The following is a 57,671-nucleotide window of genomic DNA, read 5'->3' as shown; positions in this document are numbered from 1 at the left end:
TAATGCTAATCCGACAATTGACACCAGCATGATCAAACCACTGGCCTGTGTATAGATAAAAAACTTAGTTGCTGCGTTAATGTGTTGTCTGTTTTCTGACCCTTTGTGTCCCCAGTTTGCAATCAGGAAGTACATCGGAATCAGCATCATTTCCCAGAAGAAGAAGAACAGGAAAAGATCGACAGCAGTAAAGATACCCATCACACCTGCAATAATCCACAGCAGGTTAAAGTGATAAGCGCCTTGGTTAGCTTGATTTTCACTCCATGAACTTAGGATTGAAAAGCCACCCATGATAGCAGTTAACACCACCATCAATAGAGATAAGCCATCAATCGCTAGATGGAAATTAATACCCAATGATGGGATCCACGGCATAAAGAAAACGGCTTGCCATTGTGGGATGCCCTGTGGATTTGCCAGAGAGTAATCACCCTGTACCCACAACTGGATCGATAGTAGTAATGTTATTCCCATTGAAGCCAGCGCAACCCAACGAGGTGCGCGGTCGCTAAACCGGCCAGCCTGCCAGCTTAGCAGGCCACCGATAAAGGGAATGAGTATTAGCCAAGGTAGTAGCATGGCGCAATGTGTCCCTTAATTAAACCAAAAGCAGCAGAGCAAGAATCAGCACTGCACCCAGCCCCAATGAGGCAACATACCAACGGACCTGACCGTTCACACTAACTGACAACCCTTTGTTCGCCCAACGAGACAAACAAGCCGGAAGATTCATTAGTGAGTTAACAGGATCGCTTTCCAGTAGCCATGCGACACCTTTAAATGGTTTCACAAAGACAACATCATATAACCAGTCGAAACCCCACGCATGGTACCACCATGTAGAGAGGAAACGGCCTGGTGCACTTTTGGCGATCGCCGTGGCTATCGAGCGTCTGTACAGATAAATGAATGCCACAATCAACAGACCCACAACTGCAAGGCCACCTGAGAGGATTTCTAGTTGAATCTTACCGGCTTCATGCTCCAGTGGATTAACAGGGAAAATACCCTCTAAAGGTTGATGAATTTGTGCACCAATAAATGTTGCTAAAATAGCCAGAATGCCCAGTGGTACGGAGTGAGTGAAACCTTTGACCTTGTGCGCTTTGATTTTAGCTTCACCATGGAAGGCAATGAAAATCATACGGAAGGTATACATTGCGGTCATTAGTGCACCAATGAGACCTGCCCATAACAGTACAGTCTGCCCATCAACTTCTGCACCCCACAAAATAGCATCTTTACTGTAGAAGCCTGAAGTAAACAGTGGCAATGCAGCCAATGCACTTCCGCCGATCAGCATTACAGCGTAGACGTAAGGGATCTGCTTACGTAACCCACCCATTTTGAAAATGTTTTGTTCGTGATGACAAGCAATAATCACAGAACCCGCTGACAGGAATAGCAACGCTTTAAAGAAGGCGTGTGTCATCAGATGGAAAATTGCAGCATCCCAAGCTTGAACGCCCAGAGCCAAGAACATATAACCAATTTGGCTCATGGTTGAATAAGCAAGTACACGTTTGATGTCAGTTTGAACCAGTGCCGCACAACCTGCGAACAGCAAAGTCACAGCACCAATAATACCCACCAGATGTAAAATTTCTGGTGCCATCAAGAATAACGCATGAGTACGAGCAATCAGGTAAACCCCTGCTGTAACCATGGTTGCAGCGTGGATCAGTGCTGAAACAGGTGTTGGGCCTGCCATCGCATCAGCCAACCATGTCTGTAGTGGAAGCTGTGCTGATTTACCAACCGCACCACCTAAGATCATTAAGGTTGCCCATGTGATTGCGGTACCGCCTTCAGCCAGTTTTTGTGGCGCTAATACTGCCATTTCACTGAAGTTCAATGTACCCAATTCGTTCCATAGGATAAACATACCAATGGCAAGGAATACATCACCAACACGAGTCACAAAGAAAGCTTTCATCGCTGCTTTGCCGTTATCTGGATTAGTGTAGTAGAAACCAATCAACAAATAACTGCATAGCCCCACCCCTTCCCAACCGAGATACATCAACATCATGTTATCAGCGAGAACTAAAACCACCATGCTCGCGATAAACAGGTTAGTGTAGGCGAAAAAACGGGAATAGCCTTCTTCTCCGCGCATATACCAAGACGCATAAACGTGGATCAGGAAACCAACGCCTGTGACAACGCTAAGCATTGTCAATGAAAGACCATCAAGGTGTAACGTGAATGGAATGGTGAAATCACCCACTGACATCCAAGTCCACAATGGTTGAGTATAAACATAAGCATCGGCGGCATTAGCCATCAGTGCTTTATGCTCTAAGAAACCGATGCCCGCATATGCCGTAACAACAGCAGCCAGACCTACGGCACCGATACCAACGATTGCTGAAACATTTTCTGACCACCGACCGCGGGAAAATGCAAGTAGCACAGCCCCCAGAAGTGGAAACAGAATTGTTAAATAGAGTAAGTTCATCCGCGCATCTCACTGACTTTATCAATATTCAGGTTCTGACGATGACGATGGAGTTGTAGCAACAACGCCAATCCAATACTCGCCTCCGCTGCAGCCAGTGTAATTGCCAGAATATACATTATCTGGCCGTCCGGCTGCCCCCAGAAACTCCCTGCGACGACAAAAGCCAACGCAGTTGAGTTAATCATGATTTCCAGTCCGATCAGCATGAAAAGCAGGTTACGGCGAATAACAAGACAGCTTAGTCCCATTACAAACAAAATTGCCGCTAAAATCAGACCATGTTGAAGAGGTATCATTATTGTTCCTCCGCATTCGCGTTAGCGTCACTGACAATGTCAGCATCGTTTTCGTAACGGTCACGACCGACGTGGAATGCCACCACTAGACCTGCTAGCAGGAGCAATGACGCTAATTCAACCGCTAGTACATACGGGCCGAACAAGCTAATCGCCACTTCTTTCGCACTAATTACCGTACCTGCTATACCTTCTTCGTATGACAGGCTAGAGATGCCGTAGATCAAGATAGCGAGCAGCACTGCGGATAAAATCGCAGGTCCAATCCAGTTCTTCGGTGCAAGCCACTCACGCTCTTGCTGTTCTACAGAACGCCCAAGGTTGAGCATCATCACTACGAAAACAAACAGCACCATGATGGCCCCTGCGTACACGATGATCTCTAATGCACCCGCAAAATACGCGCCGAGTGAGAAGAACACCATGGACAGAGCCAGCAGAGAAACAACCAGATACAGCAACGCATGTACCGGGTTAGTATTGGTTATCACCCTCAAAGTTGCTAAAACAGCAACCAGACCGGCGATATAAAATGTAAATTCCATGAATATCGCTCCTTATGGCAACAGGTCTTTGACGTTAATCGGTTTAGCTTCGTTATCTGCTTCACCTTTGTCTTTACCTGAAATCGCCATACCCGACTTACGGTAAAAGTTATAATCAGGATATTTACCCGGACCTGAAATTAATAAGTCATCTTTCTCGTAAACGAGATCTTGACGACGCCATTCACCCATTTCAAAGTCTGGAGTTAATTGAATTGCCGTTGTTGGGCAAGCCTCTTCACACAGACCACAGAAAATACAGCGTGAGAAGTTAACGCGGAAAAATTCAGGATACCAACGCCCATCGTCATGCTCAGCTTTTTGCAGTGAGATACATCCCACAGGACAAGCAACTGCACACAAGTTACAGGCAACGCAACGCTCTTCGCCGTCAGGATCGCGAGTTAACACGATACGACCACGGTAACGGGGTGGCAAGTAAACAGGTTCTTCTGGATACATCAGCGTTTCGCGTTTTTGGAACGCATGTAAACCGACTAACCAAATACTGCGTACTTGAGTGCCGAAACCGACCAATAATTCTTTCAATGTCATGGTTCAATCACCCCTTACTGAGCATTGTATAAAATCACTGCTGCGGTACCCAGCAGATTTAGCAGAGTCAATGGCAAGCAGATTTTCCAACCAAAGGACATCACTTGGTCATAACGCGGACGCGGTAAAGATGCACGGATCAGGATGAACATCATCATGAAGAAAGCAGTCTTAATCGCAAACCACAGGAATGACGGCAAGAATGGTCCATGCCAGCCACCAAAGAACAGCGTTACAATCAGTGCAGAAACTGTAACGATACCGATATACTCACCGACGAAGAACAGGCCGAATTTCATACCTGAATATTCAACGTGGTAACCATCCGCAATCTCTTGTTCCGCTTCCGGTTGGTCAAATGGGTGGCGGTGACATACCGCAACGCCCGCTATCGCAAAAGTGATGAAGCCAAAGAATTGAGGGATAACGTTCCACATGCCTTCTTGAGAATTCACAATATCAATCATATTGAAAGAGCCTGCCTGAGCAACAACTCCCATTAATGAAAGACCCAAGAACACTTCGTAGCTCACAGTTTGTGCAGATGCACGCATCGCACCAAGTAGTGAGTATTTGTTATTACTTGCCCAACCAGCAAACAACACAGCGTACACAGCCAAACCAGCCATCATCAGGAAGAATAAGATCCCAATGTTCAGGTCAGCAACGTGCCATGTCGGACTGACAGGAACGATAGCAAACGCAAGGAACAGTGAACAAAATGCAATCACTGGTGCCAGCGTAAAGATTTTTTTATCAGCGAACCGTGGGATCCAGTCTTCTTTGAACAACATTTTAAACATGTCGGCAATTAATTGCCCCATGCCAAATGGTCCAACACGGTTAGGACCATAACGGTTCTGGAACAGACCAAGAATTCGGCGTTCGCCCAGACTCATGTAGGCCCCACAGGTCACGACAACCAACAGGATAACAACCGACTTAAGGATGGAAATTAGCACTTCCATCACTTCTGGGGATATCCAATCCATCATGCACCCCTCCGCAGATTATTGACTGACACACCCGCCATTGCTGGCGCAATACCCGGCATACCCAATGGCAAACCAATTTGTCCGCAAGACAGGTTTTTGCTAAGACGGACTGTCAGGTTAAATGCTTGACCTTCATGACTGAATTCCGCTTTAGTCCCTGCTGCAAGGCCAAGTGCCGCTGCATCTTGCGTATTCAGCATGATGTAAGGCTCTGGCATGCGCTGTTGGATTACATCTGAACGTTGTGACATTTCATCACTACCGAATAGATGATAGTAAGGCGCGACAACCCACTGTGCTTCCGCAGCTTGGTAAGCGGCTGGAATATCAGTGAAGTAAGCCAATTTGCTTTCTGTTGAATTAAATAGACGGATACCTGGATCACCGAAACGCAAATGACCACCAACTTCACTTTGGAACTTATTCCACGCTTGTGGTGAGTTCCAACCCGGAGCCCATGCAAATGGAATTTGCTGGCGTGGTGCGGTTGGGCTGTTGTTTCCTTCCATTGAGAATGCAAATGGCGTATCAATATCTTGTGGTTGGCGCTGCTCATGAACAGTTTGATCTGCCAGCATTGCTGTACGACCACTGTAACGATGAGGTTCCCGCGCTAATTTTTGGCCACGGATACGGAAAGAGGCTTTTGGTGCTGCATCAATCATGCCTGCAAACTGTGGCAATTCAGCCACACAATCAGCGATAACATGATCCAATTGTGACCAATCGGTATGACGCTCTTGTGCTTCGGTTTGCAATGAATGCAACCAACGCCAGCTTTCGTTCATCACGATAGCTTTGTCATAGAATGAAGGATCAAACACTTGGAAGAAACGTTGTGCACGGCCTTCTTGGTTAATCAGCGTACCGTCTGCTTCTGCAAAACTTGCCGCAGGCAGAACTAATGTCGCTTTGTCCATGATGGCAGTATGCTGGTGGTCAGCCACAATTAGGTGTTTCAGTTTAGCAAGTGTACTGTCAACAACATTAACGCTGCTATGACGGTAAAGATCATTTTCCATCACGATAGCCACATCGGCTTCATTAGCATTGATACGAGCAAAGGCACTATCGAGTGGCTGTGCTTTCATCATCGCTAAACCAAAGCTGTTAGCGTGCGATGCAAGGTAAGACAAGCCAACTTCTGAGCCTTTTGCTTTTAATGCAAATGCGACGTTAGCAGCAGCTTGGATCATTGCATCACTCGCACTATGGCTACCACTAATAATCAGTGGTTTTTTCGCACTAGATAACGCTTGTACAATCGTCTCGACTTTTGCTTTCAGATCAGCAGGTAAATTATCAACTGCTGGAGCATCGCCATTAATCATGTTGGCAATCGCAAAACCTAAACGTGCTTGGTCAGCAACTGGAGCACGGTAGTTATAGGCTGCGATGTCATCTAAACGAGTATCATCCACGTTAGTGATAAACAGCGGGTATTTAGCATGTTGACCGATGTTCATGATCGCAGCAATTTGCCAGTCAGCCACTTTCTGAGCTGCTGCCATTTCACGTGCTTTGCCTTTAACTGCTTGGCGAACTGATAAAGCCATACGCGCGCCAGTTTGAGTCAAATCTTCACCCAGAACTAGAACTGCATCGTAGCTTTCTACTTCACGCATGCTTGGCGTATAAATACCGCCGTTTTGCAGAATATGGGTCATCAATTCAAGACGGCGTTGCTCATCAGTCGAAACACCTGAGTAGAAGTTTTCTGCGCCAACTAGAGCGCGAAGTGCGTAGTTACTCTCAATGCTCGCGCGTGGAGAGCCGATACCAATCACTTTTTTCGCTTGATTGATAATCTGAGCACCACTTTGCATCGCTTCAATTGCAGAGATAACTTGTTTAGCACCCTCTTTATTTAAGAGAGGCTGACGTGGTCTATCTTTACGGTTAACGTAACCATAACCAAAGCGCCCACGGTCACACAGAAAATAATGGTTTACTGAACCGTTATAACGGTTCTCGATACGGCGTAGCTCACCATAACGTTCACCTGGGCTAGTATTACAACCGATACTGCACTGTTGGCAGATACCCGGTGCAAATTGCATATCCCATTTACGGTTATAGCGCTCAGAGTGAGTTTTATCGGTGAATACGCCCGTTGGGCACACTTCAACTAAGTTACCTGAGAATTCACTCTCAAGTGTACCATCTTCGGTACGACCGAAATAGACATAGTTATGTGCACCATAAACACCCAAGTCAGTCCCATCTGCGTAATCTTTATAGTAACGCACACAGCGATAACAGGCGATACAGCGGTTCATCTCATGACTGATGAAAGGCCCTAAATCCTGATTGATGTGAGTACGTTTCGTAAAACGATATTTACGCATATTATGACCGGTCATTACCGTCATATCTTGCAAATGGCAGTTACCACCTTCTTCACAGACTGGACAGTCGTGCGGATGGTTAGTCATCAACCATTCAACAACACTTTCACGGAATTGTTTGGCTTCTTCATCATCGATTGAGATGTAAGTACCTTCCGTTGCCGGTGTCATACAGGACATAACGAGACGACCGCGGGTATCATCCGCGTTCTGATATTGCTTAACCGCACACTGGCGGCAAGCGCCAACGCTTCCCAGCGCCGGATGCCAGCAAAAATAAGGAATATCTAGCCCCAAAGAAAGGCAGGCTTGTAACAGGTTTTCAGACCCGTTTACATTATATTCTTTGCCGTCTACATATATTGTAGCCATAGTCAGCATGCTTCCCAAAGGCCCGCTCAAGAGCAGGCGTTAATCAAAAATACGTTCTTCGTGAAAATCTATTTTTACGGTTGCTCATTCGTAAAAATATTACCAACGCTGCTTAAGCAGGTTGGGCTGGATACCCGCGATCTTAACAAGATTACTCAGATCTTTTTGCGAGATACCCGCTTCAAATTCTTCACGAAAATATTTGATGGCGCTCTGTAATGGCTCAACCGCACCAGGTGCGTGAGCACAGAAGGTTTTACCTGGACCTAAGAAACGGCAAAGTTGCTCAAGCGTTTCGATATCGCCTTGCTGCCCTTCTCCTTTTTCCAGCGCCTGTAAAATTTTAACGCTCCATGGCAAACCATCACGACAAGGTGTACACCAACCACAGGACTCACGCGCAAAGAAAGTTTCAAGGTTGCGAACCAGAGATACCATGTTGATTTCGTTGTCGACAGCCATCGCCAGTGCAGTTCCTAAACGGCTACCCGCCTTCCCGATAGATTCGAAATCCATCGGTAAATCGAGGTGATCGTTAGTCAGGAAATCTGTACCTGCTCCGCCCGGTTGCCACGCTTTGAGTGTTAAACCATCACGCATACCACCCGCGTAATCTTCCAACACTTCGCGCGCTGTTGTACCAAATGGCAGTTCCCATAAACCCGGATTTTTAACACGGCCGGAGAAGCCCATCAGTTTAGTGCCGGCATCTTTACTCTTACCTGCGCTTAAGTTGATGTACCACTGGTCGCCATGCTCAAGGATCGCAGGCACATTACAAATGGTTTCAACGTTATTAACACAGGTTGGTTTACCCCAAGCACCTGACGTCGCAGGGAATGGTGGTTTTGAACGTGGATTTGCACGACGGCCTTCAAGGGAGTTAATCAATGCGGTTTCTTCACCACAGATATAACGGCCTGCACCTGTATGCACAAACAATTCGAAATCAAAACCTGAACCCAAAATGTTTTTACCGAGCAAACCTGCTGCTTTTGCTTCTTCAATGGCACGACGTAAATTTTTCGCCGCTTCAACATACTCACCACGTAGGAAGATATAACCACGGTAAGCTTTTAATGCATAAGCCCCGATGATCATGCCTTCAACTAATAAATGTGGTAGTTGCTCCATCAAAAGACGGTCTTTATACGTGCCCGGCTCCATTTCATCTGCGTTACATAAGAAGTAACGCAGTTTCATGTTTTCATCTTTTGGCATCAGGCTCCATTTCAAACCAGTGGAGAAACCTGCACCACCACGACCTTTCAGTCCAGCGTCTTTTACAAGGTTAACCACTTCATCTGATGCCATGCTTTTCAGTGCACGTTCAACACCTTTGTATCCGTTAGTACTGCGATATTCATCCAACCAAACTGGTTGACTGTCATCACGCAGACGCCATGTCAGCGGATGGGTCTCAGCAGTGCGGATCACTTGTTTAACGGAGGAGTTTGTCATGGATACTGCTCCAGTAACTTTTTAATATCTTCAGGCTGAACGTAACTGTGAGTGTCATCATCGATCATCATCGTAGGACCTTTATCACAGTTACCCAAACAACAGGTTGGTAGCAGTGTAAAGCGACCATCTTGAGTTGTTTGGCCTGGGCGAATGCTAAGTTGACTAATGATCTCAGCTTCTAACCCTTGATAACCTGTGATGTGGCAAACGACACTATCGCAGTAGCGAATAATGTGACGCCCAACAGGCTGACGGAAAATTTGGCTATAAAATGTCGCCACACCTTCAACATCACTTGCAGGAATACCCAGTACTTCAGCAATTGCGTGGATTGCGCCGTCTTCAACCCAACCACGATTTTTTTGCACAATTTTTAGTGCTTCAATTGAAGCAGCACGCGCATCTTCGTAATGGTGTTTTTCACCCTCAATTTCTGCACGCTCTGCTTCAGTTAACACAAAGCCATGATGTGCTTGAGGTTCAAAAACATTTACACCATTGAGATCGGTCTGCTTATTATCTTCATTATGCATAATTAGCGATCCACATCCGACATTACAAAATCGATACTACCCAGATAGACAATCAAGTCAGAAACCAAACTACCGCTAATCACCGATGGAATTTGCTGCAAATGCGCATAACTTGGTGTACGGATACGAGTACGATAGCTCATAGTGCTACCATCACTCGTCAAGTAGTAACTGTTGATCCCTTTGGTTGCTTCAACCATCTGGAATGATTCATTGGCAGGCATGACTGGACCCCAAGACACTTGCAAGAAGTGATTAATCAGAGTTTCAATATGCTGCAACGTCCGCTCTTTTGGTGGCGGCGTCGTCAATGGGTGATCGGCTTTGAAAGGCCCTTCTGGCATATTCTTCAAGCATTGCTCAAGAATACGGATACTTTGACGCATCTCTTCCACTTTGATCATGACACGGTCATAACAGTCACCGTTGTGAGCAATTGGAATATCGAACTCAAAGTTTTCATAGCCTGAATATGGACGCCATTTACGTACGTCAAAGTCAACGCCCGTCGCACGTAAACCTGCACCTGTCACACCCCATGCTAGTGCTTCTTCTTTAGTATAAGAAGCCACGCCGATTGAACGGCCTTTCAAGATGGAGTTTTTCAGTGCTGTGGTCACATAAGATTCTAAGCGTTTTGGTAGCCAATCTAATAACTCACGCAGTAGTTTATCCCAACCGCGTGGTAGGTCGTGTGCAACACCACCGATACGGAACCAAGCTGGGTGCATACGGAAACCAGTAATGGCTTCAACGACATTATAAACTTTTTGGCGGTCAGTAAAGGCGAAGAAAACAGGCGTCATCGCCCCCACGTCCTGAATGTAAGTACTGATATACAGAAGGTGGCTGTTAATACGGAATAACTCGGAGAGCATGACACGGATCGTTTTTACACGATCTGGTACTTCAATGCCTGCTAGTTTTTCAACCGCTAAGATATAAGGCATTTCATTCACACAACCACCGAGATATTCGATTCGGTCAGTATAAGGAATGTAGCTGTGCCATGACTGACGCTCACCCATTTTTTCAGCACCACGGTGGTGATAGCCGATATCGGGAACGCAGTTAACTATTTCTTCACCATCGAGCTGCAATACAATTCGGAATGCACCGTGTGATGATGGGTGGTTAGGCCCCAAGTTAAGGAACATAAAATCTTCATTTTGGTTCCCACGCGACATACCCCATTCTTCTGGTTTGAAAGTCAATGCCTCCATTTCCAGATCTTGTTTTTGCTTAGTCAGCTCAAACGGATCAAATTCGGTTGCACGTGCTGGGTAATCTTTACGCAGCGGATGACCTTCCCAACTTGGTGACATAAGCAGCCGGCGTAAGTTCGGATGGCCTTGGAAGGTAATCCCGAACATATCCCACACTTCACGCTCATACCAGCTAGCATTTGGGAACAATGACACCACAGATGGCACATTGAGGTCATTCTCACTTAGCGCGACCTTCAACATGATATCGCGGTTGCGGTCAATTGAGAGAAGGTGATAGAAAATAGTAAAGTCTGCCTCAGGCAAACCTTGTGTATGTATTCTCTGACGCTCATCAACCCCATGTAGATCAAATAACATGACATAAGGTTTTGGTCGTTTTTTTAGAAAATCTACAACTTCCAGTAGTTGTTCTCGTCTTACCCAGATAACTGGCATACCAGTACGGGTTGCTTGAACAGAAAAGGCATCCGGGCCAAATTGGTTGCGCAACTCCAGAAGTACAGGGTCATTTAAGTGATCCTGTGTCTGCCATTCTGGCAGAGTACTCTCTTGCGCCATCTGATCTGTCATCATTCTTCACCATAACGCTTGATCAGGTTTATTAATTCGCAACATTGCTCTGTTACGCTGTATGGCTTTACGCCTTAAATTTCGTCTGGGGTACGCAGGTTTGTGACTGCGATACGTTCACCGTGCTTTCTTTCTCTTTCTGATTGCATATTGGCACGATAAACACCCTGATCACCGACAACCCATGAGAGCGGACGACGCTCTTTACCAATTGATTCCTGCAGCAGCAATAGTGCTTGCATATAAGCTTCAGGACGTGGTGGGCAGCCTGGAATGTAAACATCCACAGGGATAAATTTGTCTACACCTTGCACGACAGAATAGATGTCATACATACCACCAGAGTTCGCACATGACCCCATTGAGATAACCCATTTAGGTTCTAGCATTTGGTCATAGAGGCGTTGAATAACCGGCGCCATCTTCGTAAAACAGGTTCCTGCAACGACCATAAAGTCGGCTTGACGAGGTGAAGCACGAAGTACTTCTGCCCCAAAGCGGGCTACGTCATGAACTGCTGTGAACGACGTCACCATTTCTACATAGCAACATGAAAGACCAAAGTTATATGGCCATAGAGAGTTTTTACGTCCCCAGTTAACCACATCATGTAACGCATGAGAGAGTTTCCCCATGTACACGCTGTTTTCGACTTGCTGCTCAAGTGGATCACTAACGATTTCTTGAGTTTGCAGCGGGTAACGGTCGTTCTCACCGTCCGGATCTATGCGGGTGAGCGTATAATCCATTTTATAATGCCTCGCTTTTACTGCAGATGACGATTGCTGATTTTAATAACTTCACTAGGACCTTTAACTGCGCGACGTGAACGGACAGGAGTCCAATCCAATGCACCGACGCGGATCAGGTAAAAGAGCCCTGCCAACAATACCAGAATGAAGATCGCTGCTTCGATAAAGCCTAACCAACCTACTTCGCGAATGGCGACAGCCCACGCAAACAGGAACATTGCTTCAACATCGAAAATAACGAAGAACATGGCAACCAAATAAAATTTGGCTGACATACGGAGACGGGCACTTCCTACAGAATCGATACCCGATTCATAAGGCACATGTTTTGTTCTGGCTTTGGCGCGACTACCAAGGAAGTGGCCAGCGACCAACATAAATGAACAAAGGGCGATGGCGCCGACAAAGAATATCGCAAATGCCCAATTATGGGCTAACGCTAGGATAGATGTAGACATACTCGTTGCTTACTCATTACATATGGTGCGTAAACCTGCTCTTATCAACATCACGGCAGTATTACACCATAATTGCCCAGTTAACTGAGAAGAAAGACCAAAAAACATCACCAAACATAAAATTCAGCCTGAAGACTGCGTTTGGTTTGTCCTCTCTCTGACTATGTTATTTTGCTTAAACTAAGTAAAATAACCCGTATTTGCTACAAACGCCTGACAAACTAAAAACAACGTTGCAACAAAAAACACTCAACAGCAGCTAAAACGTGTCAGTTTGATGATACACAAGCAAACACATAGACTAGCTTAACTGATTATTCGTTTTTACTACACTATTATCGCAGGAAAAACCTGTCTTAACAGATGAAAAATTGCTCTTTTTATTTGATCTAGCGCACACTTTTATTGAAAAAATGTTCAGACTGTTTACAGAATATTCAAATTTAGCCTAAATCTTGTTAACCATTTTTTGTTCAAAAAATCAAGTAACTGCTTGACGCTCCAGTTCTATTTTATCAATTCAGCAAAAGATTATTGTTAACAAGATAACAATTTTGTAACTAAATAATGGAATTCAGGTTCTGCCATCTGTGTCACAATTATTCCACGTTACAACATTTTTAACCATACTTATTAAGTGGTTAATGATTGTTTTTTAGCTTTTCATTGACCAAAAAAACCGCGATAACACCGCGGTTTTTTGTATTGGACATCTCTTGTACATTATTTAATCATCAATGATTAATATGAACTGTCCGCTTCATTAACATTTGCATCCTCACTCACCGGTGCAACAGCATAAGGAATTTTTTTGTTCTCAATAGCGCTAAATACAGTCAGAACAAAATCCTTTTGCTCATCAGCATTTTTATATAACCAATATTGAATATCTGGCAGACGTGGCAAACCATCAGCCTCATTCAAAATACGCAGATCTGCATTTTGCATTTCCATTGGGCGAGCTGTTACACCAACCTCAGCATTAACTGCCGCTCTTACCGCTGGAAGTGACGCTGCCTCATACGCGACATGCCATGCTAAGCCTGCATTATCAAGTGCATCGGTGCTTAATTTACGGAATGGATTAGTCTCTTCCATAACCACTAACGGGATAGGCTCATTAGGGCGCAACTGAAAATCAGGCGCACTGTGCCATAATACGGGTACCGTTCTCAATGCAGTCTTTGGATGATGAGTAATACGTGCAGTGGTCAACGCTAAGTCAATTTCATGGTTATCCAGCATTGACTCAATAAATTGTGCACGTTTGATTCGAACTTCAACCGCAAGACGAGGGAACACAGACGCAATACGATTTAATAAGAATGGCAGTAGGATATCGACAGTATCATCTGATACACCAATTCGTATTTCGCCTTCAGCATCGTTATACGTTAATGATGCTGTTGCATCATCATTCGCACGCAGAATTTGCCTTGCGTAGCCAAGTAGTTGTAAACCGTGTGCGGTGAGTAACTTGTTGCGTCCGTGACGAGCAAATAGCTCACGCCCAACAAGTTGTTCCAGACGCTGCATTTGTTGACTTACAGCTGACTGAGTTCTACATACTGCTGCTGCTGCTGCTGCAAAGGTGTTTAGATCAGCAACCGCAACAAAAGTACGCAGTAAATCCAGATCAAGGTTCATTATAGGACGATTGGAATTTATCATCGTTAATTCTCTTATATAATTTTATGGTACCTGGTGTTCCTGCTCTCCTCCTTGAGATCAGCTTGTTTAATAATATAAATAACCTGTTTGATGCGTATCTACTCCCTAGATTCGCATTTACCACACTTTAATTAAGTAAGAACACTTAAAATTAAGGTTCTAACTAACCATGCTGAAGACAAATCAAACAGCTGGTTTGATTTAAATTCTAAAAATAACCTTCTATTTTAGAACTTGTATAAATAGTAACATATTTAATGTAATTGCAATTATTTTAATGTAAACATCTTTAGACCTCATTAACAATAAAACAAAAAACAATTAAAATACAATGCGTTAAATAAATCAATCTCATTTCCATTCATAATTTACTCACTAGAACAATCAATATTACTAACAAAAAAAGCTAATTCTTGTATAAAAATATCGAATTATTATGAAATTTCATTTCAGATCTCGTTATTTCGTCATCAATATTACATTTTGATACAATTTTTTTTCATGACTACATCAATTCGTCAAATAATTATGTTTTTTCCTCCAAAACAGCCATAATTAACGATAATTTAATCCATCATAACTCGCATAGTTGGTTAGTTTAACTAATATAAGGTGTATTTTTAGATATCAACTATCGCATTACAGTATAAACCAACCTTTTACACCAAAAATTATCTACTATCTTCAAAAGCTTCCGAGGTAGGAGTACAGTAAGGTGCTAAAGCCGGATTCCCCGATAATCCAAACCCAAATAGGGTAATGAGAGAAAGAATGAATACGATAAGAAAATCTAACAAGCTTGATAATGTCTGTTATGACATTCGTGGGCCTGTATTAAAAGAAGCTAAACGCTTAGAAGAAGAAGGTAATAAAGTCCTCAAACTAAATATCGGTAATCCGGCACCTTTTGGCTTTGAAGCCCCTGACGAAATTTTGGTTGACGTATTGCGTAATCTACCGAGCTCACAAGGTTATTGTGACTCAAAAGGACTTTATTCGGCACGTAAAGCGATCGTCCAGCATTATCAAGCTCGTAATATTCGTGATATGACAGTTGAAGATGTTTATATTGGAAATGGTGTTTCTGAACTGATCGTTCAAGCAATGCAAGCCTTACTGAATAATGGCGATGAAATGCTGGTTCCTGCACCTGATTATCCATTATGGACAGCCGCAGTCTCACTCTCTGGGGGCAATGCTGTACACTATATGTGTGATGAACAGCAAGGCTGGATGCCAGATCTCGATGATATCCGTAAAAAAATCAGCCCAAGAACTCGGGGTATCGTGATTATTAACCCGAATAATCCAACGGGAGCGGTATACAGTAAAGAGTTACTATTAGAGATTGTTGAAATAGCACGTCAAAATAATCTGATTATTTTCGCTGATGAGATTTATGACAAAATTCTTTATGACGATGCAGTTCATCATTCAATTGCAGCCTTAGCCCCTGATTTACTGACTGTTACTTTTAACGGGCTTTCTAAAACCTATCGTGTCGCTGGTTTCCGCCAAGGCTGGATGGTATTAAATGGCCCGAAAAAACATGCGAAAGGTTACATTGAAGGTCTTGAAATGCTGGCTTCTATGCGCTTATGTGCAAACGTGCCAATGCAACATGCGATTCAAACCGCACTCGGTGGCTATCAAAGTATTAGTGAATTTATTCAACCGGGTGGAAGGTTATATGAGCAGCGCGAACGGGCATGGGCGCTAATCAACCAAATTCCTGGTGTTTCTTGTGTTAAACCGCAAGGCGCATTGTATATGTTCCCGAAAATCGACATTAAACGTTTTAATATCCATGATGACCAAAAAATGATCCTCGACTTGTTGTTACAAGAAAAGGTTCTATTGGTGCAAGGTACCGCATTTAACTGGCCAGAGCCTGACCATTTCCGTATTGTCACCCTCCCCTATGCAGACGACCTTGAAATGGCAATTAACAAGTTTGGCCGTTTTATCGAAAATTACCGTCAATAATTCGCTTAAAACGCTCTCAATTGAGGGCGTTTTTTTTACTGATTCTTATCTTTAAACAGCCCCTCCATACATTCATGCCGTGAATACTTAACCATGCACCCATTCACTTGGTGAATGGATTGATACATTTTTAGGGTTAAGTAATTCTTGTTTCACATCAAAAAAATATGGATAGGTTAAGAAATGAAGAGGTAACTCTGAATGTCAGAAAAGACGACTTGATTTCATATTAAGTCGTCTTTCAATCATCATAAAATAGAAATAAAATAAACCGCAGCTAAAAAAAACAGTAATAAAATAATTGGAAAGTATTTCATGACGTCCCCTAATATTATTTATTGGAATGATGAGCCTAATTATAAGTTTTTATTTCCACAGATCAAACGATAATTAAAAGCAAAGTTACATTCTTAATAAGAGCATCCACTAGTGACTACCAAAACAAATGAGAAGAATTATTATTTTAATTATCGATATTATCTGTTTAAACGGTGTTTTTCGTAATAGCGATAGTACATTGTATCAAGACTAACAAATTTACTTGAAAGTTATTAAACTTTCTTTTTATATAGACTATTACACGTCAAAATGCTATCAACCTTGACGTTCCGTATATAAATGGAATCTTATCTACCAATATATGTATAACCTATTTAATTAAAGATTATTAAACACGAAAGTCATTATCAATATCATCTTATAAGTTAAATCCCTCGAAAAAATTTTATGCTATTTATATAGTACACATTAAATTATTTTTATTCATATTCTTTATCATTCTCATCTAATTACCTATTTATAAACCAATATCAATTTTTGATTGAATGATTTATAATTATTTTTTTGCCGATTTAATGAGGTTTTATGAGCTATTTTTTCGCCCATCTCGCTAGAATGAAACTCATCCACCGTTGGCCATTAATGCGTAATGTGCGTACTGAAAATGTCTCCGAGCACAGTTTACAAGTCGCCATGGTTGCCCATGCACTTGCCATCATTAAAAATCGTAAGTTTGGCGGCAATGTCAATGCGGAACGAATCGCCTTATTAGCTATGTATCATGATGCAAGTGAGGTGATTACTGGAGACCTTCCTACACCAATAAAATACCATAATCAACAAATTGCTCATGAATACAAGAAAATAGAGAAATTTGCTCAACAAAAATTGCTTGATATGCTACCTGAAGAGCTACAAGAAGATTTCAAGCCTTTGGTGATGGAAGAGCTACAATCAGATGAAGAGCATTCCCTTGTTAAACAAGCTGATTCGTTGTGTGCTTATTTAAAATGTTTAGAGGAATTGTCAGCAGGCAATAGCGAATTCAAATTGGCGAAAACGCGCCTTGAAAAAATTCTTAGTGAGCGAAAAAGCCCTGAAATGGACTATTTCATGGCAGTTTTCGTGCCCAGTTTTTCACTTTCTCTTGATGAAATCAGTCATTAAATTTTAAAAAAAAGAGTCCATTCATTTCTTAAATAATAGATAAATATAAACTCTAAATGACTTTTTAATTCTTCGAACAAAATAGTGGTTTTGTTATTTGCTAGTAGAATAATAGCCCTAAAAATAAATAGGGCTTATTTATTCTCATTTTTAAAAAGGAAAGAGTACCGGGACAACAAGCACACTGATTATCATAACGATAACCGTAAACGGCACACCCATTTTGATGAAATCACCGAATTTATAACCTCCGGGTCCAAGAACTAGTGTATTAACCGGCGAAGATACTGGCGTCATAAAGGCCGCAGATGCCGCAATCCCAACTATCATCGCAAATGGTAATGGTGACACTTCCATCTGACGTGCAGCGGCAATCGCAATTGGTGCCATTAATACCGCTGTTGCGGTATTTGATATAAATAAGCCAATCGATGCACAGAGTATAAATAAGCACACCAACATGACATGTGGCCCCAAATTACCTGCAATTTCCATTAGAAAATCAACAGCTAGCGATATTCCACCTGTTTTTTGTAACGCCAACGCAAATGGCATCATTCCCACAATCAAAATAATACTTGGCCAGTGAATTGACTTATAAGCACTTTCCATATCGATACAGCGAAATTTCCCCATCAATAAACACGCAATTAAGGCCGCAATAAAGTTAGGAATTTCATTTGTCACCATCATGGCAACCATTAATGCAAGGCAAAATAACGCATGGGGGGCTTGAGAAGATGCAGGAGCTACGGCTTCTACTTCCGCAGCTAAATTTAATACGATAAAATTGCGTGGTTTGGTTGATAGAATACGAATTAATTTCCAATCACCAATGACGAGTAAGATATCACCCAACCTTAACGGTTCATCAACTAACTTACCACTAATTGCTTTACCATCACGGCGGATCCCAACCACATTAAGACCATAACGAGTACGAAATTTTATATCACGTAAGCTTTTGCCTAACAGTTCGGACTCTGGGTTCATAGAAACTTCGGCCATGCCCACATCGCGAGATTGATCCGAAAAGTATTCACCCCGTAAGATCATTGGCTCAAGTTTTTGCTCATAGCAAAATTGACGCAGTTCATCATCACTGACTGAAATATCCACTAGCAATACGTCTTGCTCTCGTAGCTCTGTTCCACCAGTTGCATTGACCATCACGCGACGAAATTTACGCCAGCGCTCAATACCAACCACGTTAGCATCGTAACGTGAACGCAAGTGTAGTTCCTCAAGAGAGTGTCCGATCAGAGGCGACCCTTTACGAATAGCAAGGCGGCGCGCCCTACCCGTAAGTTTATAGTCACGAATAAGGTCTCGAAAAGTGCGTTGATAACGCTCAGGAAGTTTATCTGGCTCACTGCTACCAAGCCAGCGGCGTGCAACCCACATGTAAGCAATGCCTGCCAATAAGATCAGAATGCCTATCGGGGTAATTGAGAAGAATTGAAAGCCTTTGATGCCTTCCCTGACTAGCTCGCTATTAACGACCATATTCGGTGGTGTGGCAACTAGAGTCATCATACCACTAATAAGACCCGCAAAGCCTAATGGCATCATTAGACGACCAGGGGAGATTTTCATGCGAGCAGCAACGCTCAGTACCACAGGAATAAAAATAGCAACAACGCCAGTTGAGCTCATAAAAGCACCAAGACCAGCAACTGTCAGCATTAAAAACACTAACATTTTACTTTCGCTACTGCCAGCAACTCGTACTAACCAATCGCCCATTTGATAAGCGATACCTGTCCGTACCAAGCCATCACCAATAACAAACAAAGCAGCGATTAATAAAACATTAGGATCAGCAAAACCAGATGTTGCTTGTTCTAAGGTTAAAGTATCACTTAAAACAAACGCTACTATCACAAGTAATGCAACCACATCCATACGAATTTTATTTGTGGTAAACAACACTATTGCGATCAGCAGTAGGGTTAACACCCACAGCAATTCTCCGTTCAAAATGTCCCCTTTCAACGAAAATAAACAGTATTTAGGGATTGCAGGCTTTTAAGTGGATTAGCATAAAAATTGCTACCTTAAAGGAACAACAACCCCTAGCAGTTTTCGTTAGTTAAGCATTTTTTTCAAAGAATTTCTTTGATTGAATCGCGATTAAACATTTTTTGATACTAAAACAGTGAAAACACCATTCTTGTCTGTATCCGTAACCGATATTTGCTCTAGTGAATTGATAATTGCGTGAATTTTTTCTCTTCTTGGCATCCCTTCTGGAGCATGAACTGCAATCACTTGGCAGCCTGCATCAAGAGCGGAATAAATACCTGCTTGAGCATCTTCAAATGCAACACAATCTGTTGGGTCTAAGTTGAGACATTTGGCCCCTAACTGAAAAGGTTCGGGATTAGGTTTGCCTTTTAACACTTTTTCAAATGTCACCCAATGTTTTGGTTCTGGCAAACCAGCGGCTTTTAAGCGAGGATGGGCAATCGGAACAGTACCCGATGTGACAATTGCCCAAGGCACGTTAAGTTCATTAAGGCGATTAAGTAAAGCAAATGCGCCTGGTAAAGCCGCGACACCGTCTGTATCTGAAGCTTCCATTTTTTCTAGCCAACGAAAACGCGTCATTAGCTCGTCTTCGCTGGCTTCAGGCATAAAGTGGCGTAAGCTTGTTAGCGCAGGTTTTCCATGTATGAAGCTAATTATCTCTTCAGGGCTAACGCCTATCTCTTCACCAAACAGACTCCAGCAACGTTCAACAACAGCTAATGAATCAGCTAAAGTTCCATCAAGATCAAACAGAAAACCTTTTGCTTTTAATTCCACTATTACTCCTTAAAAACGCATTAAGCGTTGATGACCTGATTAATTTCTACTGCAGATAGATGATATTGACGAGGGCATGCGCGCCAGATACCGAGCATCCGCACATATTTATCCCACATTGGTGTTTGTGAGTTAAAACCATGAGTGCCACTATCAAAATGAGTGTAACGACCTTCTGTATTCACCATGAAGCGAACATAGCTTAAATAGCGAGCTTCTGTTGCCGCATCGAAGCCAAGAAATTGTACACGACGGCGATCGATAGCCTGAGGATCATTCATATTGCCGTATGAAACTTGTAATGCGTGATACATTTCCATGATATCAATGATAGTTCGGCAAGTACTTTCGCTTAACTCTCCAAACTCCCTATCAAGTTCACGCATTTGCAGACCAAAACCCCGCTCAATAACAGTTTGCAGGCGACGATAACGATCTGCATTATCCGGATCAAGCATGGTCATCATTTTGTATTGGTTTGATAAAATTAGACGTTGTGCATTAGTCATTTCCATCATGATTCTCCTCGGAAAATTTTTAGATAATCTTCGCATTCAATATTCATGATGGACAGTGAAAACATCACTTTTTTTGATCTAAACAACCTTTTTACGTTACTTATTGTTAAATCGAATTTTTAACTCAAACATCTTCCATAAATGATTTATCTAATTGCTTGAATGCACGTTTCAGCAATTCAGCTAACGCCATATAATCAGGCTGATGTTCAATCGGTGCAACCGCAATACCCGCCTCAACAAATTTTTCACGTATTTCATAGAACCAACTGAGTAAACTATTAGGCAATGGCGTCGATGCTCTTTTACCTAACCACCACAGCCCTTGCATTGGTAATGTACAAGCAAATAATGCGGTCGCAACAGCGGGACCAAGTTGCCCGCCTAAAGCAATTTGCCAAGCTAGCGTAAAGATTGCAATCGGTGGCATAAAACGAACACCAAAGCGAGTCGCTTTGATCATGCGTAATTCAGGAAAAATTGGGGACAGTTTTTTCTCCATAGGAAATGTCTTCAGGTACAGGTTCCCTAACGTAAATCGTTTGAAAAAACCCGGGGGTGAGTTTTGCAATGTACTCATAAATACCTTCCTATGACTTAATAAATCTAGACCCGTTATATATCAAGATGCGACGTGATTATTGAGGCTTAGCTATTTCAATCACTTAGTTTAGCTTAATAATAGTGATTGTTGCCTAACTTGCATCGAGAATTATTTTGCGCCTTTAGCTTCTATATCTAAAATAATGATGAAAAATACTTATCTTACTGCCTACTTTACGCCATTTTAGCAAAAATATACATAAGTAATACCGATAAGTGTTCTTGAATTATTTGCATCCAGCATGACCAAATTTAACCAAATCAGCTATTCTGAAGGGTAGGTAATTTTGCATAAAGTGCTGATTTAACCTAAAGCTTATGATTTCAATCAATCAAACGGTTTGTACCTAAAAAAAACATACAAAATATAAAATATTTTTAGTAGAATTAACCTTATTTAGATTTATTTGTAGAACTTTGAAACCTTACATACTCAAACAGGTTCGAGGTGAATAAATGTAGTGCCATGTTTCAAGTATTAGCGCTATGTTTTGAATGTCTGACAGGTTTAGCTCGCTTTATTGGCTTTGCTATATTTTTTGCGTGTTATTTCAACACTCGCTGTGAAGCACTTTTGATAAGAACTTCGCACAGCTGGTAACATCGATTTTTAAAAAGCCTTGTTAGATAACTAATGCCTTCGTGTTTTCGACATTATCATGATATCCATCATGAAATATTAGGTATTAAATACGCTAGGCTCTAGCTGTTAATCTTTTTTCAGAGTCTTTCTTATGCAAGCTGCATGTTAAAGGCTTCACAACAACAATTAACGATAGGTATTTCCATGTCAAGTAAGCTGGTACTGGTTCTAAACTGCGGTAGCTCCTCACTGAAATTCGCCATCATCGACCCAACCAATGGTGATGAATATTTATCTGGTTTATCTGAGTGCTTTAATCTACCGGAAGCCCGTATTAAATGGAAAATCGACGGTGCTAAACATGAAGCTCAATTAGGCGCAGGTGCTGCGCACAGTGAAGCACTGACTTTCATTGTTGATACTATCCTTGCAGCAAAACCAGAATTGTCTGCACAGATCACATCTATTGGTCACCGCATTGTTCACGGCGGCGAGAAATTCACTTCATCAGTTCTGATCACTGACGAAGTTATTGAGGGAATTAAAGCTGCTATCCCATTTGCACCGCTGCACAATCCTGCTCACTTAATTGGTATTGAGGAAGCAAAGAAAGAATTCCCTCACTTAGTCGGTAAAAACGTCGCTGTATTCGACACTGCTTTCCACCAAACTATGCCAGAAGAAGCTTACCTATATGCACTACCATATGAATTATATGAAGAGCATAGCATTCGTCGTTATGGCGCTCACGGTACTAGTCATTTCTATGTTTCTCGTGAAGCAGCTAAAAAACTGAACAAACCTATTGACGAACTTAACGTCATCACTTGCCATTTAGGTAATGGTGGTTCAGTAACTGCTATCGTTAACGGTAAGTGCGTTGATACCTCTATGGGCTTAACGCCATTAGAAGGTCTGGTAATGGGAACTCGTAGTGGTGATATCGACCCTGCAATTATTTTCCATCTGCATGATTCACTTGGCATGAGCGTTGATAATATCAACAAGATGCTGACTAAAGAGTCAGGTCTTCTTGGCTTAACCGGTGTGACTAGTGACTGCCGTTATGTTGAAGATAACTATGACACTAAAGCAGATGCAAAACGTGCAATGGATGTTTTCTGTCACCGTTTGGCGAAATATGTCGGGGCATACGGTGCGCTGATGGAAGGCCGTCTTGATGCAATTATCTTCACTGGCGGTATTGGTGAAAACTCAGCTCATGTACGTGAGCTGACATTGAAAAAACTGGCACTACTTGGCTTCGAATGTGACCACGAACGTAACTTAGCCGCTCGTTTCGGTAAAGAAGGTGTGATCACGACGGATAATAGCCGTCCTGCTCTGGTTATCCCAACAAATGAAGAGTTGGTAATCGCACAAGATGCAGCTCGCTTAACCGCCTAAAACGGATATATCCGCCAGCCTAATCCGCTGGCGGTTCTATTTTATAATCAGTGACTGTTGACCTTTTAAGCTTAATTTTTTGCAATAGGTAGTCTGTTAAAGGCACGAGGATAGATACAAGCTATCTTCCATGTATGACTTTTAATAAAAGCTACCCTAAAAAGGTCAACAGCCCCTAACGTAACCGATAAAAGAGGTTTCCCGTGTCTCGTACAATTATGTTAATTCCTACCGGCACTAGCGTTGGTTTAACCAGCGTCAGCCTAGGCGTCGTTCGTTCAATGGAACAAAAAGGTGTCCAGTTGAGCGTATTCAAGCCTATCGCTCAGCCACGTGTGTCAGGAAGCAAAGATCAAACCACTGAAGTTTTACGCTCCCATTCGAGCCTTACCACCATCGTCGAACCATTAAAAATGGAATATGTTGAGTCATTACTGACCTCTTCAAAAAAAGACGTATTGATGGAAGAAATCGTTGCTCGCTATCACGAACTAACGGCAAATTCAGAAGTCGTTCTGATTGAAGGTTTAGTACCGACACGTAAGCACTCTTTTGCTCAATCACTGAACTACGAGATCGCGAAAACTTTAGGCGCTGAAATTGTTTTTGTTACTGCGCCTGGTAACAGCTCTGTTTCTGAGATGAAAGAACGCCTCGAATTAGTTCGTAACGAATTTGGCGGCCAACGTAATAAAAGTATCATCGGTGTTATTGTCAATAAAGTGAATGCACCTGTTGATGACCAAGGTCGTACACGCCCTGACTTATCTGAAATCTTTGATGACTCAACCAAAGCGACCATTGCAAATATTACGACAAAAGAATTAGACTGCCTGAGCCTGCCAGTTCTTGCTTCTATTCCGTGGAATTTTGATCTAATTGCAACGCGTGCCATCGATATGGCAAAACACTTGAATGCAGAAATTATTAATGAAGGTGAAATTAATACTCGCCGTGTTAAATCGGTGACTTTCTGTGCGCGTAGTATTCCACACATGCTTGAGCATTTCCGTCCTGGTTCACTGTTAGTCACTTCTGCCGATCGCCCTGATGTATTAGTCTCTGCTTCACTGGCGGCAATGAATGGCGTTGAAATTGGTGCACTGTTATTAACAGGTGGCTATGATATCGATGCGCCGATTCGTAAGCTGTGTGAACAAGCATTTGAAACTGGCCTACCTGTCTTCATGGTAAAAAGTAATACTTGGCAGACTTCACTGAATCTGCAAAGTTTCAGCTTAGAAGTCCCAGCAGGTGACCATGAGCGTATTGAAAAAATTCAAAACTATGTCGCACGCCACATCAGTAGCGATTGGATTGAATCATTAGTTGCCGACTCTCATCGTCCTAACCGCCTATCTCCACCAGCATTCCGTTACCAATTAACCGAACTGGCACGTAAAGCAGGTAAACGTATCGTTCTGCCAGAAGGTGATGAGCCACGTACAGTGAAAGCTGCATCTCTGTGTGCTGAGCGCGGTATCGCAACTTGTGTATTGTTAGGAAACCCAGACGACATCCGCCGTGTTGCTTCAGCTCAAGGTATCGAGCTTGGTGCAGGCATTGAGATCGTTGATCCACTAAAAGCACGTGAAGAGTATGTTGGCCGTCTTGTTGAATTACGTAAGAGCAAAGGAATGACCGAAGTCGTTGCCCGTGAACAGCTCGAAGATAACGTTGTTCTTGGAACATTGATGTTGGAAAAAGGTGAAGTTGACGGTCTCGTTTCTGGTGCAGTGCATACCACAGCAAACACCATTCGCCCACCACTACAGTTAATTAAAACAGCTCCGGGTAGCTCACTGGTTTCTTCTGTGTTCTTTATGCTGTTACCAGAACAAGTGTTTGTTTACGGTGACTGCGCAATCAACCCAGATCCAACGGCGGAACAACTGTCTGAAATCGCAATTCAATCTGCTGATTCAGCAAAAGCGTTTGGTATCGACCCACGTGTTGCGATGATCTCTTATTCAACGGGTAACTCTGGTGCAGGTAGCGATGTTGAAAAAGTTCGTGAAGCAACGCGTTTAGCACAAGAAAAACGCCCTGACCTGATCATTGATGGCCCACTTCAGTATGATGCTGCGGTAATGGCTGATGTTGCGAAATCAAAAGCACCAAACTCACCCGTTGCAGGTAAAGCAACCGTCTTTATTTTCCCAGACTTGAACACAGGTAATACAACCTATAAAGCCGTGCAACGTTCAGCTGATCTCGTGTCTATTGGACCAATGCTGCAAGGTATGCGTAAACCGGTTAATGACCTGTCCCGTGGCGCACTGGTAGATGATATTGTTTACACTGTGGCACTGACAGCGATCCAAGCTGCACAAAACGAAAACGCTTAATTATTCAAAGAGTCTATTTCGGTATCAAGCCAATCCATCATTGGGTTGGCTTTTTTATGGATTATTTTCTTCTTGCAACAAGCATTCAATCGTTTTTCTCAACCAATTTAAAGCACCATCTCCCTCACTACGTTGATGCCATATCATTTGAAACTCCAAATCAGGAAGTTCAAATGGCGGTGTGAAAATCGCAAATTTTCCACGCATCGCTTGGGGTATGGCTTTTTCAGCCACCGTGAGAATAAGGTTGGTATCTTCTAACAATTGCGGCGCTATCTGCCAATATGGCACAGTGACTGCAATACGTCGCTGTTGATTAATTAATTGAAGATGCTGGTCAATTTCATTGGCATCAAAAGGTTTCATGCTGACTAAAATATGGGGATGCGCTAGCCAATCGATTAGGCTCATTGTTCCCTTTGGACAAATCGCTTTATCAACCACACTTATCATCTTATCGGTAAACATAGATTGTGCATGTAATGTATTATCTAATGAATTAAATACACCAAATGCAAAGTCCAAGCTTCCTTCATGTAATTTATTTTGCATTTCTTCTCGACTACAATGCCAAATTTTCAAATCCACATCAGGGGCATGTTCCCGTAAATAACGAATTAATTTTGTTGATATGAGTGCAGCACCGTAATCAGACATGGCAATATTAAACCGTCTATTGCACTGTAACGGCTGAAAATCCTGCTGAGAAATCAAGTCATCAAGTTGATTTAATGCTTGAGCTAATGGCCCATACAATGATTCCGCTTTACTTGTTAGCTGGTACTGCCCTTTTTGACGAATAAGTAGAGGGTCGTTAAACAATTCACGAAGGATGTTTAACGTATGACTCACTGCGGGTTGGCTTTTATGCAATGCCTCAGCGGCTCGACTCACATGACGTTCTCGCAATAAAACAAATAAAGTAACTAGCTGATTTAAATCTAATTTTCTTAAATTATTCATTTGGCGAATAGTACCTTATAAAATCGTTCATTTCCCAGCAGTGATAACGTGTCTTAACATGATATTAAACCAAATCTGGTAATTTATTCATTGAGAAAACATCATGTCAACGCTTTCATTATCAGGGATTATTCTCACAATTGTTGCTTTGCTTGCAGGGGGTGTTGTCCCAATTCAAGCAGCAAGTAATGCGATCCTCGCACGGCATCTAGGCCATCCATTATGGGCAAGTGCGATATCACTATTAGTCAGTATGATAGTCCTGATCCCACTATTATTCATTTTCAAAGTACCAAAACCTAATTTTAACTTGGAGCTGTTTAGTCAACCAATATGGATATGGTTTGGAGGGATCGCAGGCATGTTATATCTCACCTCCGCGCTAATACTCGTCCCTAAAATTGGTAGTACGACCTTCTTTGTGATGGTTATCGCGGGGCAATTAATCATTTCAGCTTTGATAGAGCAATTTGGTTGGTTTGGCATGACACAAAACTCAATTCCTATGGGGAAAATTTTGGGGATTTGTTTGGTGATTGGTGGTGTTTTATGTGTTCAGCTTTCGAAAAAATAAATTGATTGGACTGTTCATTTAATCTAATAAAGTCATGTTCAGCTCAATAATAAATATTGCATAGATTAATATTGAATTCGTTAGATGATTAATGAGAAAGCTAGCGCATCATCACGCTAGCTTTCTTATATTTTGCGCCATCAAATTTAATATTACTATTGATGACGCAGAGGTCAAATAACTTACATTTAAGCTATTTGTGATTTCGGCTTCTTAGATATAAATACTGAAACCACTGTCGCAACAATAATATTCAACACAAAAGCAGCAATACCAATATTCATAAATTGAAGCCCTTCTCCTAGCCAAGGGAAAATCTGTACTAGCGAAATGTGCTCGATATAAGTTACCGCTAAGAAAATAACGCCTGCGATAATACCGGCAATCGCCCCTGCTGCCGTCATTGGGTTATTTTGCCTAAAGCTCATCAGCAGTGCAGGGAAGAATTGAGCAACAATGTTTACACCAAGCAGCATAATGGCTACTAGCGTGTCATTACTGTGGAAAATAAAGTACAGGCTAACTAAGGCAACAACAGGTACCATAAATCGAGCATATATGCCTGACTGGCGCTTCTCTTCGCTCACCTTAAAAGCTTTTTGCACCACACCCGCTAACATGTTTGACGTTGTCAGTAGTAGCATAGAACCCGGTACTAACGCCGTCAACATACCTGCCGCACCAATAAACCCGACAATAACAGGTGAGAACGTAGACTTTGAAATTTCAAACAATGACAAGTCAACCATTGAGCCTTCAAGATGTGGTATTTGCAAGATCGCCGCATAGCCGACAAAGAAAGCAAATAACATAATCAAGCTATAAGCTGGAATTAAAATACTATTGCGCTTTAATGAGTTTTCATCTTTTGCAGTAAATACCGCAGCCATATAGTGTGGCCAACAAAAATACGCAATTACCGACAAGAAGACCGTCGAAATATACCAAGGGATGTTCAGCCCTTTATCCGAAAATGTGAGGAAACCTGGGCTTGAGGTATCAATAGCACGGAACATATCACCAAAACTGCCGTAATAGTGCAAAGGGATATAAATCCCAATAAATACCACCACAACCAAGATCATCAAATCTTTCAATGCGGAGGTCCAAGCTGAGCCATGGATCCCTGAAATCATCACAAATAAAGTGACAGCAATAATCCCAATCCAAATCGCCATATCCGCCGGAATAGCACCATAAGAAGCTTGAGAAACAATAATACCAAGCCCTTTAAGTTGTAACACAAATAGTGGTACCATCGCCGCAATTGAGATCAGGCTAATTAAGAGTGCTAAACCTTGGCTTTTATACTTAGCGCCAAAGAAGTCAGAAATAGTTCTGACATTATGGTCCTTTGCAAAGCGCCATACCCGTGGGTGAACCCAATAAAGAAAAATCCCCATAAAAGCATTAACCGCCAAAGTGTAGAGGATCGCAGGACCTTTACCATATGCCCAACCACTTCCACCTAGAAATGTAAAAGTCGTATAGATCTCACCAGCACTAAGTAAAAAGACCAGTAATGCGCCATAACTGCGCCCACCAACTGACCACCCTTCGTGGTCCATTTTTTTGCCTTTTTTCGCTCTTAATGCCAAATAGATGCTAAATAGGAAAAATAGCGAAATCACAATTAATGCTGAGCTCATTGTTTTTCCTTACCATTCTTAGAATCTAATATATTAATTAGTAGCATAATCAATGCGCTGATAATTACCCACCCGACAATCCAAAACATTAAAAATGGCAATCCCAAAACAAAAGGCTCAACACGATTGGCAAAATAAATACCAACCGTTAGTGCAAGTAGTGGGAAAATAACCAAATAGTGATACCATTTCATTGATAATTCCTTGTTTAACTTACCCACGAGAAACCAAGTTGCGCGGTAGATTGCTCAACATTTCTACACCGTCTTCAGTGATAAGCAGCATATCTTCAATCATAATGCTACCAACGCCAATCCCGTAATAAGGTGTTTCTAAACTCATCACCATTCCTGCACGAAATACATCTGTTGCTGCTGCACTCACGAATGGTGCTTCTTCTAAGCCAACAAATACACCATCACCATGACCTAAATGCCCGCGGTTATAATGAGGTAAGCCCGAATTGCGGATCAATGCCATGGTTTCATTGAATACATCACTGAGCAGCACACCCGGCCCAACACGACCTAACATATATTCGTGTCCTTTATGAATGGTTTCATAGAGTTCTTTAACTTTATCGTTAGGCTCTCCCACGATAAAGGTGCGGGCAATATCTGCACCATATCCAGCGACATCTACGCCACAGTCAAATTTGATTAAGTCACCTGCTTTAGCAGGAACCTCGTCAGATAACATTTTGGGTGAAAAATCGCTGCCCACAGAAATTAAGTTAAAACGACTGTAGTTAGTTTCAGGGTATTCCATGACCTTTGCTTTAAACGCAGCGGTTAATTCAGCGGAAGTACAGCCAACTTTAATTAATTCACTTGCCGCTTGAATACCTGCTTCAGTAATTTGTGCACTTTTTCTTAAATGCGTTATTTCCCACTCACTCTTGATAACGCGTAATTCATTAAATAGCGGAGCGGAGTCTACTAGATTTAATTCTGGAATGACTTTATCTAGCCATGTTTTGCCTGCATAGGTGATCTGATTAAGCTCAATAGCAATTGGTTTGCCATAAACACCAGCCTCTGCAAAGGTTTCTTTCAGTAACGTAAAAATGGTTTCAATTGGACTATTAATCGGTCTTTGTTTAACCACCTTGCCATTATCTGGGTTATAAGGATCATCCACATCAACCCAAATGGGAAACGTGCGAATTTTAGAATTGGGCATTTCAAGCTGTAAACTTGCTGCTTCAAATTCATTCATGATCACTACAGATTCAATCACAGGATCACGAAAAATAACTGCAATTGCCGTGCCTGTCTGCCTGAAGGTATACATGAAGAAACTCGCAAAACCTGTCAAATGATAGAAATTATCACCAACTGTTGCGACAAGAGCTTCAATACCATCTCGCTCCATAATTTCACGTGCTTTAGCTGTGACATTCTTTAGGTGTTGTTGTTTCAATAAGGCCAAATTTTTATTTATTGTCATTAATTATTATCTCGAATACCAAGGTATTACTCACATTAAGATATCGTTTCGATGCTAAATGAATATATGAATTAAATCATCTATTAATTATAACTTATTGTTATAACATATTGTTATAATCTAGTAGAAAGTACTCTGACTCAGAATAATTTAAATATAATATATACAGTTTATGTTCACAAAATAATGAATATTCTGTTGAATAGAGTTAATACCATAAATGAATATGATAATTTAATTATGGGGTTCAATACTTTATTAGTCATTTACAATATGTCGTTGGAAATAAAACAGCAATAGTGGATATGAAAAAAACGAATGAATTACAGCGTTCGTTGGTAGGCTTTATCTAAAGGCTTGTCGACCTTTACGACTTACTTTTACTGTACTCATTGAGTGAAATGACATCAATATAATGATGTAGTGTATTCAGATGATTAAAAAATATCATTGTAAATCCAAACTTCGAATGAAAAGTACCCTTCGAGTTCGATTAAACATAATTTTTCATTATTTTGAGCGGTTCTTACCCAGTTCACTTGGCGGTGAACCACTCATCATGCTTATTTTTACATTAAGTAAAAACTGTTAATTAAAATAAAAATTGACCTTCAAAGATCAACAACCCCTACCGTATTTTGTTATCAATTATTAGCACAATTAATCGCTTTATCTGTTTCATTATTACGCGTTAACCATAAAGATAGCGCTTTTAATGAATCTGGAGTGAATTCATCACAGCGAGCACTAATTTCCTCAGGTGTAAGCCAACTCACTTCGGCGACCTCAGACTCCTGCAATGCAAAAGGACCATGACTCACGCAACTAAATAGTCCTCCCCAAACTCGGCAATTATCATCTTCATAATAAAAAAGACCTTGCTCGGCAAAAGGCACACCTGCAATACCAAGTTCTTCTTGGGCTTCACGTTTAGCAGAATCAAGAACATTTTCACCTTGCGTAACAACTCCGCCAGCTGTCGCATCCAAAAAACCCGGGTAAAAATCTTTGATATTAGTTCGTCTTTGAACCAATATTTTGCCCATCCCATCATGGACAACAATGTAAGTAGCACGATGACGTAAATTCTCAGCTCGCATCTGCTTACGTGTGGCCTGTGCGATAACTTCATTGTTATCGTCTACAATATCAACCCATTCAACCACTTCGGTTTGTTCCGCCATCCTTAAAACCTTTTTTATCAGTCTGTTAACACAGTCTTTATGCCATAGAATTATTGCTGAAATCGGTCTAGCAAACATTTCGTTACAAGGTATGCTTTTCGTTGTCCCCTTGCAAGTAATCAGTGCCAAATTTGGGCATTGATTTCATCACTGAGAAACTCTAATAATAGGCTACTCTTATTACAATAACGTGTTTTGAACGAAATTTTCTACGAATTCGGCAAATTTTATGAGTTGCTGCTATAGTTAGCTCAATTAATTCTAACTTATATCTGTCCAATTTTTCACAGGAGGCGATTATGCGGATTCTCATAACTGGTGGTACCGGGCTAATTGGTACACCTCTCATCCAACGACTTATCGCACGTTCTGACCAAGTGACCGTGCTTAGCCGTTCCCCGCAAAAAGTCTACAGTCACTTTTGTAAAGCTGTTGAATGTTGGACTTCTTTACAAGATAAAAACGACCTTAATGACTTCGATGCTGTCATCAACCTTGCAGGTGAACCCATTGCTGAGAAGCGGTGGACTGACGAGCAAAAAAAGATCCTATGCGATAGCCGCTGGAAAATCACCCAACGCTTAACTGAGCTTATTGCCGCAAGTAGTACTCCGCCACACACTTTTTTATCAGGTTCCGCTGTCGGTTATTATGGCGATCAAGGCCAAGTCGTGGTTACAGAATCAGAACAACCCCATGATGAATTTACACATCAATTATGCCAACATTGGGAAGCACTCGCGCAGAATGCTCAATCTGAATTAACACGAGTCTGTTTATTGCGTACTGGTGTTGTTATGTCACTTGAAGGTGGAGCTCTCGCAAAAGTTCTCCCTATATTTAAGATGGGAGCAGGTGGGCCAATAGGTCATGGCAAACAGTATATGCCTTGGATACACATTAATGACATGGTTAGCGCTATCTGTTATCTCTTAGATAATCCAACGCTTTCAGGTCCGTTTAATATGACCGCGCCTTATCCTGTACATAACGATCAATTCGCAGCCATCTTAGGTGAAGTGATTAATCGCCCAGCTTTTATTCGTACCCCTGCTTTTGCGATTAAAACTATTTTAGGTGAATCCGCTGCCTTAGTTATTGGAGGGCAGCAAGCTATTCCGAAACGTTTGGAAGAGGCTGGCTTTCAATTTGAATACATTGAATTAAGAGTTGCATTAGAGAATTTATTTGCGATCCAAAATGATGCTAGCTGATTATTTTAAATACAGCACTCAGTACATTTAAACAAAATAAATTGATTTTTTTACTAAACTCAATACGAAAGGCCTATTTAAAGTAGGCCTTTTTTGATGGTAACGACGCCATATAAGTAAAGTCACATTTAAACGAAGAAAGTAAAACTAACGAAAAATAGATCTATCAAGTTTTCTAATAATTATTAATCCTCAATTAATCTATGATTTATCGTTTTTATGAAATTTTATTAGTATCTATTTTAAAAACAAAAAATCATTTAATAGGTAACGATGAAACCTATTTCGCGCCCTGCCAACGGCAGAACAAATCTTTTTCTAGTTCGATATCAAACTGATCAAGTATCCTATTAACTGTTTGGTCTACAATATCTTGAATTGTTTGTGGCTGGTGGTAGAAGGCCGGCATTGGGGGCATAATCACCGCCCCCATTTCTGCCGCTTGCACGAGTAACCGTAAATGGCCAAGGTGTAATGGTGTTTCACGAGCCCCTAAAACCAATTTTTTACCTTCTTTAAGCACCACATCCGCAGCACGCGTCACTAATGTATCGGTATAACTGTGCACAATGCCAGAAAGCGTCTTCATGGTACAAGGCATAATCACCATACCTGCGGTACGGAATGACCCAGACGAGATAGCTGCTGCGATATCCCGACTATCATAGACATGGTCAGCCAATTGCTGAACATCTTTAACGCTATAGCTGGTTTCTAATGCCAATGTTTGACGGGCTGCAGCACTCATCACTAAATGTGTCTCCACATTCTTAACGGGTTTAAGTACCTCTAATAGCCTAACGCCATAGATAGCACCACTTGCCCCAGTTAACCCAATGATTAGCTTCTTCATCCTGCATCCCAATTTATCAAATAAAAACTGGGCTAATAGTAACAATTATCGTGACTAAAAGCCCTTAAATCTATCAACCACAATCCCAGTTATAGACCACTTTGCTAAAATCTTTGTTTTTTAAATCTTCAGGGTGAATAAAGAAATTGCCAACGCCGATATCTCCCCAACAAATACCCGTTTGGTTATCACTGTCGATTTGTAGTAATAACACATAATCTTGAATTTCTTTGCGATATTCCCGTGGGTCTGTCTGAGTGAAAAACGGATAACCACCAATACGATGACCGTTAGACACAAAATGTTCATTGTAAGGCTCTAACCAATCGTCATAAAAGTCTTCACCAGTAAATTCCTCCTCATAATCAAACAGATTTTCAACTCCTAATATTGTGCGGCCAAATTGAAAATCCTCTGAACTGATATATTGTTTGGCTGGTGTGAACTCGACACTAAATTGCCCATCAATGGGTGTGTAATACTCATCATCATAAGCTGCTTCAACCGCTGAAAAATCATGCTGAAGTTGTGAGGCATCTTCGATAATATTGTCCCAATAGATCACACGGAAATCTTTTTGCTGCTGTAAATTATCAAAATCCGCACCGTATAAATCATCACCACCGATAAAAAACTGTAAAAGCCCTGTTTGTGGATAGCCTTCAAGTGGGGGTATCTGTGCAAAATTGAGCTGAGCTAGTAGCTTTAGCGCAATGCCATTACTATCGACTGGAAATTCAGTATCCAATGGCAAATAAGGAATACCGCCAACTCGACTGTCCCACAATTGCGGATTTTCAACTGGCGTTAAGGTCATTTCAAGCGTGGGTTTCACTGTGTCAGTAATTTTAGTCAGAAAAGGCTTAAGTACTTCAGGTAAAATAGTCAAATCAACCATAATGCAACTCCTGCTGTGGGTAAATAATCTCATTAAAATACGTGATTATGTACCTCTATCTATCAGATATAACTGGAAATAATATAAGTATGTAATTTAAGTGAGTTAATTTATCAACTGCGGTGATATCAACTATTTTGTTTATATAAAAAATAATAACGTTTCATTATCTTTTCAAGTAGTTAGATTGGGATCTAGTTTCAATTCTTTTCAATTTAACTACATCTTTCCAGTTATCTACCATAAACTGACTTTGTCGATCACCTAACTCAGCGGCTTTAATATAATATTTTCTCGCTCTATTTAAACTCATATTCACACCCGATCCATGCAAATAATTAGTGCCAATCGCGACATAACCTCTCGGATCGCCTTCGGAACCTGCTATTTCGAATAAATCTCGTGATTTTGCATAATCACCTTCATTTTGAAAAATAAAGCCCAAATTGACAATAGAACTGGTTCTATAATTATCTCTTCTTTGAGTTGAAAGAAGATACCTTTCTTTGGCAATTATTTTATTTCCCCATCTATCTTCAATTCGCGCATACATCCAGTTTGCATCAGCATTACCTAATTCTGCTAATTGGATCAGTTCCTGGTATTCTTTTTCATTATTAGGTATCAAATTTGAACATTTAGTAAAATATTCATTATGATGTTCAAATACGATTAAAGAAATATTTTTCAATTTATTTGCTTGTGATAATAAAGGTAATAACATTATAAACAATAAACATATTTTATTTTTTATCATTACTTACAATCCCATATTAACAAATACTCAAACTAATGATGGTGCGATAAGAACTTTATTAACTTGAAAATAAACATCAACAATCTGTGTTGTATTTCCATCATTCCAGTTTACTGAACTTTCAAAAGCATGTATATTATACGCTAAATCAATATAGCTATTTTCTTGATAGTTTAGATTTATCGATTGAATACCTGAAGATGATAAATTGGATAACTCATTATCATCTGTTACTCCATTTAAATTATCATCCTTCCATAATTCTAGTTTAGTCCATGCATAATCTTTTTTATCAAAAATGTTATCTTTGTTATCATCTAGCTCTGCAAGTGCTACAAAACCGTTTGATGCAATACTACCTGATTTTAATATTGTATTATTACCAAATAACTCATTTCCATTATCTATACTTTCATTTTTATTTTTATCAAAAACTAAAAAAACGTTATTCTCCGTTCCAATCCAACCAGTACTTTCCTTCATTTTATTATTATCATGATCAAAGTAAATTAAACCACCTTCTCTTTGAGTAATAATGCCATTACCGGTTATGTCAATTAGCAATGGTGATTCTATCGTTTCATAATCACGTTTATGTCCTTCTATATTCAATAAAATATCATTAGGTGTTAATCCAACTAGTGGGGGAATATAGTCTATATTATCTATTTCGTTATCATACTCAGTAATTTTTAATATAGAATTGACGAATTTAATACAATTATTCGTTAATATATTATAACTTCCTAACTTAAAATCTCCCCATTGCCGAGTAAACTTCCCACTTTTCACTTCAGAAATATATTGCGTAATATTATCCATAACCATAGGACTATATATGGGATAGGTGATATTCGTTACCGACGATTTATTATAAGCAATAGAGTCTATAAATGTTAAATTTTCAGTTCCACCAATCTCTTTAGTATCACCAACTCCCCATCCGATTGATTCACCTTGAAACTCAATCCATACATGTCCAAATTGAGATTGAATACCTTCTCCACCGAAAGGAGCATATTTAGTTCCACTTGGTGCGATTTTAACAGTTATTGTTCCAGTATATTGACCATTAAATTTTTCATTTGTTTCTTTATTTACTAATCCATAGTCTTTTCCAATCATAAAGCCCCCTTTCTATTAATTAAAAATTTAGCTTATGACAAATTATCTTTAATACAACTAATTATCAATAATAATATATATCAAATATCACTTTCAGACTATCTTCATAATAAAACAGCCTTAATAATTTATCTAAAAACATAATTATTGGTTTGTAATTTATAATAAATATTGTCATAAGTCAGATAAAAAAATACCCGCTTTATTCTAGCGGGTATTTGAATTTGTATGATGGAAAAGAAATTAACCTTCGTTATAAATTTCTATATTTTCTATTTCGGTTTGATCTTTTATTTTTAACTCGTCATCTTTACGTAGATTCTCGAGATAATCTAAATAGCTCTGGTCAATATCTTTGGTAACATAAATACCATCAAATACTGAGCACTCAAATTCATTGATATCAGGGTTTTCTGCACCTACAGCATCAATGAGATCGCTAAGATCTTGGAAAATCAAACCATCCGCACCAATCAGTTTGCGAATTTCATCAACTTCACGACCATGGGCAATCAGCTCATTCGCATTAGGCATGTCAATCCCATACACATTCGGGAAACGAACTTCGGGGGCTGCTGAAGCGAAGTAAACATTTTTAGCCCCTGCTTCACGCGCTAACTCAACAATCTGTTCAGATGTAGTTCCGCGTACGATTGAATCATCAATCAATAATACGTTTTTATCACGGAATTCGGCACGATTTGCATTAAGCTTGCGACGCACTGATTTGCGACGCTCTTGCTGACCCGGCATGATAAAGGTACGACCAACATAGCGATTCTTCACAAAACCTTGTCGATAAGGTTTATCAAGAATATGCGCAATTTCGAGTGCGATATCACAGGATGTTTCTGGAATCGGGATCACCACATCGATATGTAAATCTTCCCACTCACGTGCAATTTTAGCACCTAACTTTTGCCCCATACGCAGTCTTGCGTTATACACCGATATTTTATCGATAAAGGAGTCTGGGCGAGCAAAATAGACATACTCAAATAGGCAAGGTGTTAATTGTGGATTAACTGCACATTGGCGAGTATAAAGTTGACCTTGTTCAGTAACATAAACTGCCTCACCCGGTGCAACATCACGCAAAAATTCAAAGCCTAAGGTATCCAGAGCAACACTCTCTGATGCTACCATGTACTCTTCTGCTCCATTTTCCAGCACACGACGACCAAGAACTAATGGTCGAATACCATTAGGATCACGGAAAGCCACCATACCATGACCAATAATCAGTGCAACACACGCATAAGCGCCACGCAATCTTTTATGCATAGCCGCAACTGCGGTGAACACATTATCGGGTTCTAACGGGAAATGGTCAAAACGGTCTAATTCATAAGCCAGTATGTTCAACAAAATCTCAGAATCAGAAGATGTGTTGACATGGCGACGAGCTGTTTCAAATAAACTACGCTTTAACTCATGCGCATTTGTCAAATTACCATTATGAGCAAGGGTGATACCAAAAGGTGAGTTCACATAGAAGGGCTGTGCTTCTGATGCGCTCGAGCTCCCTGCGGTAGGATAACGAACATGGCCTAGCCCCATACAACCTTGCAGTCTGAGCATGTGCCGCGCTTCAAAAACATCTTTTACGAGGCCATTCGCTTTACGTAAACGAATATTATTATTGCCATCAATGGTAGCTATCCCTGCTGCATCTTGCCCACGGTGCTGAAGCACAGTTAGAGCATCATAAATTGATTGGTTGACCGGTGTTACACCGGCGATACCGACAATACCGCACATTTAGTCTTTCCTCATCAGCCAGACGGAGAAATATTCTCCGGTAGGAAACTTGACGCATTTTGCAGGTAGTCAAAGAACCACCTGATTATATGACTGAACTGTGGAATAAGTTCTGAACGATGCCAATCCTCGCTTTGAGGCAAAGGTGTGAAAGTATCAAGAAAAAACAGTAATGCTGATACTATTAACACACCGCGCAGCGCTCCGAAGCAGATCCCCAGAACACGATCTGTACCTGATAAGCCAGTTTTTTGTACAAGAGAACTAATCACATAGTTCACCACAGCACCCACTATCAATGTTGCGATAAATAATGCTGCAATAGCGATGCCATTTCTGACCAGTATGTCCTCAAAGCGTGTAAAGTACTCCGCCAAATAAGGATAAAATGTACTAGCGACAAAAAATGCACAGCCCCAGGTAATTAGTGATAGAGCCTCTCGAACAAACCCACGGATCAGGCTTACCAGTGCCGAGAAACCAATGATGGCAATAATTGTGTAATCTATCCAGACCATATCTTATTCCAAAATTCGCACTCACGGCAGTGGCTGGAGTGCATTCTAACAGAAAACGAAAACGTTTGCGTAACCAATTTACACACAATTTAAAAAAACCAATCGCGAAAAGAAAAATTCAAACTCATAGCTTTAATTAAATTAAAATTCAATTGGTTACATTAAAAAACCAAGATATAGATAGGCAGTGAGCTAAACGATTCCCAACAAAGAAGCCCGAACCACATAGATAAAAATGTGATTCGGGTTACAAGCTTTACTTTTATGTCATTCTAAAGGCAACTTGAAACATGAGAGTATCGTGATATTCCTATTTCAATATCATGGCTTATAAGCTTTAATCTCACCTTTTAAATCAGTTAATGATCGTAATTCAGGCAATGCAGCTTCTAATTTTTGTCTTGAAGCATCTGGTCCGACAAAAATAAGCGTTAGATTACCTTTTGGAACAGTATAAACCTGATATCCCGATAACCTAAGATTTGCGACAATTTCCTCAACTTTTCTTGAGTTCCCCAATGCACCGAGTTGAATAACAAACGCTTTACCTTGCGGAGCTTGAACTTCAGGTTTCGGCTTTGGTTCAGGTTTCGGCTCTGGCTTTGGTTCAGGTTTCGGCTCTGGCTTTGGTTGAGGTTTTGGTTCAGGTTTCGGTTCTGGCTTTGATTCCGGCTTTTTAACTTGCTCGGTCGGGATATTCAGTGGGACATCTTGAGCAGCAGAATTTGCAGTGGCCTGCTGCTCTCGCAGTTGTTCATCTTGCTTTTGCTCTGAAATAGCTTCAGAAAGCATCGCTTCTGAAGCCGCCCCTGATGCAGCAGCTTGAGTTAACGACGTAACGGCTTCGATATCCTGCTCGTCACCCGGTTTTGGAATAATGGGAATGGCTGCAAATTCATTTTCATTGTATTTTTTATCGCCATCAAGTAACGCAGGTAATACAATAATCCCTACTGCTACTAATACAATGGCGCCGACAAGACGATTCTGAAATTTACTTGCCACCGACTCTATCCTTTTGTTTGTTCTAACAACATCATTACATGTGCGACAGTATGGAACGAGCCGCAAACAATAATGACATCTTGATCTGTTGCATCAAGGCAAGCCTGTTGCCATGCTGTGTCGACAGAGTCGAACACTTTAGGTGAATCCAGATACTGGCTCAATTGTGACGCTGGAGCACCACGAAATTCATTTAATGGCGCTACATACCAGTCAGTCACTAACTCAGACAAACGAGTCAATGTACCTTGAATATCTTTATCACCCAACATTCCCACAACAGCGCGGATCCGACGACTGTCAATAGAAGGTAGTTGTGATAAACGGGTGACAAGATAACCGGCAGCATGTGGGTTATGTGCCACATCAAGAATCATTAATGGTTTTTCACCAATAATCTGAAAACGCCCAGGTAATTGAGCTGATTTCAACCCGTTGCATATCGCTTGAACGGTAATTTTACTGGCTAATTGAGCATCAATCTCTTTTAAACAGCATATAACACCTAATGCAGTCGCAGCATTAGCAAGAGGCACATTTGGTAATGGTAAATTGTGCCATTGGCATTTATGACTTTGCCAAGACCAGCTATCATCTAGTTGCTCAAATGACCAATCTTTATCACGGCGAAATAGTAAAGTGCCTATTTTATCTGCATATTGACCAATTGATTCAGGCATATCGGGTTCCCCAACGACACCATAGCGATCGCCTCGGAATATCCCTGCCTTTTCATAGCCAATATGTTCTCTATCAGACCCAAGCCAATCGGTGTGGTCAAGAGCAATACTGGTAATTGCTGTTACATCAGCATCAACCACATTCGTTGCATCTAAACGGCCACCTAATCCAACCTCAAGGATCACAACATCTAGTGCAGATTGCTTAAATAACTTTAATGCGGCAAGAGTGCCATATTCAAAGTAAGTTAATGAGGTATCACCGCGCTCAGCTTCGATTTCTGCAAACACTTTGCAGAAGTCAGACTCAGCTAATTCCTTACCTTGTATACGAACGCGCTCAGTATAACGGATAAGATGTGGAGAACTGTAGACTCCAACTTTAAGACCCGCAGCTATCAATATGGATTCAAGGGTATGGCAAGTCGTACCTTTACCATTAGTCCCTGTTACTGTAATAACTCTAGGTGCTGGTTGCGTCAAACCCATTTGGCGAGCAACTACACCAACGCGCTCCAACCCCATATCAATATTTTGGCTGTGCAAATCTGTAAGATAAGAAAGCCAAGCCTCCAAAGGAGACTCGGCATTAGGTATGACTAATTGATTATTCATTATCTTTTTTATGTTTAGCTAAATCCTTTTCATGCTCAGGAGAACCGATAATCACATCATCTTCAATGATATCGATCGTCACTTCCTCGTCTTCATCTACAGACGCCAGTTCTGCTGTATTGAAGCTTGGTTTATTCATGAGCATTGCCAGTATATCTGCTAACTTATTACGCATATCTGGGCGACGAATAATGATGTCGATCGCGCCTTTTTCTAACAGAAATTCACTACGCTGGAACCCATGTGGCAGCTTTTCACGGACTGTTTGTTCAATAACGCGAGGACCTGCGAAGCCGATTAGTGCTTTAGGTTCAGCAACGTTAATATCACCCAACATTGCCAGACTCGCAGAAACCCCCCCCATGGTTGGATCAGTCAGAACTGAGATGTAAGGTAGGCCACGCTCTTGCAATTTCGCAAGTGCTGCACTTGTTTTCGCCATTTGCATCAGTGATAAAAGTGCTTCTTGCATACGCGCACCACCACTCGATGAGAAACAGACCAATGGACAGTTATCTTCCAACGCTTGTTCAACAGCACGAACAAAACGTGCACCCACGACAGATGCCATAGAACCACCCATAAAAGCGAACTCAAATGAAGCAGCAACGATTGGCATGCTTTTTAAAGTTCCTTTCATAACGATGATAGCGTCTTTTTCGCCAGTCTCTTTTTGAGCAGCAGAAATTCTATCTTTGTATTTTTTTGAATCTTTGAACTTGAGAATATCTTTGGGTTCAAGTTCACTACCTAATTCCGTGGTAGAGTTTTCATCAAGGAAGGTTTCAAGACGTTGGCGTGCATGAATACGCATGTGATGATCACATTTAGGGCAAACAGATAAGTTGCGCTCTAATTCAGCTCCATACAGCACTTGCCCACAGCTATCACATTTTGTCCAAACGCCTTCTGGAATATTGGCTTTGTGTGATTGAGTCAAGTTACCTTTCTTTAATATTTTTTCAATCCAGCTCATTAATGGACCTTTTCGTCTGATTGATTTCTGGTTAGCACCAGTATGTAATTTTGTGCCATTAAACCACAATGGTATCCCACTGTGGATAAAAACTTTTAAATCCGTTATGGATTATCACTTTTTTGCACAGCAACTCGTTTTTCTTTGGCTGCTGCACGGCGATGACGAATAATTTCAATCACCCCCGGAAGAATTGAAACAAAGATAATAGCTACAATCAATAATTTCAAATTCTCTTGTACGATCGGCAAATCACCAAACAGATAACCTGCGTAGGTGAATGATAGCACCCATAATAAAGCGCCTGCGACATTATAAAAGGCGAAATGACGATAAGACATTTTACCCATTCCTGCAACGAATGGTGCAAATGTTCTAACAATCGGAACAAAACGCGCAAAAATAATCGCCTTACCGCCATGTTTTTCATAGAAGGTATGCGTTTTATCTAAGTAAGTTCGACGGAAAATTTTCGAATCAGGGTTTTTAAACAGTTTTTCACCAAAAATACGCCCGATCGTATAATTTACTGCATCACCAATAATGGCAGCCGTAATCATTAAGGCAACCATTAAATGAACATTTAAATCATTCGTCTCTAACGCTGAGATCGCGCCCGCGACAAATAATAGTGAATCACCGGGTAAAAAAGGTGTAACCACCAGCCCAGTTTCACAAAACAAGATCAGAAATAAAATACCATATACCCAAGTACCATATTCAGCGACTAACTCAGCCAAATGGACATCAATATGCAAAATAAAATCGATAATAAAACTGATAAACTCCATAAAAATCCTCGTTATTAATGGCATCCATGCCTATATCGTTATATTTCAAGTCACATGGCGTCAGTGTAATAGTTTCACTTACCACTTATATGCCACTCGAATTGCTTTGTGTTTATAAAATTAGATTTACATTAGTTCATCTGCTAAAAATACTGGCCCCATCACATTGGATGGTAATGCGAGTTTTTCAGGGTAATCAACCGCAACTAGATAAAGCCCATCAGCTTTAGCTGTTGCTGCCGCTTTCGTTCTATCTTTTAACGCCAGTAACTGCGCCATCCAATTGATATCCTGATTACCACAACCAATTTCCAACAAACTTCCAACAATATTTCTTACCATATGATGAACAAATGCGTTCGCTTTAATATCCACCACAACATAATTTCCATGACGTGTAACCTGTACATGCATCACATTACGCCATGGTGTCCGAGACTGACATTGGACGGCTCTGAATGAGGTAAAATCATTTTCCCCCAGAAGAGCTTGAGCCGCTTCATGCATTCTTTTTTCATCAAGTGGATAATGAAAATGCGTTACACCATTTGATAATATTGCAGGTCGATAGCGATGATTGAAAATCACATAGCGGTAACGGCGTGCTGTTGCACTGAACCTTGCGTGAAATTCATCATCGACAGGTTGACACCAGCGTACTGCAATATCCGCAGGTAAATGGGTATTAACACCCATTGTCCACGCTGCTTCTTTGCGTGTAACAGACGTTTCAAAATGAACGACCTGCCCAGTAGCATGCACACCCGCATCAGTACGGCCTGCACAAAATACATTAACCGGATGATTGGCAACTTTCGATAATGCTTCTTCAAGGCAGCCTTGAACACTTTTGACTTCCTGCTGCCGTTGCCAACCATAATAACGACTGCCGTTGTATTCGATGCCTAACGCAATGCGAGACAACTGTGTTGGCTCAGACATCAGTAAAACAGCTCCTGAGCCAATTTTTCAGCCGTTTCGACTGCCATCAATGCGCCACCGAAACGTACATTATCGGCAACGGACCAAAATTGTAAAATTTCAGGGATACCATAATCGTTGCGAATACAACCAATACTCAAGTGATCATTTCCTGATGCATCAGTGACCTGAGTAGGATAATCACCCTCTTCTGAGACCTGAATATCGTCACAACGTTCCAGTTCATCTCGAGCTTCTTCTGCTCCAATTGGGCGTAATGTTTCGAGATAAACAACTTGCGCATTGCCATAGAAAACTGGTGACTGAATAAAACTGACAGCAACAGGCAACCCTTCATCTTGTAAGATTTTGCGAACTTGCTCTACTAAACGGCGCTCTTGTTGCACGTTGCCTTCAAAATCAGCCAATAATGGTAACATGTTAAACGCTAGTTGCTTGCTAAAGCGCCCTTCTTCAGCTGGGATCCCATTAAGCAAGCGCGCACTTTGCCCTGCTAATTCATCAATCGCTGCTTTACCATGAGCGGAAACAGATAACATATTGGTCAATGTAATACGCGCTAATCCTGCCGCATCAACTAATGGTTTAGTCGCACTGAGTAACTGGCTCACATAGCTATCTGCTAACGCAATGATATTACGGTTGCGATAATCAGCTAAAACATGCGAGTTAACAGTAGGTACAACCAACGGTACGTCTGGATCAAGAGCAAAGACACCGCTGTTATCAATTACAATACAGCCATCTTGTGCCGCTTGTTCTGCATATTGTAGACTCGCTTCTTCACCAGCAGCAAAAAAAGCTATTTGTGCTTGTGACCAATCAAAATCGACTACATTTTGTACCTGATAACTTTTACCATTGAAACGAATGCTCTCCCCAGCAGTTCGCTCACTAGCTAATAAGTACAATTCACCAACTGGGAATTCGCGTTCATGCAATAGTGCTAAAATCGCTTCACCGACAGAACCGGTTGCGCCTAATAACGCAATATTCCAACCTTCAGTCATTACTGTTTCTCCAAAAATAAACGATTAAATGAGATTAGTAGCTCACCATAAAGACTACGTTGTCAGTTGGTAGCGCACGCAGGCGAAACCTATAGCTCCACTTACAGGATCCGCTGCACTTACCAGTTTTTCCAGCGGAAAAGTATCGATTGTCATCTGCATGCAACTCAGATTATTGTGGGTCTATACCCATCTAATATTATTTAACTAAATTTGCATTAAAACCTAGTAAGTTCAGTTGAGCAGCGACTTGTGCATCATCACAGCTTACCTCAAGGGACGACCATTCACGGCGTTCTTGATAGTGTTTGCGTAATTTGTCAAATTCACCGGGGATTGCGGCAACTTCACGCAATGCCGCATCATCACGACGCACATCATACACTAGATGAACCAGCCTTTTGAGCTGACTTTGTGTTAATTTTCCCTTAACAGCGATGGCGCTTATTTCGGGGGCTGGTAGCAAAGATGATAATTCCACGCTTTGTGGTTGACCTAAAAATTGACAATACGCTTCATAGACCTGCGTCGTTCCACGCGCTTTTCCTTCTAGGGTATAACCTGCAATGTGCGGCGTACCAATATCGACATACTGCAATAATGTCGTATCTAAACCGGGTTCTGGCTCCCACACATCTAAGATAACACTCAGTTTTTTACCTTGTTTCAATAAATTTAATAATGCTTGGTTATCAACCACTTCACCACGACTTGCGTTGATTAAGATCGTTCCTTCGCGCAGACTTTCAAGACGTGAAACATCCATCATATGGAATGTTTGCTCTATGCCTGTCATGTTAAGTGGTGTATGGAATGTCAGTACATCGGCCTCAGCTAATAGCGTTTCTAATGGTAAGAAGTCCTCTTTATCACCTTTTGCTGCGCGTGGTGGATCACATAATAAGGTTTTAACTCCCCAAGCAGATAATCGATCAGCTAAGCGCCCACCGACATTTCCCACACCAACAATACCCACTGTTTTGCTCCGCAAGTCGAAACAGTCGCGCTCAGCTAGCATCAGTAATGCAGAAAAGACATATTCAACCACCGCGATGGCATTACAACCCGGTGCTGAAGAAAATCCGATATTTGCTTCATCAAGCCATGCTGTATCAACATGATCAAAGCCCGCTGTCGCTGTTCCCACAAATTTAACTGGCGTCTTGGACAATAATGCATTGTTAACTTTTGTGATTGATCGCACCATTAATGCATCTGCATCAACGAGTTCGGCTTCAGGAACAGGACGCCCTGGTACTGCTTTGACTTCACCCAATTTGCTAAACAATTGCTGGGCATATGGCATATTTTCATCAACCAGAATTTTCACTTGAATCGCCTCGATATCATTATCAATCTTAAATAGATGAATAAATTGCTGTATGTACACACAAAATAATTCAAGATGCATGTTGGCAGCTTGAGGTATGACATATATTTTCGCTTATTTTGCCACGTTACAACTCTGTTGCCTATGCGCTATTAACGCTTAAATCTTCATTTATCTCTGTGATACTTCAAGGCATTTAGTTTATGAACCTGACTCGGCTACGCACTGATGAATTATTTAGGCTATAGATCTTCTTTCAAGCGAAAGCGATCTGGCGTAACGCCTGATATTTGTTGAAACATGGCGATAAACGCGGATGCCGAGCTGTACCCAACATCAAATGCGACTTCATGAACACTTTTACCTTTTTCCAACGCAGCAACAGCATGTAAATAACGAAGCCGTTGGCGCCATTCGCTAAATGACATGCCAAGTTCATGCTGGCAACGACGCGAAAGCGTTCGCTCTGAGGTGTAATTACGCTTTGCCCATTCTGCTAATGTTGAGTTATTAGCCGGATCTTTTTGTAGTGCCTCTATAATCGGTGCCAAAAATTTATCTTTCGTAGTAGGAAGATAAGTATCTTGGCAAGGTGAAATGGCAAATTGATCGATTAAAACATTAGCTAAACGCTTGTCTTCATCAGTCTGTGGCTCTGAAATCCCCCGTTGATAAAGGTCGGCCATAATAGTTTGAAAAATAGTACTAAGCTTTATCACGCACGCTTGGGGTGCTAATTTTTCACTAAAGCTCTGTGCGAAATCGATAATACGAAATTTAACGCTTTGCTTATTAAAGCTTGCATGTAGAGTATTCGCGGGGATCCAAATACAAAATTCAGGAGGTGCAAGGTAATGCTTCCCCTCCACTTCCATTTCCATAATTCCACATACCACATATAACAATTGCCCAAAAGGATGAGCATGAGACTTATATTCTGTCTGTGTATCTATCTGTTCATGGCGTAAGGCAATAAAGGCAGGTTCAATCACATTGCATTCACTAATCTGCCATCCTGATACTTTTCGCTCTTTCATCATAAAGTTGTCTGAATACCGTTATCGAATGTCTGATTATCAGTATATCTAAAAAACCTGACAGATGTATACTAGCCCGACTCATTAGGGAGAAGGCTTTTAATGAAAAATCTATTATTCCCGCTTATTGCGGTTTTACTTTGGTCAATTAATGCCATTGTTAACAAAGCGGCTTCAACCGCGATTGATCCAGCGGCAATTTCTTTTTATCGCTGGGCTCTTGCTTTTATCGTCATGACACCTTTTGTACTTCGCTCTGTCTTAAGACACTGGAAAATTGTGAAACAACATTGGTGGCGACTTGCGATTTTAGGTGCACTCGGCATGATGATCTATCAAAGTTTGGCCTACTATGCCGCACACACAGTTAGTGCCACCTTTATGGGGATAATGAACTCACTCATTCCATTACTTACTGTTGTGATTAGTATCTTTGTTTTACGAGTCATCCCAACCGTCGGCATTGTGATAGGCACTCTATTATCACTCGTCGGTCTTGTTTGGCTGGTGAGTCAAGGCAATCCTGCCACCTTGTTATCTCAAGGATTGGGAACAGGTGAGCTCTTAATGTTAATCGCTTCAGCAGCTTATGCATTGTATGGTGTGTTAACAAAACGCTGGGGCATTCAACTATCAAGTTGGGACTCACTCTATGTGCAGATCTTCTTTGGTGTGATTTTATTAGTACCTAACTTTGTGTTAGCGAATGATGTATCACTTAATAGCCATAATATCGGCCTAGTGGTATTCGCAGGTATCGCAGCCTCTATCATCGCGCCTGCGTTGTGGATCCAAGGGGTAATGCGTTTAGGTGCAAATACGACCTCTATCTTTATGAACTTAGCGCCAGTATTTACTGCCATTATCGCCATTTTCGCCTTAGGTGAAGAATTAAAAAGTTATCATCTGATTGGCGGTGGTATCGTTTTACTCGGTGTTATGTTAGCTCAGCAGTTGCGTATCCCACTCACCGAACTATTTAAAAGTAAAAAGAAAATTAAGCAGGAAAAAGATTGCTTAAATGATAACTGCCCATAAAATTAGTTTTCAAGCAATGCAATGTCGTAATTCATATGCCCCACTTTTGTGGGGCTATGTTTATTCGACATCCTTCCCACTTTGTTGATATCTTTCGACCACATGATTATCATTGTTTAAACCTAACAAATATTATCCTCAGAGTTTCTTATCAATTTAGAATAATGTTATTTATTCAATGGCACTGCTGTCCCACTGATTTGAAATCTTATCCGCACTCAAAATTACCCTAACTCTTAGCCTTTAAGTCGTTGTAATTCAGTACTGTAATCCAAAGTAATATCATTCACGAGTATCAGTTCTAATCCCGAGCAACTTAAATTTAAGGTGTTTTTTATTTTCTGTTTCTTTCTATTTATCCAAAAATAGTCTCTTAGGAATCGAGTTATTTAATAATCAGACAATTTCTATATGATAATTTACTGTTTATTTTTATATTTAGGTTATGGTTTGTGAATTTTAACAATGGATTGATTTCTCTGTATGATTACTCGGCTTTTCCAAAAATTATTCGCATGGCGCTCCAACTCGCTTACTTATAATCAATTCGTCAATTCGTTTAATGATGTGTACCAAATTAACAGCCAATACCCTGTAACATTAACCTATAACCAAAATGGATATCTATTCGTCAAAGCAGTAGGTAAAATTTCACTCTTATGTAATGGTGCTTTAATTTTACGCATCACCAAGAATGTCAGCATGATTACGATTGGTAGGGAGGCGGGAAAGTCTAAGATCCTGGAAATAAAAAGAAATATTTTCAGTTCACAGACACACTTTTCATCATCAAATAGCCACTCCCATTCACCCGTAATATACTCAGATTCCTCATCGTTTTCTGATAATGAGCATCGTTTTAACAGTTGCGATGATAATGCTGATAGTAGTTCATCCTGTGATTCTGGAGGGGGAGACTCTGGCGGAAGTGATTAAAATTTGATTCACTACGCATGTCTCCGTTGAACAAAACAATCCCGAGAACCTACCCAAAGACTCAGGATATAGAATTTGCATATACGTTAGTTAATTTAATATCATTAATTAGCGTGAATAAATCCATACAAAATGCAGTGTAGAAAATGATTTATTCAACTCGATTAATCGATTTTTCCTTAAGCATTTCAACAAAGTATTGACTGTCTTCAGTTGAAGCAAAACAGCGTGCTGGAATGATAATTGCGTAAACGCGATCGAGAAAAAGATACAGTAAGTCACCATCTGTTTTTATATGTTTGAATGATTCCCACTTTATCAACGAAACACCATATTGACTGGTTTCGTGAAGTCCGGACTCATCAAAATGATATTCTTTTTCACACAGGAGGTAACTACCCTCATCAGGTATTGCTCGGCTGAAAGTTTGTAATATCCGAGCTGCGATAAGCAAAAACAAAAATAATGCGATAATAAAAGCAACAATGATTTGTGAAAGTGTAATATTGAGAAGATTGAAGGCAATAACAAAAGCAATCACAAAAACAGCAACCATAACAATCAACTGCGTATTCCAAAATTTATTTTCACAAAAATAATTATTTTTGTAACAATAATTATTAAAACGTATGTATTCCTTACGATCTAGTGTGACACTAACCGGTTCTATCATGTGGAGTTATCCTAGAGGCTATTTGTTATATCCATCATTTTTAATGATAAGAAGAGTACCGTTTATAGCCCCCACACTTCAAGTCGCAAAAATAAAAAAGGTTACTACAGTGCAAAAAGTTATGCGAATTTTACGAAAGTTATATAAACATGAAAATAGCCAATATGATGGTCAACGTGAAGTCTCTCTCTACAAGGCTGATGCACTTTCGATAAAAGAATTGGATGCATTATCACAAATTGATTGGCAACTTAATGCAATTGAATGCTTCGGCAGTCATGTTGAGATTATGGATAAATTACAGAGCTTGAAAGAAAACACATCTTTAACTCGTCAGCGTTGCTTAGATACCTTCATTGCTGGTGTGGGAGGAAGCTACCTTCGCGGCCGTTCAGTTCTAAGTGCCTTTCATAAACTACACAATCTGCCATTACATGATTATCAAGAAAAACCTCAATTGGCTTGCTGCTGGGTTTGTAGCGATCACGATAAAACAAAGCATATTAACGATAGTTATTTTCAATACTGCTTATATTATGGAAACTCTTATACCAGTAATGCCTCTTACGCTTATTTAAATCTAAAACACCTCGCTACAGTCGAGCCAGTAATACCTACAGATAATGATAAAGCTGTGTTCAATCAATTATTGGATCTATTACGCTTCGCACCAGAAAATGAAACTCCGGGACGTTTTGAAAAACGATTAACTGAATCAAAGCTAATATCAGGAAATAAATATACCCAAAGAGGAATATTGGACTCTTTAGCATTAATTGGTGTCATTCCAAACCAATTTGTTCCCTTATCATTAGATAATTGGACTGATTTTGGTGATATCGCTAGTGAAGAAAATAAACTAAATAATACGAAAGGACGTTCTGATATGGAGATGCCTTGGGCTGGATGGAAAGGGATTTTAAAAATAGATGAAGAAAAAGTCGCTGAGTATTTTGGGAGTTACTTGTGAAATAACTCAATCTTTCACTTAAAAACTACCGCAAGTGACATCATGAAATGTACTTCAAAAATGAAATAGCCCTCAACAGCTGGATAACCGACTATTGAGGGCATGCGAAGTTATGCTTTATATTTACTCATAACTAAGGTTGCATTCGTACCACCAAAACCGAAACTGTTAGACATAACAGTCTCTAATGCTTGTTCCGTTGGTTTTGTGATGATATTTAGTCCAGCCGCTTTAGGATCTAAGTTTTCAACGTTAATGCTTGGTGCGATAAAACCATGCTCTAACATTAATAAGCTATAAATCGCTTCGTGAACACCAGCTGCTCCTAATGAGTGGCCGCTCATTGCTTTAGTTGCAGATATAGCTGGTGAATGGCCACCAAAGACTTCTTGGATAGCTTCCAGTTCTTTAGTATCACCCACTGGCGTAGAAGTACCATGCGTATTGATGTAATCAATATCACCTTCAATACCTTGCATTGCCATTTGCATACAACGTACTGCGCCTTCACCAGAAGGAGCGACCATATCAGCGCCATCAGACGTTGCACCATAGCCAACGATTTCAGCATAAATATGTGCACCACGCGCTAATGCGTGCTCTAATTCTTCAACAACTACGATACCGCCGCCGCCAGCAATAACGAAACCATCACGCTCAGTGTCATAGGTTCTTGATGCTTTAGTTGGTGTGTCGTTATATTTGGTTGACAGTGCACCCATTGCATCGAATTCACACGTCATTTCCCAGCTTAACTCTTCACCACCACCGGCAAATACGACATCTTGTTTGCCAAGTTGAATTAATTCAACTGCATGACCGATACAGTGTGCTGATGTTGAACATGCTGAGCTGATTGAGTAGTTAACACCTTTAATTTTAAATGGTGTTGCTAAGCAAGCAGAGATCCCAGAACCCATTGCACGGGTAACCATATAAGGACCAACACCGCGTAAGCCTTTAGCACGCATGCCATCAGAACCTGCAACTTGGTTACGTGGAGAACCGCCGCCAGAACCAACAACTAAACCTGTACGTAAATTAGAAACTTGATCGTTTGTTAAACCCGCATCATTAATTGCCTGTTCCATTGAAAGATAGGCATAAACTGAGCAATCACTCATGAAACGACGGATCTTACGGTCAATCAGACCATCAGTATCCAATTTTACATTACCCCAGACGTGGCTACGCAGCCCCGCCTCTTTGAATTCTTCTGAGAAAGTGATCCCGGAACGACCTTCCTTCAGAGAAGCCAGTACTTCTTCCTGGTTATTACCAATACTGGAGACTATACCCAGGCCAGTGATGACTGCACGCTTCATTCATTACCTCATGTTTTTAATAATGTGATTACGGGATTACGTGTGTCACTTTAGCTTACACTTGTAAGCTGAACAAGTCCGATCAGGGTAAATATTTGTATTTTTTTTATCTCAAGCTAAATAACATTTTTGCTCAAAGGTAGCCTTAGCCCCTATTCAGCGTTAAAATTCCGTTATTATTTGAACAATAGCAGGCATAAGCGTGAAAAAATCAGTAGTGCAAACAGCCCGACTTAGCTGGAATGATGAAGGTACGCCAATTTCAGAGGAATTTGGTGATATCTATTTTTCAAATCAGGATGGGCTTGAAGAAACCCGTTACGTTTTTTTACAAGGAAATCAATTTCCAGAACGCTTTGAGAGTCACCCATTTGAAACCTGCGTTATTGCTGAAACAGGTTTTGGTACAGGATTAAACTTTCTCACCTTATGCCAGTGTTTTGAACAGTTTAGACTTAATCACCCGCAAGCAAAGCTCCAACGATTACACTTTATTAGTTTTGAAAAATATCCACTAAGCCAAGATGACCTCAAAGCAGCCCACAGCCATTGGCCTGAGCTTGCTTCACTATCAACACTATTGTGTGAACGATGGCCTCAACCGTTACCGGGTAATCAACGCATTGTCTTAAAAAATGGTGCGATTATACTCGATTTATGGTTTGGTGATGTAAATGAACAATTACCCCAACTTAATTGCAATTTAAACAATAAGATAGATGCTTGGTTTTTAGATGGCTTTGCTCCTTCAAAAAACCCACAGATGTGGAGTGAACAGCTGTTCGCTTCAATGGCGAAATTTGCTCGTAAAGGGGGAACTTTTGCTACTTTTACTGCCGCTGGTTTTGTTAAGCGAGGATTACGAGAAGCTGGCTTTACTATCAAAAAAATAAAAGGATTTGGCTGTAAGCGTGAAATGCTTACTGGCACATTAGCAGATAAAGATGTCGAAAAAATGACACCTTGGTTTTCCCGTCAACCCGCTGTTACTCCTACTGATATTGCTATTATTGGCGGAGGACTTGCAAGTTTAACCACCGCTTATTCCTTAGTGCAACGAGGTGCCCTAGTTACCATTTATTGTAAAGATCAGCATGTTGCTCAAAATGCTTCAGGCAACCGTCAAGGCGCAGTCTATCCATTAATTAATGGGCGTGACGATGCACTGGAACGGTTCTTTATCAGTGCATTCCCCTATGCCCACCGCTTTTACCATGAACTTGTCGATTTGGGGATTCAATTTGATGGGCAATGGTGCGGAGTATCAGAGCTAGCCTACCACGAACGGAGCCGCCGTAAAATCGATTCGATGCTACAAACACAATGGCCAGAAATATTTGCGGCTGAAAAAAGCTGTGAGCAACTCTCTGAATTAGCGGGACTTAATATCAATCATTCAGGAATACATTATACCAATGGTGGTTGGTTATGCCCTGCTCAATTATGCGAGAGCTTAATGTATTTCCTTAGCAATAAAGGCGTTAAATTTTGTTTTGAGCATGATATTACTGAAATTAAACATTCGATTGATGGCTGGCAACTTTCTGCTGATATTACGGGTATTGAGAAACAGTTTCTACATCAAACCGTGGTGATTGCTAATGGGCACTTACTCTCCCAATTTGCACAGACGCAAATGTTGCCAGTGACTCCCGTAAAAGGGCAAGTCAGCCATATCCCGACTAATTCATCATTAAGCCAACTGAAAAATGTCTTGTGCTATGAGGGTTATCTGACTCCAGTTAATCCGACGAATCAACAACATTGCATTGGTGCCAGCTACCAACGCAATCAGCTTGATTTTAATTACAGTGAAACTGATCAACAAGAAAACCGGCAGAAGCTAATCAATAGCCTACCTGATGTAAACTGGCCTAACGAGGTGGATGTTTCTGATAAGCACTCTCGCCAAGGGATCCGCGCCGTGATCCGTGACCATATGCCACTGGTTGGTAATGTTCCGGATTTCGCACGTTTAATGGAAAGCTATCAAGACTTACCAGAGCAAATACAGAAACAAGCAGATATTGAACTTGCTCCCATTCACCCTAACTTGTTTGTACTCGGCGCGCTGGGTTCACGCGGCCTTTCAACTGCGCCTTTATGCGGTGAATTACTGGCAGCACAAATCTTTGCGGAACCACTTCCATTAGATGATGAAACTTTAGCGGGTTTACATCCAAATCGTTTTTGGGTCAGAAAGTTACTAAAAGGCCGTGAAGTGAAAACCGAAAAACATAAATAACCGCGGTGGATATGACATTCACGTGTACCCTAAAACATCGATAGCATGATAACCTAGGAGCGTAGATAACTACGTGACTAGGGCCGAAGTGGCTGCAGCCAACAACGCTACAGCGTGAAGTATGACGAGAGATATGACGGATATATCATGGCGCAGCGATCTTCTATGGCGAATCCCGTATCCACCTCTTGCTGCAAAATCGATTTGAGAGTGCAGGATAACTCAGAAGCTTCAATGATTGAAAAACCTAAGCGCTGGTAATAAGGTGCGTTCCAAGGGACATCGCGAAATGTGGTTAAGGTGACATTATTAACTTTTTTCTGTAAAGCATAACCTAATACATGCTGTATAAGCTCTCGACCAACTCCTTTTCCTTGCCAAGACTGATCAACTGATACTTCCCTAATATGTAAGCTATTTTTTAATTTTTGGATATTAATAAAACCAATCGGCTGGTTATTGTTATCGACTGCGACCCACTCCAATTGCTGTTGAATATAACTTAAATGTTCTTGTTCTGACTGCACATTACCATCAGCTATCCAACCAAGTTTTACATGCCCACGAAAGATCTGCGCTGCTGAATATTCAATCGCGGATAGATTTTTTGCGTCAGATTTTTTAGCTTGACGAATTAGAAACATAATTTTTCTCTACAAAAAAAGAGGGTTTCCCCTCTTTTTTGAAACAAACATGACTATTGATTAGCGTACGTTATCGAGTAATAATTTCCACATATCAAGCACCAACACTTGGTCTGGTGGGGCTAATTCACCCGCTTTAATTGCTTGTTGGATACTTTCTTCAACACGCTGATACAATGCATCAGCACTGGTTTCGTTCTCTTCTTCAAGCTCTGCAACAGCAAGAGTTAAATGCCCACGCAAATAACCGCCCGCAAATAATTCATCGTCACTGGCGTGTTCGACCATATCATCAATTTTTGTCAGTATGCGTGTTTCAAAATCCGCAAGCATGCTTAATCCTTACTGTCGTTAATGTATTATTCGGCGAAAATATCTTCCGGATAAGGGAAGTCATCCGCGCAAAATGGAGGGGTATTGTAAAACGATTGTAACGCGTTAACAAAGCGTAATGGTCTCTCAGGGATCCCATTTGTTAAGTATTTGAGCACTTGAGCATGTACTTTACGTTGAAATGCAACGCGATCGGGGTCGAAATCCCCTTCTAAGTTATCGCAACTGACATTAAATGGAATACCTGCTGCAACACAAAAAAACCAATCAAAAGCTTGAGGTTTAATTTCGACAGATTCGAATTCACACTGCGTATTTTCATCACGGCCATCTGGGCAATACCAATACCCATAATCAGTCTGAAGGCGGCGAGCTTCGCCCGCAATACACCAATGTGAGATTTCATGCAAAGCACTAGTGAAAAAACCGTGCGCAAAGACAATGCGGTGATAAGGTGTTTGTTCATCTGCGGGGAGATAAACCGGCTCATCATCCCCTTTAACCAATTTGGTGTTGTACTCTTCGCCAAAGCAATCTGCAAAAATATCAATTAACTGCTGATAATGATGTTTAGTCATGGAAATTCAAATCATCTTAAAATAATGAAATAAGCCAAGCTTTGATGGCATCGCCGTGGGTGTCATGGAGCAATTTAATACTCATTAACAAGGAGATCACCACAATCATTGGCCGGATCAGTTTTTGCCCTTTAGTTAAAACTAAACGAGCGCCCAGTCTAGCACCAACCATTTGGCCGATAAGCATAACAAAACCTAACACCCAAAGAACATGACCTCCGATAATAAAAAACACTAAGGAGCCAAAGTTCGACGAAAAATTAAGCAGTTTTGCATGTGCAGTCGCTTTTGCGAGGTTATAACCCAATAGCAGTACATAACCTAGCGCTAAAAATGAGCCAGTTCCGGGTCCAAATGCACCATCATAGAAGCCCATCGACATCCCAAAAACCACACCAAATACGGGCATGCTAATACGCTGTCTGCGGTCTAATACACCAATTGATGGTGTTAACAAGAAATAAAGACCCACGCAGATAACCATAATTGGCAGTAGCTGCTTAAGGAAATCTGTATTAATCATCTGAATTAGGATAGCGCCTAGCATGGCACCAATCATCGTCATGATGAAAGGGAATATCTGCTCTCGTAAATCAATCGCTTTGCGTCGCACAAAATAGAGCGTTGATGAAAAAGAACCGCCAACAGCTTGGAGTTTGTTGGTCGCAAGTGCTTCTATGGGAGTAATACCAACGGAAAGTAATGCTGGTATGGTTAATAAACCGCCACCACCTGCAATTGAATCAATAAAACCCGCGAAAAGCGCAACACAGAAAAGCAGTAAATATACTTCAGGTGCAACAGCGGTTAGCCAATCCATTTTTAATCCAGATACACAATGGTGATACTATAGATATGTAATATACCTTTCGGACCAATGAAATGAGCCCAATAAGGTATCACTGCCTAGATGAAATATTTTTAAGGAGGCATCATCCAAGCCTTCATAGTCAATCCAATAAAAAATAGAGAGAGAATTAATATCCCTCTCTTTAGCTTTCATTATTATGCAAAAGGCTTCATTGTGGGTACAACATCAGCGCACTGCCCACGATGACGCAAGTAGTGATCCATTAGTACAATCGCCATCATCGCTTCAGCAATAGGTACTGCGCGAATGCCGACACAAGGGTCATGACGACCTTTAGTGATCATCTCAACTTCTTCACCTTCACGGTTCAGTGTTTTTCCTGAAACAGTGATGCTTGAAGTTGGTTTCATGGCAATATGGGCAACAATAGGTTGGCTGCTACTGATACCACCAAGAATTCCGCCAGCATGATTAGACGTGAAGCCTTCGCGGGTAATTTCATCGCGATTTTCACTGCCTTTTAGCCCAATAACGCCGAAACCATCACCGATTTCAACACCTTTAACCGCGTTAATGCTCATCAATGCATGCGCAATGTCAGCATCTAAGCGATCAAAAACGGGCTCACCGAGACCTGCGGGCACATTTTCAGCAACCACAGTCACTTTAGCGCCAATTGAATCGCCTTCTTTTTTCAGTCCACGTAATAATTCATCTAACGCATCTAGCTTAGTCGGATCAGGGCAGAAAAACGGATTTTCTTCGACAATCGACCAATCTTTTATTTCACATTTCACTGGGCCCATTTGTGTCATACAACCACGGATGGTAAT

General features: G+C 41.0%; 52 protein-coding genes (2 of these 52 cut by a window edge). 9 read left to right on the top strand and 43 right to left on the bottom strand.

Annotated features, from left to right (window positions below):
- The 13 genes from nuoM to OOA_RS03360 all read right to left on the bottom strand — a co-directional run.
- Positions 1-582: the 5' portion of an NADH-quinone oxidoreductase subunit M gene (gene nuoM / locus OOA_RS03420; RefSeq protein ID WP_008910729.1), read on the bottom strand. It extends 939 nt beyond the left edge of the window; only the first 582 of its 1,521 coding nucleotides appear in the window; its start codon is at positions 580-582; its stop codon lies beyond the left edge, outside the window.
- A gap of 19 nt (positions 583-601) precedes the next feature.
- Entirely contained in the window at positions 602-2,464 is a 1,863-nt protein-coding gene (gene nuoL / locus OOA_RS03415; RefSeq protein ID WP_008910728.1) for an NADH-quinone oxidoreductase subunit L, read from the bottom strand.
- Positions 2,461-2,763 carry an NADH-quinone oxidoreductase subunit NuoK gene (gene nuoK / locus OOA_RS03410; RefSeq protein WP_008910727.1) on the bottom strand — a complete coding sequence of 101 codons (303 nt, stop codon included), beginning with the start codon at positions 2,761-2,763 and terminating at the stop codon, positions 2,461-2,463. Before nuoK ends, nuoL begins: the two co-directional genes overlap by 4 nt.
- Positions 2,763-3,308, bottom strand: a complete 546-nt coding sequence (gene nuoJ, locus OOA_RS03405; RefSeq protein ID WP_008910726.1) for an NADH-quinone oxidoreductase subunit J — start codon at positions 3,306-3,308, stop codon at positions 2,763-2,765. Before nuoJ ends, nuoK begins: the two co-directional genes overlap by 1 nt.
- 12 nt (positions 3,309-3,320) lie before the next feature.
- Positions 3,321-3,863, bottom strand: a complete 543-nt coding sequence (gene nuoI / locus OOA_RS03400; protein WP_008910725.1) for an NADH-quinone oxidoreductase subunit NuoI — start codon at positions 3,861-3,863, stop codon at positions 3,321-3,323.
- 14 nt (positions 3,864-3,877) lie between these two features.
- Positions 3,878-4,855: an NADH-quinone oxidoreductase subunit NuoH gene (gene nuoH / locus OOA_RS03395; protein WP_008910724.1), complete on the bottom strand. Its 978-nt coding sequence runs from the start codon at positions 4,853-4,855 to the stop codon at positions 3,878-3,880.
- Entirely contained in the window at positions 4,855-7,587 is a 2,733-nt protein-coding gene (gene nuoG, locus OOA_RS03390) for an NADH-quinone oxidoreductase subunit NuoG (RefSeq protein WP_040690770.1), read from the bottom strand. Before nuoG ends, nuoH begins: the two co-directional genes overlap by 1 nt.
- A 90-nt stretch (positions 7,588-7,677) precedes the next feature.
- Positions 7,678-9,039 (bottom strand): NADH-quinone oxidoreductase subunit NuoF, encoded by a 1,362-nt coding sequence (gene nuoF, locus OOA_RS03385; RefSeq protein WP_008910722.1) that lies wholly within the window; start codon positions 9,037-9,039, stop codon positions 7,678-7,680.
- Positions 9,036-9,575 (bottom strand): NADH-quinone oxidoreductase subunit NuoE, encoded by a 540-nt coding sequence (gene nuoE / locus OOA_RS03380; protein ID WP_008910721.1) that lies wholly within the window; start codon positions 9,573-9,575, stop codon positions 9,036-9,038. Before nuoE ends, nuoF begins: the two co-directional genes overlap by 4 nt.
- A 2-nt stretch (positions 9,576-9,577) precedes the next feature.
- Positions 9,578-11,377: an NADH-quinone oxidoreductase subunit C/D gene (gene nuoC, locus OOA_RS03375; protein ID WP_201764571.1), complete on the bottom strand. Its 1,800-nt coding sequence runs from the start codon at positions 11,375-11,377 to the stop codon at positions 9,578-9,580.
- A 71-nt stretch (positions 11,378-11,448) separates the two neighbouring features.
- A complete protein-coding gene (locus tag OOA_RS03370) occupies positions 11,449-12,123 on the bottom strand; it encodes a NuoB/complex I 20 kDa subunit family protein (RefSeq protein WP_008910719.1) in 675 nt (224 codons plus the stop codon).
- 17 nt (positions 12,124-12,140) lie between these two features.
- Positions 12,141-12,584, bottom strand: a complete 444-nt coding sequence (locus OOA_RS03365) for an NADH-quinone oxidoreductase subunit A (protein WP_008910718.1) — start codon at positions 12,582-12,584, stop codon at positions 12,141-12,143.
- 741 nt (positions 12,585-13,325) lie between these two features.
- The gene (locus OOA_RS03360; RefSeq protein WP_040690768.1) at positions 13,326-14,255 is read right to left on the bottom strand and encodes a LysR family transcriptional regulator; all 930 of its coding nucleotides are present in this window, start codon (positions 14,253-14,255) and stop codon (positions 13,326-13,328) included.
- Between the two features lie 771 nt (positions 14,256-15,026).
- Here OOA_RS03360 and OOA_RS03355 point away from each other — a divergent pair.
- Both OOA_RS03355 and yfbR read left to right on the top strand, forming a co-directional pair.
- On the top strand, positions 15,027-16,241 hold the full coding sequence (locus OOA_RS03355; RefSeq protein ID WP_008910716.1) for a pyridoxal phosphate-dependent aminotransferase: 1,215 nt from the start codon (positions 15,027-15,029) through the stop codon (positions 16,239-16,241).
- Positions 16,242-17,105: 864 nt separating this feature from the next.
- On the top strand, positions 17,106-17,687 hold the full coding sequence (gene yfbR, locus OOA_RS03350) for a 5'-deoxynucleotidase (RefSeq protein WP_008910715.1): 582 nt from the start codon (positions 17,106-17,108) through the stop codon (positions 17,685-17,687).
- A gap of 150 nt (positions 17,688-17,837) precedes the next feature.
- Here yfbR and OOA_RS03345 read toward each other — a convergent pair whose 3' ends face one another.
- From OOA_RS03345 to yfbV, 4 genes are all read right to left on the bottom strand, one after another.
- On the bottom strand, positions 17,838-19,667 hold the full coding sequence (locus OOA_RS03345) for an SLC13 family permease (protein ID WP_008910714.1): 1,830 nt from the start codon (positions 19,665-19,667) through the stop codon (positions 17,838-17,840).
- Positions 19,668-19,820: 153 nt separating this feature from the next.
- Complete coding sequence (locus OOA_RS03340) at positions 19,821-20,495, bottom strand: sugar phosphatase (protein ID WP_008910713.1); 675 nt, start codon at positions 20,493-20,495, stop codon at positions 19,821-19,823.
- Positions 20,496-20,515: 20 nt separating this feature from the next.
- Positions 20,516-21,010, bottom strand: coding sequence for a YfbU family protein (locus OOA_RS03335; RefSeq protein ID WP_008910712.1), 495 nt, complete (start codon positions 21,008-21,010; stop codon positions 20,516-20,518).
- Between the two features lie 127 nt (positions 21,011-21,137).
- Complete coding sequence (gene yfbV, locus OOA_RS03330) at positions 21,138-21,593, bottom strand: terminus macrodomain insulation protein YfbV (protein ID WP_008910711.1); 456 nt, start codon at positions 21,591-21,593, stop codon at positions 21,138-21,140.
- A gap of 810 nt (positions 21,594-22,403) precedes the next feature.
- On the opposite strand from yfbV, the gene ackA reads away from it, so the two are divergent.
- Both ackA and pta read left to right on the top strand, forming a co-directional pair.
- Entirely contained in the window at positions 22,404-23,606 is a 1,203-nt protein-coding gene (ackA, locus tag OOA_RS03325; RefSeq protein WP_008910710.1) for an acetate kinase, read from the top strand.
- A gap of 203 nt (positions 23,607-23,809) precedes the next feature.
- Positions 23,810-25,954, top strand: coding sequence for a phosphate acetyltransferase (gene pta / locus OOA_RS03320; RefSeq protein ID WP_008910709.1), 2,145 nt, complete (start codon positions 23,810-23,812; stop codon positions 25,952-25,954).
- A 54-nt stretch (positions 25,955-26,008) separates the two neighbouring features.
- Here pta and OOA_RS03315 read toward each other — a convergent pair whose 3' ends face one another.
- Complete coding sequence (locus OOA_RS03315) at positions 26,009-26,917, bottom strand: LysR family transcriptional regulator (protein ID WP_008910708.1); 909 nt, start codon at positions 26,915-26,917, stop codon at positions 26,009-26,011.
- Positions 26,918-27,020: 103 nt separating this feature from the next.
- Between OOA_RS03315 and OOA_RS03310 the strand changes: the two genes are divergently transcribed.
- Positions 27,021-27,491: a DMT family transporter gene (locus OOA_RS03310; protein ID WP_008910707.1), complete on the top strand. Its 471-nt coding sequence runs from the start codon at positions 27,021-27,023 to the stop codon at positions 27,489-27,491.
- A 188-nt stretch (positions 27,492-27,679) separates the two neighbouring features.
- On the opposite strand, the gene OOA_RS03305 is transcribed toward OOA_RS03310, so the two are convergent.
- The 4 genes from OOA_RS03305 to yfcD form a co-directional block, all read right to left on the bottom strand.
- Positions 27,680-29,140, bottom strand: a complete 1,461-nt coding sequence (locus tag OOA_RS03305) for a sodium:solute symporter family protein (RefSeq protein WP_008910706.1) — start codon at positions 29,138-29,140, stop codon at positions 27,680-27,682.
- Positions 29,137-29,334, bottom strand: a complete 198-nt coding sequence (locus OOA_RS03300) for a DUF3311 domain-containing protein (RefSeq protein ID WP_008910705.1) — start codon at positions 29,332-29,334, stop codon at positions 29,137-29,139. Before OOA_RS03300 ends, OOA_RS03305 begins: the two co-directional genes overlap by 4 nt.
- Before the next feature lie 19 nt (positions 29,335-29,353).
- On the bottom strand, positions 29,354-30,589 hold the full coding sequence (locus OOA_RS03295; RefSeq protein ID WP_008910704.1) for a M24 family metallopeptidase: 1,236 nt from the start codon (positions 30,587-30,589) through the stop codon (positions 29,354-29,356).
- A gap of 644 nt (positions 30,590-31,233) precedes the next feature.
- Positions 31,234-31,773 (bottom strand): NUDIX hydrolase YfcD, encoded by a 540-nt coding sequence (gene yfcD / locus OOA_RS03290; RefSeq protein WP_008910703.1) that lies wholly within the window; start codon positions 31,771-31,773, stop codon positions 31,234-31,236.
- A 299-nt stretch (positions 31,774-32,072) separates the two neighbouring features.
- On the opposite strand from yfcD, the gene OOA_RS03285 reads away from it, so the two are divergent.
- Positions 32,073-32,987, top strand: a complete 915-nt coding sequence (locus OOA_RS03285) for a TIGR01777 family oxidoreductase (protein WP_008910702.1) — start codon at positions 32,073-32,075, stop codon at positions 32,985-32,987.
- Between the two features lie 280 nt (positions 32,988-33,267).
- Here OOA_RS03285 and OOA_RS03280 read toward each other — a convergent pair whose 3' ends face one another.
- The 14 genes from OOA_RS03280 to OOA_RS03215 form a co-directional block, all read right to left on the bottom strand.
- The gene (locus OOA_RS03280; RefSeq protein ID WP_008910701.1) at positions 33,268-33,840 is read right to left on the bottom strand and encodes a UbiX family flavin prenyltransferase; all 573 of its coding nucleotides are present in this window, start codon (positions 33,838-33,840) and stop codon (positions 33,268-33,270) included.
- Between the two features lie 73 nt (positions 33,841-33,913).
- Positions 33,914-34,738: a YwqG family protein gene (locus OOA_RS03275; protein ID WP_008910700.1), complete on the bottom strand. Its 825-nt coding sequence runs from the start codon at positions 34,736-34,738 to the stop codon at positions 33,914-33,916.
- 166 nt (positions 34,739-34,904) lie between these two features.
- Complete coding sequence (locus tag OOA_RS03270) at positions 34,905-35,495, bottom strand: tetratricopeptide repeat protein (protein WP_008910699.1); 591 nt, start codon at positions 35,493-35,495, stop codon at positions 34,905-34,907.
- Between the two features lie 27 nt (positions 35,496-35,522).
- Positions 35,523-36,620 carry a hypothetical protein gene (locus tag OOA_RS03265; RefSeq protein ID WP_008910698.1) on the bottom strand — a complete coding sequence of 366 codons (1,098 nt, stop codon included), beginning with the start codon at positions 36,618-36,620 and terminating at the stop codon, positions 35,523-35,525.
- 243 nt (positions 36,621-36,863) lie between these two features.
- Positions 36,864-38,381 (bottom strand): amidophosphoribosyltransferase, encoded by a 1,518-nt coding sequence (purF, locus tag OOA_RS03260; RefSeq protein ID WP_008910697.1) that lies wholly within the window; start codon positions 38,379-38,381, stop codon positions 36,864-36,866.
- A gap of 14 nt (positions 38,382-38,395) precedes the next feature.
- Positions 38,396-38,899, bottom strand: coding sequence for a colicin V production protein (cvpA, locus tag OOA_RS03255; RefSeq protein WP_008910696.1), 504 nt, complete (start codon positions 38,897-38,899; stop codon positions 38,396-38,398).
- Between the two features lie 321 nt (positions 38,900-39,220).
- A complete protein-coding gene (gene dedD, locus OOA_RS03250; RefSeq protein ID WP_008910695.1) occupies positions 39,221-39,904 on the bottom strand; it encodes a cell division protein DedD in 684 nt (227 codons plus the stop codon).
- Positions 39,905-39,909: 5 nt separating this feature from the next.
- On the bottom strand, positions 39,910-41,199 hold the full coding sequence (gene folC, locus OOA_RS03245) for a bifunctional tetrahydrofolate synthase/dihydrofolate synthase (RefSeq protein WP_008910694.1): 1,290 nt from the start codon (positions 41,197-41,199) through the stop codon (positions 39,910-39,912).
- Positions 41,192-42,175 (bottom strand): acetyl-CoA carboxylase, carboxyltransferase subunit beta, encoded by a 984-nt coding sequence (gene accD, locus OOA_RS03240; protein ID WP_040691075.1) that lies wholly within the window; start codon positions 42,173-42,175, stop codon positions 41,192-41,194. Before accD ends, folC begins: the two co-directional genes overlap by 8 nt.
- 104 nt (positions 42,176-42,279) lie before the next feature.
- Positions 42,280-42,966, bottom strand: coding sequence for a DedA family protein (locus OOA_RS03235; protein WP_008910692.1), 687 nt, complete (start codon positions 42,964-42,966; stop codon positions 42,280-42,282).
- 126 nt (positions 42,967-43,092) lie between these two features.
- Entirely contained in the window at positions 43,093-43,908 is an 816-nt protein-coding gene (gene truA, locus OOA_RS03230) for a tRNA pseudouridine(38-40) synthase TruA (RefSeq protein ID WP_008910691.1), read from the bottom strand.
- Complete coding sequence (locus tag OOA_RS03225; protein ID WP_008910690.1) at positions 43,908-44,918, bottom strand: aspartate-semialdehyde dehydrogenase; 1,011 nt, start codon at positions 44,916-44,918, stop codon at positions 43,908-43,910. Before OOA_RS03225 ends, truA begins: the two co-directional genes overlap by 1 nt.
- A 199-nt stretch (positions 44,919-45,117) precedes the next feature.
- Positions 45,118-46,248 carry a 4-phosphoerythronate dehydrogenase PdxB gene (pdxB, locus tag OOA_RS03220; protein ID WP_008910689.1) on the bottom strand — a complete coding sequence of 377 codons (1,131 nt, stop codon included), beginning with the start codon at positions 46,246-46,248 and terminating at the stop codon, positions 45,118-45,120.
- A gap of 242 nt (positions 46,249-46,490) precedes the next feature.
- Complete coding sequence (locus OOA_RS03215; RefSeq protein ID WP_008910688.1) at positions 46,491-47,288, bottom strand: AraC family transcriptional regulator; 798 nt, start codon at positions 47,286-47,288, stop codon at positions 46,491-46,493.
- A 99-nt stretch (positions 47,289-47,387) separates the two neighbouring features.
- Here OOA_RS03215 and OOA_RS03210 point away from each other — a divergent pair, with 99 nt between their 5' ends.
- On the top strand, positions 47,388-48,323 hold the full coding sequence (locus tag OOA_RS03210) for a DMT family transporter (protein ID WP_008910687.1): 936 nt from the start codon (positions 47,388-47,390) through the stop codon (positions 48,321-48,323).
- 1,087 nt (positions 48,324-49,410) lie between these two features.
- On the opposite strand, the gene OOA_RS03200 is transcribed toward OOA_RS03210, so the two are convergent.
- Positions 49,411-49,932: a YcxB family protein gene (locus OOA_RS03200; protein ID WP_008910685.1), complete on the bottom strand. Its 522-nt coding sequence runs from the start codon at positions 49,930-49,932 to the stop codon at positions 49,411-49,413.
- Positions 49,933-50,041: 109 nt separating this feature from the next.
- On the opposite strand from OOA_RS03200, the gene OOA_RS03195 reads away from it, so the two are divergent.
- Positions 50,042-50,902 carry a hypothetical protein gene (locus OOA_RS03195; RefSeq protein WP_008910684.1) on the top strand — a complete coding sequence of 287 codons (861 nt, stop codon included), beginning with the start codon at positions 50,042-50,044 and terminating at the stop codon, positions 50,900-50,902.
- A 110-nt stretch (positions 50,903-51,012) separates the two neighbouring features.
- On the opposite strand, the gene fabB is transcribed toward OOA_RS03195, so the two are convergent.
- Positions 51,013-52,227: a beta-ketoacyl-ACP synthase I gene (fabB, locus tag OOA_RS03190; protein WP_008910683.1), complete on the bottom strand. Its 1,215-nt coding sequence runs from the start codon at positions 52,225-52,227 to the stop codon at positions 51,013-51,015.
- A gap of 202 nt (positions 52,228-52,429) precedes the next feature.
- On the opposite strand from fabB, the gene mnmC reads away from it, so the two are divergent.
- Positions 52,430-54,472 (top strand): bifunctional tRNA (5-methylaminomethyl-2-thiouridine)(34)-methyltransferase MnmC2/FAD-dependent 5-carboxymethylaminomethyl-2-thiouridine(34) oxidoreductase MnmC1, encoded by a 2,043-nt coding sequence (gene mnmC, locus OOA_RS03185; protein ID WP_008910682.1) that lies wholly within the window; start codon positions 52,430-52,432, stop codon positions 54,470-54,472.
- Positions 54,473-54,579: 107 nt separating this feature from the next.
- Here mnmC and OOA_RS03180 read toward each other — a convergent pair whose 3' ends face one another.
- The 5 genes from OOA_RS03180 to aroC form a co-directional block, all read right to left on the bottom strand.
- Complete coding sequence (locus tag OOA_RS03180; RefSeq protein WP_008910681.1) at positions 54,580-55,116, bottom strand: GNAT family N-acetyltransferase; 537 nt, start codon at positions 55,114-55,116, stop codon at positions 54,580-54,582.
- Positions 55,117-55,176: 60 nt separating this feature from the next.
- Complete coding sequence (locus OOA_RS03175; RefSeq protein ID WP_008910680.1) at positions 55,177-55,449, bottom strand: YfcL family protein; 273 nt, start codon at positions 55,447-55,449, stop codon at positions 55,177-55,179.
- A gap of 26 nt (positions 55,450-55,475) precedes the next feature.
- Positions 55,476-56,027: an elongation factor P hydroxylase gene (locus tag OOA_RS03170; RefSeq protein ID WP_008910679.1), complete on the bottom strand. Its 552-nt coding sequence runs from the start codon at positions 56,025-56,027 to the stop codon at positions 55,476-55,478.
- Positions 56,028-56,043: 16 nt separating this feature from the next.
- Positions 56,044-56,847, bottom strand: coding sequence for a TSUP family transporter (locus OOA_RS03165; protein WP_008910678.1), 804 nt, complete (start codon positions 56,845-56,847; stop codon positions 56,044-56,046).
- 185 nt (positions 56,848-57,032) lie between these two features.
- Positions 57,033-57,671 carry the 3' portion of a chorismate synthase gene (aroC, locus tag OOA_RS03160; RefSeq protein WP_008910677.1) on the bottom strand. It continues 450 nt past the right edge of the window, so 639 of the gene's 1,089 nt are visible here — the last part of the coding sequence; its start codon lies beyond the right edge, outside the window — the gene reads right to left on this strand; it ends in the stop codon at positions 57,033-57,035.

It is taken from the genome of Providencia burhodogranariea DSM 19968, assembly GCF_000314855.2.
GTDB classification, from domain to species: domain Bacteria; phylum Pseudomonadota; class Gammaproteobacteria; order Enterobacterales; family Enterobacteriaceae; genus Providencia; species Providencia burhodogranariea.
Note: the sequence above shows the minus strand (reverse complement) of the source record. Positions and strands in the feature narration are given on the sequence as shown.

Bases quoted from the DNA above. Each gene is read 5' to 3' on its own strand.
- nuoG (WP_040690770.1), bottom strand. From the start codon at position 7,587: ATGCTGACTATGGCTACAATATATGTAGACGGCAAAGAATATAATGTA.
- OOA_RS03355 (WP_008910716.1), top strand. From the start codon at position 15,027: ATGAATACGATAAGAAAATCTAACAAGCTTGATAATGTCTGTTATGAC.
- yfbV (WP_008910711.1), bottom strand. From the start codon at position 21,593: ATGAGTACATTGCAAAACTCACCCCCGGGTTTTTTCAAACGATTTACG.
- OOA_RS03170 (WP_008910679.1), bottom strand. From the start codon at position 56,027: ATGACTAAACATCATTATCAGCAGTTAATTGATATTTTTGCAGATTGC.
- OOA_RS03335 (WP_008910712.1), bottom strand. From the start codon at position 21,010: ATGGAAATGACTAATGCACAACGTCTAATTTTATCAAACCAATACAAA.
- OOA_RS03275 (WP_008910700.1), bottom strand. From the start codon at position 34,738: ATGGTTGATTTGACTATTTTACCTGAAGTACTTAAGCCTTTTCTGACT.
- yfbR (WP_008910715.1), top strand. From the start codon at position 17,106: ATGAGCTATTTTTTCGCCCATCTCGCTAGAATGAAACTCATCCACCGT.
- OOA_RS03215 (WP_008910688.1), bottom strand. From the start codon at position 47,288: ATGATGAAAGAGCGAAAAGTATCAGGATGGCAGATTAGTGAATGCAAT.
- OOA_RS03285 (WP_008910702.1), top strand. From the start codon at position 32,073: ATGCGGATTCTCATAACTGGTGGTACCGGGCTAATTGGTACACCTCTC.
- nuoK (WP_008910727.1), bottom strand. From the start codon at position 2,763: ATGATACCTCTTCAACATGGTCTGATTTTAGCGGCAATTTTGTTTGTA.
- purF (WP_008910697.1), bottom strand. From the start codon at position 38,381: ATGTGCGGTATTGTCGGTATCGCCGGTGTAACACCGGTCAACCAATCA.
- nuoL (WP_008910728.1), bottom strand. From the start codon at position 2,464: ATGAACTTACTCTATTTAACAATTCTGTTTCCACTTCTGGGGGCTGTG.
- OOA_RS03300 (WP_008910705.1), bottom strand. From the start codon at position 29,334: ATGAAATGGTATCACTATTTGGTTATTTTCCCACTACTTGCACTAACG.
- accD (WP_040691075.1), bottom strand. From the start codon at position 42,175: ATGAGCTGGATTGAAAAAATATTAAAGAAAGGTAACTTGACTCAATCA.
- OOA_RS03365 (WP_008910718.1), bottom strand. From the start codon at position 12,584: ATGTCTACATCTATCCTAGCGTTAGCCCATAATTGGGCATTTGCGATA.
- OOA_RS03370 (WP_008910719.1), bottom strand. From the start codon at position 12,123: ATGGATTATACGCTCACCCGCATAGATCCGGACGGTGAGAACGACCGT.
- OOA_RS03295 (WP_008910704.1), bottom strand. From the start codon at position 30,589: ATGACAATAAATAAAAATTTGGCCTTATTGAAACAACAACACCTAAAG.
- OOA_RS03200 (WP_008910685.1), bottom strand. From the start codon at position 49,932: ATGATAGAACCGGTTAGTGTCACACTAGATCGTAAGGAATACATACGT.
- ackA (WP_008910710.1), top strand. From the start codon at position 22,404: ATGTCAAGTAAGCTGGTACTGGTTCTAAACTGCGGTAGCTCCTCACTG.
- OOA_RS03175 (WP_008910680.1), bottom strand. From the start codon at position 55,449: ATGCTTGCGGATTTTGAAACACGCATACTGACAAAAATTGATGATATG.
- nuoI (WP_008910725.1), bottom strand. From the start codon at position 3,863: ATGACATTGAAAGAATTATTGGTCGGTTTCGGCACTCAAGTACGCAGT.
- folC (WP_008910694.1), bottom strand. From the start codon at position 41,199: ATGAATAATCAATTAGTCATACCTAATGCCGAGTCTCCTTTGGAGGCT.
- nuoE (WP_008910721.1), bottom strand. From the start codon at position 9,575: ATGCATAATGAAGATAATAAGCAGACCGATCTCAATGGTGTAAATGTT.
- nuoF (WP_008910722.1), bottom strand. From the start codon at position 9,039: ATGACAAACTCCTCCGTTAAACAAGTGATCCGCACTGCTGAGACCCAT.
- OOA_RS03315 (WP_008910708.1), bottom strand. From the start codon at position 26,917: ATGAATAATTTAAGAAAATTAGATTTAAATCAGCTAGTTACTTTATTT.
- nuoC (WP_201764571.1), bottom strand. From the start codon at position 11,377: ATGATGACAGATCAGATGGCGCAAGAGAGTACTCTGCCAGAATGGCAG.
- OOA_RS03235 (WP_008910692.1), bottom strand. From the start codon at position 42,966: ATGGAGTTTATCAGTTTTATTATCGATTTTATTTTGCATATTGATGTC.
- nuoJ (WP_008910726.1), bottom strand. From the start codon at position 3,308: ATGGAATTTACATTTTATATCGCCGGTCTGGTTGCTGTTTTAGCAACT.
- OOA_RS03310 (WP_008910707.1), top strand. From the start codon at position 27,021: ATGTCAACGCTTTCATTATCAGGGATTATTCTCACAATTGTTGCTTTG.
- OOA_RS03270 (WP_008910699.1), bottom strand. From the start codon at position 35,495: ATGATAAAAAATAAAATATGTTTATTGTTTATAATGTTATTACCTTTA.
- yfcD (WP_008910703.1), bottom strand. From the start codon at position 31,773: ATGGCGGAACAAACCGAAGTGGTTGAATGGGTTGATATTGTAGACGAT.
- nuoH (WP_008910724.1), bottom strand. From the start codon at position 4,855: ATGGATTGGATATCCCCAGAAGTGATGGAAGTGCTAATTTCCATCCTT.
- OOA_RS03180 (WP_008910681.1), bottom strand. From the start codon at position 55,116: ATGTTTCTAATTCGTCAAGCTAAAAAATCTGACGCAAAAAATCTATCC.
- OOA_RS03280 (WP_008910701.1), bottom strand. From the start codon at position 33,840: ATGAAGAAGCTAATCATTGGGTTAACTGGGGCAAGTGGTGCTATCTAT.
- OOA_RS03165 (WP_008910678.1), bottom strand. From the start codon at position 56,847: ATGGATTGGCTAACCGCTGTTGCACCTGAAGTATATTTACTGCTTTTC.
- OOA_RS03360 (WP_040690768.1), bottom strand. From the start codon at position 14,255: ATGATAAATTCCAATCGTCCTATAATGAACCTTGATCTGGATTTACTG.
- fabB (WP_008910683.1), bottom strand. From the start codon at position 52,227: ATGAAGCGTGCAGTCATCACTGGCCTGGGTATAGTCTCCAGTATTGGT.
- OOA_RS03225 (WP_008910690.1), bottom strand. From the start codon at position 44,918: ATGACTGAAGGTTGGAATATTGCGTTATTAGGCGCAACCGGTTCTGTC.
- truA (WP_008910691.1), bottom strand. From the start codon at position 43,908: ATGTCTGAGCCAACACAGTTGTCTCGCATTGCGTTAGGCATCGAATAC.
- cvpA (WP_008910696.1), bottom strand. From the start codon at position 38,899: ATGGTCTGGATAGATTACACAATTATTGCCATCATTGGTTTCTCGGCA.
- OOA_RS03305 (WP_008910706.1), bottom strand. From the start codon at position 29,140: ATGAGCTCAGCATTAATTGTGATTTCGCTATTTTTCCTATTTAGCATC.
- OOA_RS03265 (WP_008910698.1), bottom strand. From the start codon at position 36,620: ATGATTGGAAAAGACTATGGATTAGTAAATAAAGAAACAAATGAAAAA.
- OOA_RS03210 (WP_008910687.1), top strand. From the start codon at position 47,388: ATGAAAAATCTATTATTCCCGCTTATTGCGGTTTTACTTTGGTCAATT.